Here is a 57,671-nt window from a genome sequence, read left to right as displayed (position 1 = left end):
CCGGCTGTGTGTTTTGGCTTTGCACATCTGGAGAAAGAGGAGATTCAAGAGGGGATAAGACGAATGCGGTTAGCATGGGAGAAGTGCACATTTTCGTTTCGGTGAATTCCGCTGTATAATAGGATAAGACGTTTCGCTCCAGCAGGAGCAGAAATCATATATAATCACATATCGCATCATTTTTGATGCAGTATGCAAAAGAGATTAACTTTCAAGGGGGAGTGGCGACATGCTGCAGGCATCGCCGTCATCTTTTGTTATTTTGCCCGCCGTCGCCAAAATTGTCTGCGAACCGGGATGGAAGTGGCAGAAGCGGGAAAAACCGATGCAAAACTATGACTTATTTTATGTATGGAGTGGTGAAGGGACCGTTGTGCTGAATGACCAGTCGTATGAAGTTGGCAAGGGTAGTTGTTTTCTGTTCAGGCCAGGCGATCATCCTACCGCAACACATAACAAGCAAAAACCTTTGGTACTTACGTATATTCATTTTGATGTAGATATACCCGTTAATGATGTTCCCCAATCTTATCGTGAGGTACTGGAAACGGTGGAATTCGAGCATTTGCTGGCTCGGTATGTAAGACTGTTCCTATCCGATGTATATGGGCGGGATGAAGAGAGCCGGCTGATTCTGAAACAGCTGATGATTCATTTGCTGCGTGCAGATACAGAAGCTCCTGTGGAGAAAAAGGTGAGCAACCAGTTGTCTGATGTCATCCAGGAGGTTGCTAACTATGTTCGCCAGCATCCAGGGATTACACATCGCGTGGAAGACCTCGCTGCAAGGGCTGGATTATCACCTCGATACTTCTCGATTAAGTTCAAGGAATTAATTGGATCTTCCGTGCAATCCTATATCATTCGCATGCGCATTGAGCGGGCTGAACATCTGTTGGTGCACACTGGCATGAATGTGACCGAGGTGGCAGATGCCCTTGGGTACCGCGATATCTTTTTCTTCAGTCGTCAGTTCAAACAGTACACCGGCAAAAGTCCATCTGAGATTCGATAGGGTCTCTCTGGCCGGTAAAATATGGCAACGTTTCAATTCTGGGAAGCAGGGGTAAGTATGTAGCATTCCAGACGATCGAAAGGGGGAACTTGTGATGAACGGAAAACGTCGGGTCCGCAACCGGGGATGCTCTATCAGGGGCTTTAATATTTTCCGGAACCGCCTGCGCCGCTCCAAACCGGCAGAGGAAATGCAGGACGTATGGTTTTAAGGAATGGTCAGAAAACCAATATGACGAAGCTTAGCTTCGTATTGCATGTATACATGGAATGGGAACGGTAATCATCCGACTTCTGCATAACTCTGAAGCGGATAATCGAATTCTCTGATCAGCAAAAGGTACTCATAGCCTGGACACTTTACCCTAAAAAGGTGTTCCGGCTGTGAGTACCTTTTTTATATGGGCCAAAGTTCTGTGTAATCTCTTTCTTTAGATCGGAAAATAAAAAAGATGACTCCTGTTGCTCAGGAATCATCTGCGTATTGCTCAATGGATTGGTTTTAACCGACCGAGCAATTCTCCCATTTTGACGGAGTCGCCAGGCTGCAAGCCCGGTTTCGGTTCGAATGTGCCGCTCTGCGTTAACAGTACGACGGTGGAACCGAATTCAAAATAGGCGAGGTCATCGCCTTGTGCCCATGAACTTACGTCTGCACCCGCGTACTGTATGCTGCTCACGTTCATTGCGCCTACTTTCACGACAGCCACTTCTCCAAAGTCATGAGCAATATACGTAATGAGCCTTTCGTTGCGACTCAGCACTGATTTCATATGGGTCAGACCAAAATCATTTACAGGATAAACCTTGCCCTTAATATGTTCACTCTCAATGCGACGACCGCTAACAGGAGCGTGAATGCGGTGATAGTCGCGTGGGCTGAGATACAGGACAAAAGCATAACCGTGCTTGTACTTCTCCAGATGTGGTGAGTGGTTTAATAATTCAGCAAGTGTATAATTTTGTCCCTTAACATTCAGGAGCGTTCCAGCAGATACAGGACCGGCTGCCGTGATTTTGGCATCTACCGGACTGATCAGTGCATGTTCTGAAAGTTCAAGCGGGCGCATGCCCGGTTTAAGTTTACGTGTAAAGAAATCATTCAAAGAACGATATTCCTTCCAGTCTTTCTCAGCTTCCTGAACAGGGATGTCGTAGGTCCGGACAAAATAAGGGATAAATGCCTTGCTTCCCCGGCTCTTGGAGAAGGCTCCCACAGTCCGGGAGATCCATTTGCGAGAAGAAAGCTCGGTCATTAACCGCAACAGCGTTTTTGCCATGAATATCCCCCTTAGGGTTAGTGCGAACTTCTAGGCCGGCAAGACCGGCCGTTCTGCATAATATTGACACAGAATGCCCACGAAATCAATATAGGCCGCGATCATACGTCTGGGGTTGCCTCGGTATGCGCGAATTCTGCTCCAGCAGCAGACGTCCGTAAGCCATCGGTTGCCGGTAGCTGGCTTTCCAAGTCTCCGTCATCCCGGCCTTGCGGAAACCATAGCGCTGATCCCTTCCGTTGCATTCGATAAAATAAATCTTGCCGTTCTCTGTTATCCCCAGGTCAAGTCCGAGGTCCGCAAGATGAGGCAGGCTTGAAGCTAGCGTCCGGGCGATTCGGAGCCCGACAGACCGGATTCTGGCCTCCAGTTCAAGTGCATGCCAATCGTTTGTCTCCAAGTCAAGTGCTTCAGCCAGCGTCATGACTTTGCTGCCTTGGGCGATATTGGTAACAAACGTATGGGCCGGAGCCACCTTAGCGAATATACCCGTGATCCCCCACAAACCATCACTTCCACGCTGTACGGATACTCGCAGATCTACAGGTCTTCCTTCAAAGCGAACCAGAGGTATGCGTTCTTCAATAAGATAGGCATGTCGGAAAATACGGCGCAGGGTGGCTGATGGCAGTTGTCCCTTATTCAGTCGAAAGGTTGCCCATCCCTTGCGTGAAGTCCTTGTCTCGCATGTCAGTTTCCATTGACCATCCTTTTGGAATATACGCATAATGCCGTGACCGATGCTTCCGCTGCATGGCTTGATCACCAGATCATCGTAATGTTCCATCATATATGCCAAAGACTCAGGTGTAGCTTTGACCGCACGGGGGAGATGTTGCCTGAGAGCGGGGTCCTGATAAAGCATCTCGTGAATATGATCTTTGCGGTATCGATTGCGGACATTGTATACCTGTATGCCCTGCAACAGCAGTTTGGTCACCTGATGCTGCTCCGAACGGCGAAGCTGGAGTGCCCGGTTATGAATAACGGAGGGCAAGGGCATTCTTTGACGAACGTATATGCCATCTTTTTTTACATAAGCAATACAGGTTTTGGTGTCCGCATCCACGTCTTCCAGCCGCAAAAAACAAGGTGTTAATCCATAACAGGCCGCTGCCTGTTCAACATTCGCGAGTGATTCCTGACCCGTTCTTCCAGCTGGTATCCCCCGGTACATGCGTGAATCGAACATAATACCGATCGTTTCTTGTAGCATGACCGTTCCTCCTTCAATGTTATCGCGACCATGGATCGTCCATCCATAAAATGCCGGCCTGTCTCCGCATGGTTGGACATCACGATAACGCAGACCGGAATCATGATGCATCGATATGCATCGACATGGACTTGTTAGCCTTCCGCTTCCACGCAATCCAGGTAGAGGTGGGTCGCTGTGCGGATGGGAAGTCATTTTACGGATTTATACAAATGCTTATGGATTATCTTATGACATTGCTGGATCAGGGGCGTGGACAGCCGCCTTTCATCTAAAGCCGTGCACAGCCTATTTCGCCATGGACAAGTGAATCACTCATATGTTGACTCCTACACTCATCCAATGTTATCGGCAAAAGTCGTGATTTGAAGTGGCAGATGCCTATATCGAAGCATATGATGCCGGAGACGAACGTTAGAGGAAGGAGCTAGCTGCATGAGTAAAAAAGGCAATAAGAAGGTTCCTACGCCAAAACTGCGGCATGTGAGCCCCAAATTTAAGGAACTGGATCTGACCAATCGACGGTCAGACACAATGGACTCAGGTTTCACTTCGAATAGGGAAGAACGCTTGAATACAAATAAACGGAATTCGAAGGCCATTCAGGCATCAGATGAATTCCTATCCGAATCAATGGAGCTACCTGCTTCAACGAACGAGCTGGAAGATCTGGATATCTTAACCAAAGTCGTCAAGCCGGAACCCGTAGAGTCTGATAGCGAGAAAGTTGTCGAGACGCAAGATAACCTGGAAAAGCAGATTCAGGTCAGCAGCGTGGCTCCGCTTGTTCTGGAAGAAGAGGTGGGTATCAACAAGCTAGAAACAGCGAGCAGGGACCGACTGCAGATCCTGAACCAGAACCAGATGCCAGGTCATACCGGACACTATATCTACACGGACGACTTGAGTGAATTTGCTGTTACGGAGAGCAAACTGGCTCCTTTCTCTGTGGATGCCTCCAAGCTGAAACCGGATGCGGTCGGCAGTGAAGCATTGCAGGATTATGCGGTGACCAGCATTCACATTGCAGACGGGGCAATTGTTTCTGCGAAACTTGCGGAAGCGTCTGTATCTGAGGAGCACCTGATTGACGGCTCCGTGTCTGGTCACAAAATACGAAATGCTTCTATTGCCGGTGAGAAAATCAGAGATGGCAGCATTACTTCTCAGAAGCTTGGCAACCAGGTAATCGATTCGGCCAAAATTGCCGATGGTTCCATCGGCACAAGACATCTCAGCCGTATGCTGGTAACGGAAGAATTAATCAAGAATCATGCCGTAACTGGAGACAAAATCGCGATTAGCGGCGTGGACACAAGGCATCTCACGGGAGGAGCTGTGCATACCTCCAAACTGGCTGACGATGCAGTGACCACATCCAAAATTCGTGAAGGTGCTGTCACAGGCAGCAAAATCGAAGAACAATCCATTGAGTCTCACCATATTCAGGCAGGTGCTGTTAAACAGACACATTTGGCAGAAGGGGCTGTAGGTCGTTCACAGCTATCAAATGGTAGTATTGGAAGTGACCAGATTGAGGATGGATCCATACAAACAAGACATTTAGCTGAGGGTTCGCTAAGTGGAAGACATCTACTGGACGGTTCAATCGGTTCAAGCCAGATTCGCGCTCGTGCAGTTGGCAAGGAGCAGATTGGCAATGGAGAAGTATACAATGAGCATTTGACGGAAGGCGCAGTAACCAGCAGCAAATTGGCAGACCAGTCTGTTGGAACAGCAAAATTGCTGGAACAGTCCATTACGGCCTCCAAGATTTCCGATCAGAGCGTCATTTCTTCCAAAATTGCAGATGAAGCTGTACAGGGCAAGCATCTTGCCAAAGGGTCCATTCGTGCGGAACACATTGCGAATCGGGGAATCACGCCGGTACATGTGGATAATTCCGCAATTCACTCCATTCACATTGCAAGTGGAAGCATTGAGACAACCCATCTATCTACTGGAAGTGTGTCCGGAGATGCTCTCGCAGATGGCGTGGTGTCTGAGCGGCATCTTGCAGAGTCGGCCGTAGGTACGTATGAATTGCAGGATGCTGCCGTTACAGACGTTAAGCTCGCGGATGGAAGTGTGACAACAGAAAAGCTTGGAACGGCATCGGTTAGTAGCAGAGTGCTTGCTCCGGGAAGTGTTATATCCTCGCATCTTGCGAGTGGTGGAGTCACAGGTACACATCTGGCACCAGGCAGCGTGGGTTCCGAGGCCCTGAGACCTTATGCCGTAAAATCGGAACACCTGACAGAACATGCCGTGGGTGTACCTCATCTTCAGCCAGGCAGTGTTGAAACGGATGCTATTGCCCGGGCCGCGGTCACAACAGACAAATTGGCTATTGATAGTGTAACTTCAGCCCAGTTGGCTGGAGGGTCCATTTTTCCGCCTCATCTAACAGATCATGCGGTTACCTCCCCCAAGCTCTCACCAGAGAGTGTTGCCACAGATAAACTGGCGGATTTTGCTGTCACGTCAGCTAAACTGGCAGATGGCAGCGTGACTTCTTCCAAGATTATGGCAGAGAGCATTAACGCCAAACATATTCCAGCAGGAACCATTCGCGGTTATCACCTGAAGCAGCATGCCGTTTCACTGGAACATTTGTCGGAGGAAATACGTTCACCAGAATTATTTGCCGATGGCAGTATTACCGGCAACAAACTGCGGCATGGGTCCGTTACTGCGAACCATTTGACAGCGGACTCGGTATCCGGGACAGAATTACAACAGGCTGCTATAGGTAGCGAGCACTTGCAGCCATCCGTTGTGCAATCCGTCCATCTGGTTGAAGGAAGCGTGAAGTCTGAGCATTTGGGAACTCATGTAGTGAGTTCACAGCATCTGAAGGCAGACATCATTCTTGAGGAACATATTGCTGAACAGGTGGTCACATCCCATCACTTGGCACCTGGATCTGTCGAAACTGACCATCTGGCACCTTTATCCATTACAGCAGCTCATCTTCAGCCAGGTTTGATCAGTGGTTTGCATCTTCAGGCAGAGTCGACAAGTGCTATTCACCTGCAGCAAGGATCCGTACATTCCCGTCATATTCAAGATGGTGAAATTCTTCCTCATCATATCCATGAACGCAGCATCGGAACGTCTCATCTGGAAGAAGAAGCAGTAAGTACGATTATATTACAGGATGAATCTGTAACACGCTCAAAACTGGCGAGTGGTAGTGTTGATGGCAGTAAATTAGCCGCAGGGACAGTATCGGCTACCCACATTGCAGACGAAAGTGTGCAAACCCGCCATATCCAAGAAGGAGCAATCCTTGCTAATCATATTCAAGAGTGCAGTATTGGCTCAGTTCATCTGGAAGAGGAGTCTGTAAGTGCGGTTCATTTGCAAAATGGTTCTGTAACGAGTGACAAACTGGCGGATGGCAGTATAAACGGCAGCAAATTGCTCGAAGGTACGGTATCAGGGATCCATATTGCATCCGAAAGTGTGCAATCCGGGCATATTCAGGCAGACGCCATCCATGCTGACCATATTCAGGAGCGAAGCATAGGCACAACCCATCTGGAAGAGGAAGCAGTATGTGCGATTCACCTGCAAAATGGGTCCGTTATCAGTGCTAAACTGGCCGACAGCAGTGTAACCGGCAGCAAATTGCTCGAAGATGCGGTGTCGGGAATCCATATCGCTTCTGAAAGTGTGCAATCCCGCCATATCCAGGAAGGAGCGATCCTTGCTGACCACATTCAGGAGCACAGCATCGGCATGTATCACTTGGAAGAGGAAGCAGTAAGTGCCATTCATCTCCAAAATGGATCTGTAACAAGTGCCAAGTTGGCTGACGACAGTGTAACCGGCAGCAAGTTGGTTGAAGGAGCGGTATCGGATATCCACATTGCAGACGATAGTGTGCAATCCCGTCATATTCAGGAGGGAACAATCCTTGCTGATCATATTCAAGAGCGCAGCATAGGCACAGCCCATTTGGAAGAAGAGTCGGTAAGTGCAATTCATTTGCAAAATGGATCTGTAACGAGTGCCAAACTGGCGGACGGCAGTATAAACGGCAGCAAGCTACTCGAAGGTACGGTATCCGGGATTCATATCGCATCGGAAAGTGTGCAATCCGGGCATATTCAGGCAGGAGCCATTCATGCTGATCATATTGAGGAGCGCAGCATAGGCACAGTCCATCTGGAAGAGGAAGCAGTAAGTGCAGTTCATCTGCAAAACGGGTCCGTAACAAGTGCCAAACTGGCCGATGGCAGCATTAATAGCAGCAAATTACTCGAAAATACCGTATTGGGAATTCATATTGCACCGGAAAGTGTGCAAAGCCGGCATATCCAGGAAGGAGCGATTCTCGCTGACCATATTCAGGAGAATAGTATCGGCACGTCCCATCTGGAAGAGGAATCGGTCAGTGCGGTAAATCTGCAAAATGGATCTGTAACGAGTGCCAAATTGGCTGATGGCAGCGTGAGCGGCAGCAAATTGCTTGAAGATACGGTGTCAGATGTCCACATCTCAAATGGAAGTATACAATCCCGCCATATCCAAGAGAGAGCCATCCATGCTGACCATATTCAAGAGCGTAGTATTGGGATCTCCCACCTCAAAGCGGAATCAGTCAGTGCGATTCATCTGCACAATGGTTCCATAACAAGTGCCAAACTGGCCGACGGCAGTGTGAATGGTAATAAATTGCTTGAAGGAGCGGTATCGGCTATCCACATTGCAGATAAAAGTGTGGAATCTCGGCATATTCAGGATGGAACGATTCATGCTGATCATATTCAAGAACGCAGTATTCGCACAACCCATCTAGAAGAGGAAGCAGTAGGCGGGGTACATCTGCAAAATGGATCAGTCACAAGTGCCAAATTGGCCGACGGCAGTGTAACTGGCAGCAAACTGAGTGAACAAAGCATTACCTCCAATCACTTGAATGCGGGAATTGTAGGTCCGGCCCATTTGAGCGAAGAGATATGGAATGCGATTCGTCAGTTCAGTGGAGAAACGCTCGAACAACTGGCAGCGATCAAAAAACAAGAGGCATTGCTTCAAGCAGGAAGTGAGGCTGTACCACCATCACAACCGGCAATTGTCGTGGAACCCTCAAGTGTCGATCTGATGGAAACGCAGTTTATCCAGACGTCGAGTCAGGAGCTGGGGCAACAACAAGAGCATCTATCGCAAGCTAACCAGCTTGGAGATTCATTGACGACAGCTGGCACGGTCAAGCCACAGTCTGAATTTTCACAAGAGATCGATGGAAATAAGGAGTTCAAGCTGAGGGAGCAAGCAGTTAAGCAGGAGCATTTGAGTGATGGAGCTGTTGGAAGCAGCCAGTTGCAGCATGGAGCTGTGGGTCCTGAACACCTGTCATTCCAGCCCGTACGGAGTGTCAGCCGTCAGCCTGTGGTGCAGCAGTTCGGTATGGAGGCCTTTATACTGCCTGAGGATGAACAGTGCGTGGAAGTAACGGTAGCCTTTGAGGAGTCGTTTATATCGGAGCATTATGTGATTGTTGCTATGTGTAATGATCGGGGATTCCAGGTGTCACTCCTCTCCCAGAGTGAGGATGAAGCCGTGCTGGAAGTGTCACGTACTGCGGGCTCCACACACACCTACGGATTGTTATCATGGATTGCCGCTGGGCCTTCAGTGTAAAAGTGTGAGATCATGAGTCTTCATTAGAGATAACTTTAGAGGAATGATTTCACATGTTTAAATAGACAAAAGCGGTTCCCGGATATGTCCGGGACACCGCTTTTTTTCATATATAAGCTTGATCCGTTCGGACGATGAGGGGTGCCTGAACGATTGAATATGAGTTCAACAACGAATGATTCTTACAGTCCTACGGCTTGATAAGCTTTGGTAATTGCAGTAGCTTCAGCAGAAGTTGCTCCGTACAGATCTTTAGCGGCTTGGATTGTCGCTGTTTTGGCAGCAGCAAATTTGGATGTAGGCGTCAGATAGTTCACAAGTGTGCTGTAGAAAATCTGAATGGCTTTATCACGCCCGATTCCTGTTACAGTCACGCCATTATGTGTGCCGCCTTGAGCTGCAAGATAGTAGGCTTTGTTAATGATACCGCTGTTGGTATGAACGCCTCCATTGTCAGCTGTTCCAGTATAACGGTCAGCGTATTTGTCAGGTTGTCCATACAATGTAGGGTTGGATAGGGAGCGCAGTGCATCGCCTGCAATGTTAGGTGTGTAAATGTCATCACCTATCAACCAGTTTTTGCTTTGGATGGTATTGCCGAAGATATCTGCGAAGGCTTCGTTCAATGCGCCCGGCTCATTGCGATACTCCAGATTGGCCGTGTTCTCAATGACTCCGTGAGTCAATTCATGACCAACGACGTCCAGATCACCGGACAGGGAAGTAAAGGTTGTACCATCTCCGTCACCAAATACAATCTGTACCCCGTTCCAGAACGCGTTATTGTAATTGGAGCCGTAATGTACCGTGGATTTAATCAGCAAGCCGTTACCATCCAGACCGTTACGGTTGAATTTGTTTTTGTAGAAATCATACGTGGCAGCAGCATAGGCATGGGCATCTACTCCGGCACGATCAGTCCATACATTATCGGAATCCGTCAGGAGAGTACCAGGAATGGTGGAGCGATTGCTAGCGGTGTAGGTTTCAATCCCTTTTCCGCGAGTGGTATCTTTCAGTTGGAAGGTACTGCCGGATTGGGTAGTTGTAAGGGTCTTGGTATCACCAAGTACACCTGTACCTGTGCCTGTTGCGAAGTTGATGATGTCATATTGAGAAACGATACTGCCGTCAACGGCATTTACGAAATATTTGGTACGTAGTGGGGCGGGGTCCAGCACATTGACTTCGGTAATGTAAACAAGGTAGGTTTGGTCATCTTCCTCATTATGGTAAATGTTCAGTTCCGCTTCAGGGGTTTTCTGAGGTTCGCCAAGCTCTCCAACGCGGGAAGTGGCTTCTTCCGATGCAATCTTGATCGCATCTTCTGCGCTGATTTCAGCGACACCGTCATTAGGGATAGCTTGTTCTTCAACTGGTGGGAGATCACCAAGTGCGGATGAAACCTGGCCAGTTTTGTCTAAGTGGATCGTTTGCTCGGCACCGTACACTGGAATTCCTTTAATGTACTGTTTCAGGCGGAAGTGTCGTACACCAGAGGTGTCTGTAGTTCTTTTAATAATTTTGAGTTGGGATTTCACGTCGGAATTCAGGAATTGTTCCTGTTGTCCAAGGAAATTGAAGATCGTTTCGTCAGAGCCGCTGTTCAACGAGATACCCTCCTCAGAGGCATAAGGGGCCTGCAATGGAATGGACTGATCAGACAATGGAGCTGCAGCAGCAGAAGATACGGAAGCGAGCAAAAGAGCTCCTCCAAGAATTGTTGGCATAACTTTAGAAAATTTCATAGTAAACTCTCCCATTCTCAATATGATTTTTTGGAAAACACATGATTATGCCAATCTCGGTTGGAGTTCCGTCTGCAACTTGGGCAGCGCGGAGTGTGGGGCTGAATCTGAAACGTGGAATATGACAAGAAACGATAAAGAACAAAGTCGGCAGAGCCTGTATGCCTGTGGCAGGGCGTGTCAAAGGAATACCGTTTATTCGGTTCAGCCATGAGGCTTAATCGTTTATTGTGCTTCCTCTTTCAGAAGCCTGGGGTCTTGTCCACTTGCGAAGCAGAAGATGTTCTTACGGAGCCGGGGTGTTCGTTCCGGGTTCACATAATAAAGCCTGAATTACATATTGAACGGCATCACTCCTCTCAAGGTACATGCAACAGAGCAAAAACAGCCTCCTTGTATGCATAATTAACCTAAGGTCAATTAACAGAAATAAAAAAAGAACTATAAGGAACATTTGTTCCTCGTTAGGATTTTTTTGTCAATGTCCTGCTTGCAACGTATATTATCACAATGTAAAACTTTGGAAAAGATGCAATTTTAAATTTTTTTAAAATTGTGTCTGAAGTAGGGGAGCTGTAGCATATTTCACATTTTTTGACGAATCATGTCTATATTAATGGTTTGATTGAGCCTGCTAGCAGACAGAACCTGCTTAATTCAAGGACATACGCCGTTTCCACTGCTCCATGAATACATAGAATAACGTGTACTCCCTTTGCATGACGATGATGTACACCTGGGAGGTGACTGTGTTGCAAAAACGCGGCAATACAGCTTTTTATGCAGCTAAATCGAAGCTGGCACAAAGAAAAGCGCATTTAAAGAAGCGTCGTTTGAAATCTGCCTACAAAAAGGGTACAAAGGCCTACAAGTACGTGATTCCACCCGTGGAGCAAACGGAATTGCCAGCATTCGGAGCTGAGCATGCGATGAGAGAGACACTTGCACAAGGTTCAGCGGACTCGCATAAACCACTGCTTTCGGTCATTATACCTGCCATGAATGAAGAGCGAACCATTGGTGCAGTCGTCCGTCGGGCACTGCGGATATGCCGTGATGCTGAAGTGCTTGTTATTGTGAATGGTTCAACGGATGGAACGGCAGCAGCGGCAAAAAGAGCGGGGGCAAAGGTTCTTCGTTATGCCGAAGCTTTGGGACATGATGGAGGAAGAAGAATCGGTGCAGAGGCAGCTCGTGGCAGGGTGCTGTTGTTCACGGATGCAGACATTCCAATTCCGGCAGAACATCTTGCGCCTTATGTGCGAGCAATTTTGGATGGAACGGATGTGGCCCTTAATGATTATAACGGGCCGGTGGCGCGTATCCCTGTTCACCCTGTGGTAGAGGCCAAACATGCGCTAAACAGCATGCTAGCCAGACCTGATCTGCAAGGAGCTTCCATGACAGCCATTCCGCATGCCTTAAGTCGCAGGGCACTTGAAGTGATTGGTGCGGACACACTGGAGATTCCACCGTTGGCACATGCAAAGGCGGTTACCAGCGGGTTGAAGGTGCGTGCCGTTCATCATGTACCTGTAGGCAAAATGAACGCAGTTCGAGTCAAGAAACGAAGCGGACCTGACCCGCTCAGTCAAGTGGTATGGAATGATCATCTGACAGCGATCAGGTGGATAACCGATACGCTTGGTCCACGCGGAGGATATTCTGATCTGCAGCGTGTTCGTAGCCTGACGAGGTGAGCATGTTGCCTAAAAAAAGAAAGAAACCTCGTCAAAAGATGCAGCATGCTGGAGGTGAGGAAATGAAGGAGCGTTCAGGGCGCGATCGTCGGCAACGGACAGCAGGCAGACGAACAAGAAGGAACAGAACCAGAACCATAGGCAGGAAGAGCCCGACAAAATCGCCGTTAAAGAGTTCGACAGCGAGCAGGTCGACTACGAACAGCTCTATATTACAAGAAGCGTTCCGCGCAGGGCAACGGGCAGGATGCAAGGCATTGGAAAGTGAGCAATCGATTGAACAACATGCACGTTCAGCATGGCAGGAGCATGAGGCTACTATCTCAGCGGAGCTAAGGGGATATTCTGCTGCAATGCACGCAGGGAAAGCATTTATGCAGGGTTATACTCATGCTGCAGGGCGTTCATTGAATATCATTCCAATTGCCCTAAATAAACCTGCGGCTGCAGTCGTCTGTGCATGCAATGAGGAACTTACGCTGGGGCAAGTACTTGTACAACTGAAACGTTTACCGCTGACGGATATCGTTGTGGTATTGAATGGAACAACGGACAACAGTTTAGCACAGGTGCTTGAACAGCCTGGTATCACACTCGTCTATGAACCTGATCGAGCAGGACATGATGTAGGCCGCGCCTTGGGGGCCAAAATGACGGAGGCAGAGACCCTTCTCTTTGTGGATGGGGATATGGTCGTCCTGGCAGAGCAACTCGCCCCGTTTCTGTATGCGGTCGACCGTGGAGATGATGTTGCGCTGAACAATCTTTCATCCCTTTTGCCTCCATTTGCCCGCCAGGATGAAGTGAGCCGCATCAAGGCATATCTCAACCGCGTGCTTAATCGTTCTGATCTGGGTTCCAATTCGTTGACGGCCGTACCCCATGCCCTCTCGCGTAACATGATCCAGATCGTAAAACCGGAGGCGCTGGCTGTTCCTCCCAAGGCGCAAAGTCTGGCCATTCAGCACGGATTAAAAGTGACTGCGCCCAGTCAGGTGGATGTCATTCGTTCCAATCGTCTGCGCTCAACTAATACGGGCAGCGGCAACGAAGTCGCTAAATTGATCATTGGCGATCATCTGGAGGCGATTGCAACCTGGTTGGACATGGGCGGCAATATGTCACAAGCTCGATCCATTTCCCGTGCAGAAGTAGCCTACAGGAGGAACGCCAGATGACACTGACGAGTATTATTATTCCAACGTACAACGGGCTGGATCTGCTGAAACCATGTATCGAAGCCATTCGAAAATATACCGGTCCTCATACACCATATGAAATCATCGTTGTGGATAATGGCTCAGTTGATGGAACAGCAGCGTATTGTGCCTGGGAACGAATTCGTTTTGTCCGGTTACCGGACAATCGGGGGTTTCCGGCGGCTTGCAATGCGGGGCTCCGTGCAGCCTGTGGTGATGAGCTGTTGCTATTGAATAATGATGTTACGGTTACTACCCGCTGGCTCGAAAATCTGAGGGCAGCCCTCTACAGTGAAGCAAACATTGGTATTACAGGTCCGGTGACCAACTACGCAAGTGGTATCCAGCAGGTGGAGCTTGAGTTCCGGGACATGGCACATTTTCAGGAACTCGCTGCTGCCAACAATATTGTCGATTCTTCCAGGTGGAAGGAAGTCAGACGGATTGTCGGCTTATGCATGCTCATACGGCGAAGTGTGATGGAGGACATTGGTGTGCTTGACGAAGTCTATTCGCCGGGACACTATGAAGATGACGATTATTGCTACAGGGCCTGCCAGAAAGGCTATCGTTTGCTGGTATGCGGAGATGTCCTGGTACATCATCGCGGCAGCGCGAGTTTCCTGAAGACCGATCCTGTAGCATGGAAACAGTTGCTTGAGCGCAATCGATCCATTTTTATCAACAAATGGCATGTCGATCCCCTTAAATATATTGAGACATCCGATGAAGGAGGGATAGTGGAATGAAAGGTGTAATTCTTGCTGGCGGAACAGGAACACGACTGTATCCTCTGACCCGGCTGATTAACAAGCATCTGATTCCAGTCGGCAAGCATCCGATGATTATGTATGGCATCGACAGACTCCGCCAGGCAGGCATTGAAGAGATATTGATAGTGATCAACAAACATTCCGCTGGGTTATACACGGAGTATTTGGGTGGTGGAGCAGATCATGGCGTCAAGCTGACGTATCGGATTCAGGAAAAGGCAGGCGGGATTGCTGAAGCATTGGATCTGGCGACATCGTTTATCCTTCCTGGAGAGAAATTTGTTGTGCTGCTGGGTGACAATCTGTTTAGCGACGATTTGAAGCCTTATGTGGATCGGTATTTGCAGCAGCCCGCGGGCACAGCTCGTGTTTTGCTCAAAGAAGTGGACGATGCACGGCGGTATGGGGTGCCGGTGTTTGATCCAAAGCATCCGGAACGAATTGCATACATTGAGGAAAAACCGAGTGATCCCAAGACCTCTTATTGTGTTACTGGCATATATATGTATGATGACCATGTATTTAACCTTATTCAAAACATTGCACCTTCTGCACGCGGCGAACTCGAAATTACGGACGTGAACAATCATTATGCAGCAGCTGGAGGACTGGAATACGATATTTTGCAAAAATATTGGAGTGATGCCGGGACGTTCCAATCGCTTCAGGAAGCAGCCATCCGCATGAAGGGTCAACTACCCTAAAATATATGTGCCTGATGCTGCCGCTGTGAGAGGTCCCATGAGAGCAGAACAACCTGCGCCGGAGCCGGAAGAATGCTCCGGCGCTTTGTGCAGCGGGGGCACTCCTAGTGCATGCCAAGGGAGGGAATGCCGTGAGAGTAGCAAAACGCAGCGACTTGGGTAGGAGGAATAAGACACTGGGCAGTCATGCCGGTTCCTTGTACGTATCTGTAGGAGTGCAGCCCAAAGCAAGTTCGAATCATGAATGGGGAAACAACGGTACGAAGCAGGGAAGTTTGGAACTCGCAGGAATAGAGCGCAAGCTTCTTGCAGAACCGAAAGGCAAAGCCAGCGGGCGCACTGGTGCAAGACGTGGTGGGAGCGCAGGAGCACGAACCAAAACGGGCGTGAAAACAGGCGAAGGGCGGGGCAGCGCAGGCACCCGCTTGAAAGCTGGCGAGCGTGCAGGCGTGAGCCGTGGCCATAAAGGGGCGCGAGCCAAAGCGGGCAAGCGCGCAGCTGCCCGCCGCGCGCTTGCCGCGCCGCGGGGCGGGCGGGCCGCAGGCGCCCGCGGCAAACAGCGCACGGCTGCGCAGCGTGCGCCGGGGCCAGCACCGCAAGGCAGCACGCCACAGGCGCTGCCTGCCAGCGGTGCTGGCCCCGCCCCGCCGCAAGCGACACACCGACGCGGTGGTGTCGCTCACGCGGGGCGGGAAAGCGCTGCCGCGCATGCTGGCAGCGCAAGGGCACTGGCGCCTGCGCAGCCGGCAGCAGCGCCCGAGAGCGGCTACGCCGAGGGCTTCCGCGACGGCGTGTTCGCGGGCGGGGAGGCGCTGGTGGCGCAGCACATCCCGCCTGATCATATTCTGCCTACCGTGGCGGCGGCAGATCTGATCGAGGCGGGATTCCGCCAATATGCGCCCACGCTTACCCGGCTGGCCAGCCCTCATGAGATGGCTGGCCACATCCAGGGGGCGCTGGATGCGCAGCGCCCCCTGGATGTCGTTCGCCTCGGAGATGGCGAACTGTTGACCCTGGCAGCCGATACGGTGCTGCCAGGCGAGCAAGTGCAGGGGCTGGCACCGTTTCTGCCTTATGCAGGGGTGCCACGCTCCACCCCGGACATCCGCGCTGCGCTCGCGGAAGCCATTCGAGGCGCCGATTGGGTCGGTGTCCCCATCTCGCGTGCGCCTACTTTTCAGGGACTGTTATTTCCAGTATTACGGCATTTCGGCATTGACTGGTCCCGTCTGAATCTGACCAGTTCCACGATTAACTACAGCCTGCATCATTCCGGTCTGTTGTTACCTGTGGTACAGGGGCGCCGGGTGCTGCTGATTGGAAGCCAAGCTGCAGAGCTCGGGGCCTTGTTGAACGGTCGCGGGATACAAGTGACAGGCATCATAGGAACAGTGGAGGGGGTAGCGGATATCCCGAGAGTGATGCAGCAGACTGCGGAGCATTCGTTCGATATCGCTCTGGTAGCAGCGGGAATTCCGGCCGTCATTCTGTGCCGCCGAATCGCTGGTGAGCTGGGGCGGGTTGCCATAGATTTTGGACATTTGGCTGACAAATTGGTTACAGGAGAGCTTCATCTCTAATGGACGATCTGGTGCGACGTTCATCGTAACGCGCATGTGGATGAGGGGAAATGGAGGAAGCAACATGAGCACATCAGACAGACGTTCAAAACAGCGAAAAGCATCGTCATCCGATACCGTTGTTTTACATGCAGCTCGAAGCAGGAGTGGAGGGAAGAATAAACGCCAAGCCTCAGGTAAACGGGCAGCCAAGAACGCAAAACTGTATAAGCAGGGATACCATAGAGGCTATGATGAGGGCGTTCGACAGGGGGAGAGCTCATTCGGACTGGTATTCGAAGGCGTAAGCATTATTATTCCAACATACAACCAGCGCGAATATGTCCTTCAATGTGTGTCCAGTATTGAAAAGCATACACCGGCCCCCTTTGAAATTATTGTTGTGGATAACGCATCCAAGGATGGCACCGCGGCAGCCATGCTTCGTAAAGGTGGAATGGTAAGGGTCGCTGCGCTGGATAAGAATCGTGGTTTTGCCGGCGGTGTCAATCATGGACTGATGATGGCGAAGGGGCGACATATCGTCGTGCTGAATAACGATACACTGGTCACCCCGGGCTGGCTGGAAAACATGATGACCTGTCTTGACAGTCATCCCGAGATGGGAGTTGTGGGTCCGGTTACGAATTACATTGGCGGAGATCAGCAGATTGAAGTCCCATACAGGGAAGTGGAGGATATGTGGTCTTTTGCTGCCCGACATAATCGCCCGGATGCCACGAAACATCGGGAGACCGAAAGACTGGTTGGATTTTGCTGGCTTTTCTCACGGGAATTGTTGGAGCGGGTAGGTTATCTTGATGAAGGTTACGCCGTGGGCAATTTTGAAGATGATGACTGGATCATCCGGGCGAAACTGGCGGGATACAGGCTGGGGGTAGCCGGCGATGCATTCATACATCACTACGGAAGTGTAAGCATGAAGAAGCTGGGAGAACAGGATTATGAAGTCGTGAATAAGGATAACGAGCAATTTTATACACAAAAATGGGGAGATCCCCATGCGCTGGTTGCTGATACTTCCCGGCTCTCGCTGCACGCCAAGGTGTCGACAAGTCAGCAGGAGAACAAGATACCCCAGGGCACGTCAGATTCCCCTGATCTGCGACAGCGCATTTCCACCAAGGGCAGCAGCGATGTAACCCATAAGCTGAGACGCAGCACGGACTTTTACCCGGAGGGCTGTTACATCTCTGATATCAAGGGCGATGTTTATCGACTGATACGTGGGCAGCGACGCAAGCTGAACATCCCCGTTCCACGGGGTATTTCTCCCGTTCTGGTTGCGAAACCGGATCTGCTCGGGGCACCTGAAGGTGAGCCATTGATATCTGCGGGTGAGGTACAAGGCTGGCCCCTGGAAAGAAGTCATGTTCATGCTCAACCTGTTCAGAGCAACCGCGATGCACTGGAGGAAGGCATGATTATTGCCGCGACGAATGAGCGGGATATATGGTACCAGATCAGTGGCAGTAAACGCAGGAGGTTTGCAACCCTTTATGCTGCGGAACGGTGGGGAGTGCAATCCGGGCATGTCGTTCATGTATCTGCGAACCAATTGCGTACGATCGAAGAAGACTGGCCCATTATTGCTCCTCCCCAGCTCTTGAACGAAGATTTGTAATGACCGGGTTCGGCTGCCTTGTATATCGGCACGACAGCATGATGCGGAATATGATGTACAGCGTATCGTAACGCTACACATCTTTCCGCATCCGAACTTTACATATACCACGAATCATGAGATGTAACGATTGAAAGATTGGTGAATTACTTTTACACTAAGCCCATTCAATCTTTGCAAAGCATATTGAAGTATACCGAGACAGGGGGAATGCACGATGAAAGACACCATGGCAGTACAAGCCCAAACTATTGCTGGTGAGTTTTTTCAGGAACAAGTGAGATCCTCATACCCGATTATCGGAAAAGGTTTTGTGAATCAGGTTTGCCTGGTTGAGACGGAACGTCATAAAGTCGTGGTCCGCATGAACAACAAGGTTCATTATCCCACCTTTATCAAAGAAAAATGGTGTATTGAGCAGGCAGCAGCAGCGGGTATCCCTGGGCCATATACATTGTCCGTTGGGGTTAAGGATGAATTGGCATATATGATTCAAACGTTTGTCGAGGGGGATAACGGATTGGATAGTAAAGTAGCCCCGACTGACATCTGGAGGAAGCTCGGTGAATATGCGAGACGTATACATTCCATTCAAGTGACCGGTTTTGGCGAGGAGCTGATTGATCCCATTCAGGGTACATTTCATTCTCCACCTCATCCAGGATCAGATGGCAGCTGGAAAGGATATGTGCAGTATAACATCGATAGTTTGACAGAGCGGGATCCGCTGCTTGAGTTGGGCGTAATCAAGAAGAGGGAATCGAAGATTGTACGACAATGGTTCGAGCAGTTGCAAGATGAAAAGTTCCGATTCGGTTTATGTCATGGTGATATCTCATTAAAAAATACGATAGTTCATCCGACAGGTCAGTTGATACTACTGGATTGGGGGAGTGCGGAAGTTACTGTCGTGCCACATGGAGATGTCATCCATCTGATGGGGTGTCAGCTCCGTGGTGAAGGCCCTGATACGGAACAATTGAAAGCGTTCTTGGAAGGATACGGAATGAGTATGGAGGAACTGGGTCTGACCAGGCATCTATTGCTGTTAAAAGCCTTTGATACCCTCCGATGGGCTATGGATAAACGGCCGGACCAGGTTAACCATTATGCCGGTTCTGCCAAACAGGTCTTTAACATGGTTAGTGATAGGTTCAGGAATTAGAGAGCTCTTAAAGAGCTCTTTTCAAATTTTAAATATAATCTTTCTATCCTCTTATAGGTTTATTCTATTGGCAGATCCATTGACGCTTGAAGAGGTGAGGAGTACATTTATAGCCATAATTCTTATTTAACAGATAGGAATTAATGGTCTGGGTGGTGATCCATCCTGATCTGACAATGAATCAATCAGGAGGTATGCCGATGTCTTCTACATCGAAAAAAGTAGTGCTCTGGAGCAAAACAGGCTGTCATTTCTGCGGGGAGGTCAAGGCATTCCTAACGGCCCGCAACCAGCCTTTTGAGAACATCGAAGTGCAAGGCAACGATGTGCTGAGGGACGTGCTTGAAGCCAAATATGGCATTCGACATGTACCTGTCATTGAGGTGGGTGGAGACGGCAAGTATGAAGCTTTGCTGGAGCCTGATTTGGAGAAACTGGCGGAACTTCTCGCCCAGCCCGATGAAGCAGCAGTCTGACCGGATGTGGCGGATCTCTTGATAAAGCAGTTTCCGGCTGCTAAAGGCTGTCATATCAGTGTGCAGCAGTCGGGGATTTTTATAAGCCATAATCCATCCTCTTATTCAGATGTCCAATCCTTATATAGAAAAGTTCTATAAGTAATGCTGTTGACCGATGTGCGGGGCAGTGATAAGATTTGTGAAATTAAAGCTGACCAAACTCATAGGAATAGTTAACTTTGTGATTTTTCTTCATTCGTAATCGTATCAGATCGGACTTTAGAAAATTCTTAATATATCCTAATCCAAGGAAGGCGGAATGGTTATGACGGCTCAGCGCAGTTTGAAATTTGGAGCGATTGTCCACGGTGTCGGAGGCAGCATGACGACTTGGAGACACCCGGAGATTCAATCGGATGCCAGTGTGAATTTTGAATTTTACAAACGCCAGACGTTGAAGGCAGAAGAAGGCAAATTCGATCTCGTTTTTATCGCTGACGGTCTTTATATTACCGAGAAATCCATACCTCACTTCTTGAATCGATTTGAGCCAATCAGCTTGTTGTCCGCCCTGGCCGCCATTACGTCACGGATCGGTCTGGTTGGAACACTTTCCACCTCCTATAGTGATCCATTCACAGTTGCCAGACAATTCGGTTCACTTGATCTGATCAGTAATGGCCGTGCTGGCTGGAATGTGGTTACATCCCCGCTTGAAGGTTCAGCCAAAAACTACAGTAAAAGCAACCACCCTACTCATCCGGAACGTTACCGGATTGCAACCGAATATTTGCAGGTGACCAAGGGCTTGTGGGATTCATGGGAAGACGATGCCTTTGTAAGAGACAAAGAAAGCGGCGTTTTCTTCGATCCATCCAAGCTGCACACACTCAATCATGAAGGAGAGTTTTTCTCCGTACAGGGCCCACTTAACATTGCACGTTCACGGCAGGGGCAGCCTGTTATCTTCCAGGCAGGTTCCTCAGAAGATGGCAAAACCCTTGCTGCCAAAGAAGCGGATGCTGTTTTCACAGGGCATGATTCTATTGAGGATGCACAGGCCTTCTACAAAGATGTCAAAACCCGCGCAACATCCTATGGACGTTCCACACAGGATATTGTCATTTTGCCAGGGATCAATCCAATTATCGGACGGACAGAAGAAGAAGCAGAACAGAAATATCAGGAGATTGCCAGCCTGGTTACTATTGATAAAGCGCTGGACTATCTGGGACGTTTCTTCGAGCATCATGACTTTTCCCAATATCCGCTGGATGAACCATTCCCTGAATTGAATGGCATTGGCAGCAACAGCTTCCGCAGTGGTACGGACAAAATCAAGCGGGATGCCATAGAGCAAGGATTGACCCTGCGTGAAGTAGCCCTGCGGGCAGCAACACCAAAGAGCAAATTCCTTGGCACACCGGAGCAGGTGGCTGACAAGATCCAGGAATGGTCCGAAGCCGAAGCGGCAGATGGATTCATTATTCATTCTGAACTGCCAAGTGGATTGTCTGATTTTGTGGAGCTGGTTGTTCCGATTCTGCAAGAGCGTGGTATCTATCGTACCGAATACGAGCATGACACACTGCGTGGCAATCTCGGTGTACAAATTCCGGTGAATCGGTACACGGCTGCCCGGGAGCAGGTCGGAACCGAGGCATAAGAAAATGGGGAGCGGGAAATCGGCAGCGGTCTAAAATGAGGAGTCCGGGTGAATATTCGGATTGTATCAGTGGAAAGTGCTGATTGATGCTATAAAACCAAGTTAACGGATAGGTTATATTGTTGAATAAAACTATAAATCATTAAAGCATTAAATCATTAATTCAATGAATCAATGACACCTGTATACACAGAGGGGGAAGCTATATGAACAGGTCTATCTCATGGATGAAATATATGGCATTGGCGGCAGTATTGGTGCTGGTATTATCCGGTTGCGGAGCGGCAGGTAACTCGAACAGTGCAGTTCAGGCTTCCGGTGGGGAGCAGGCGGGCCAAGCAGAAGGTGGGAACCTGACCTACGCACTCGCCACATCTCCGGATACGCTGGACCCGCATCGAAGTGGCCTTGCCGTAACCGTACGTGCGATTCGAACGATCTATGACAATCTGGTGGTACAGCTGTCGGATGGTTCCATCAAACCTTGGCTTGCCAAGGAGTGGAGTGTATCGGAGGATGGCAAAAGTTATACGTTCAAACTGCGTGAAGATGTGAAGTTCCATGATGGCACACCATTTAACGCGGAAGCCGTGAAGTTCAATCTGGATCGGGTGATCGATCCGGCCACCAAAGCCGCCAATTCCCTTGCCCTGATTAGACCTTATAGCTCCTCGGAGGTCATTGATGAATACACCATTAAGGTGAATCTGGAACAACCTTCGCAAGCTTTTCTCGGTAACTTGAGTCAGGCTCTGCTGGGGATCGTGTCTCCTACAGCCGCCAAAAAGTATGGAGATCAACTGGGTAAAAATCCGGTGGGAACCGGTCCGTATACCTTCGTGAAATGGGATGAAAATGCGGATATCGTCGTCGCAAAAAACAAGGATTACAACTGGGCTCCCGCAACCGTTGAAAACGAAGGCGCCCCGCATATTGATACGATTACGTTCAAAATTGTACCGGAAGAAGCAACTCGCATCGGCAGTGTTCAGAGTAAGCAGGTACTCGCCGCCGAGACCGTTCCGCCGCAAAATATTGCTGCCCTGAAGAACGATCCGAACCAGCAATTGCTGCAGGCCAACACCGTTGGTTTGCCGTATACCCTCTTCTTCAATCTGCGCAAAGCACCTTGGGATGATGTGAAAGTCAGACAGGCGGTGCAATCTGCAGTTGATGTGGAATCCATCGTGAAGACACTGTATCTGGGCAACTACCAACGTGCGTGGTCTGCACTGTCTCCGGGAATCCTCGGTTATAATGCTTCCCTGGAAGGAAGCATCAATCCGGATATCAACAAGGCCAATCAGCTGCTTGATGAGCAAGGTTGGATCAAGGGAGCAGATGGCATTCGTGCAAAAGATGGCAAGAAGCTGACCCTGCATTATGTGGATGGTTCGCCGAATCGGGAGAAACGTAACGACATTGCAGCAATTATTCAGCAGCAGCTCAAGCAGGTCGGCATAGCTGTTGAAGTTGAAATTACGAAGGATATTGCAACTGTCATCTATCAGAACTGGGATTATGATCTCTATGGCAACAGCCAGGTCAATTCTGATCCGAATGCTCTCTATGCCTTCTATCATACGAGTGCAGAAGGTGAACGTCCGACCTTATCCGGTTTATCTGATCCGAAGATCGATAAACTGCTTGAACAGGGAGCGGTAGAGACTGATCCGGATAAACGCGTGGATATCTATAATCAGATTCAGCAATATCTGATCGAGCAGGCTGTCATTCTACCGATCTATGTGTTCCCTTATACGGTGGCTGCATCCAAGTCGGTGCAGGGCATTAAGTTTGATTCACTCGGGTATCCGTTGTTCAATGATGTTCGGATTCAGCCATAACACGAAACATCAATTATGCAGACAGGAAGGAGATGACCCGGTATGGTTCAAACGATACTGACAAGACTTGCTACATCGCTTCTGGTTATTTTCGGAGCTTCGGTGTTGGTGTACTGCATCATGTATCTGCTGCCGGGTGATCCGGTCCTGCTTATGCTGGACCCGTCATCGGCAACGCCCGAAATGATTCAGAACCTGCGGGTTCAGCTCGGTCTGGATCAGCCGTTTTACATCCAGTTTGCCAACTATTTTGGAGACATGCTGCGTGGGGATTTCGGCAAATCCATGATCAATTCCGACCCGGTCCTGCCCAAAATACTGGAACATTTCCCTGCCACACTGGCACTGACTGCGCTCAGCTCGATCATAGCGATAACCATCGGCATTACGCTCGGCGTACTGTCTGCCATTCATCGTAATGGCGTAATTGATTTTATCGCGCGGCTCGTTGGATTGTTTGGTATCTCCATGCCAACCTTCTGGACCGGCATTCTGCTGATCCTGCTGTTCTCGGTCCAGCTCGGCTGGTTCCCGGCGATGGGCTCCGACGGATTCAGTTCATTGGTGCTTCCTGCCGCAACACTGGGCCTCGTCGGTGCAGGTTTCATCGTACGTATGGTGCGTAACAGCATGCTGGAAGTGGTGAACGAACCTTTTATCGTGGCATTACGAGCAAAAGGTCTTACACAGCGGACCATCATGTACGGCCATGCGCTGCGTAATGCACTGATTCCGGCGGTGACGGTCATCGGCATGTTGATTGGTGATCTGCTCGCAGGAACCGTTGTGGTGGAGACGGTCTTTTCCAGACAGGGGATCGGCAGAATCATCGCGGATGCGTTGATGGCCAAAGACCTGCCTGTTGTGCAGGGCGTAGTCTTTTTCACAGCGATTATCTATGTCGTGTTGAATTTACTGGTGGATATCTCTTATGCGTACATTGATCCCAGAGTTAGGCGTGCAGTCCGAACGTGAGGACGGATGGAGCAGTCTGAAACATCTGAACGTGTAGTGAGGAAGGAGGCGTCTTATGAGCATGAAACCATTGGTGGGTGACGAAAAAGGTTGGACGGCCAGAACAGGGCGTTTACGCCTGTGGAGTCGCCGTCCTCTGCGTCACCGCGTTTCATTCGCGGTATCCCGTTTATTCTTTTATGCAGCTTTGCTGATCGTGGTGTTTACCGTCACTTGTGCAATCGTGCCGGGCTGGATTGCTCCCTATGATCCTACTCAGATGATGACGGATGCCATCCTGCAGGCTCCCTCTGCTGCGCACCTGTTTGGGACCGATTATTTTGGCAGGGATATTTTCAGTGTGGTTGTGCATGGCAGCAGGGATTCACTGCTGATTGGATTTGCCTCGGTGCTGGTTGGGGGTCTTGTGGGCAGTGCCCTTGGCATTATTGCCGGCTATGCAGGAGGTGTTTTGGATACAATCACCATGCGGGCCGTTGATATTCTGATGGCTGTTCCAGGCGTGTTGCTGGCATTGTCTGTCGCGGCAGCGTTGGGGCCTGGACTGCTTAACATTGCACTGGCTGTTGCGGTATCCTCCATTCCGGGATATGCACGGGTGATGCGTGGGCAGGTCATGTCCGTTAAAGGTTTGCCTTTTATTACAGCTACACGTTCACTTGGGGGCTCCAATGCCCGTATTTTCTGGAAGCATGTACTGCCTCATTCGTTGTCACCATTGCTGGTTATGGCGACGCTGGGCGTGGGTACATCCATTCTTACAGGCTCCGGGCTCAGCTTTCTCGGACTTGGTGTGTTGAAGGAAATTCCGGACTGGGGAGCGCTGCTCTCGCAAGGGCGAGGTTATCTGACGGTTGCCTGGTGGATCTGTACCTTCCCGGGACTCACCATTACCATGTTTGTGCTGGCGGTTAATCTGATTGGAGACGATATTCGCGATCGGCTGGACCCCAAAGTAAATGGAGCGGCTTGACCGCTATTCCAAGGAGGAATCATGATGTCACATGTCGTTATTATTGCCGGATCGCCTTCCAAACGTTCGCGTCTGACAGGCCTTACGGATTACAGCAGCAATAAATTAAGAGAGGCAGGCATTACCGTTGAGGTGATTCATGTGGCCGACCTGCCAGCGGAAGATCTGGTGCAGGCCAAGTTTGATAGCTCTTTCATTCGTGATGCGCTCGCTGTTGTCGAAGCGGCAGATGCAGTCATCGTGGCGACGCCGGTGTACAAAGCATCATACTCTGGCGTGCTGAAGCTGTTCCTGGATCTGATTCCACAGGAAGGACTGCGGGGCAAGCTGGCTCTTCCATTAGTCATCGGCGGCTCGATTGCCCATCTGCTCGCCATCGATTATGCATTGAAGCCTGTTCTGGCAGCACTTGGCGGCAGACATATTCTCGGGGGAGTATACGCAGTTGATCAGGGAATTGATCGGCTCGATGACGGAAAATATGTGCTTTCGGCGGACATCACTACACGATTGGATCGTTCCCTGGAAGAATTGATATTGACTCTGGAAAAGAATGGGATTACGATATGATAAAACCAAGTAAATTCATTGGATAAATGGATATAGATAACGTCTGCGGACGTGGATTCGGGGGGCGCTTATGAATATTGAGAACATTGAAGCATTTGTATACATCAATCATTACGGAAGCTTCAATAAGGCTGCCGAGGTACTCTTTTTGTCCCAACCTTCTGTCACCGCTCGTATTCAGTCCCTTGAACGTGAACTCGGCTGCAAATTGTTTGACCGTCTTGGCAAACAGATTGTGCTCACGGAAGAGGGGAGAAAGTTCCTTCCCTACGCCCAGCAGGTACTGCAAGTAATTCAGAAGGGCAGACAGAAGATACAGCAACGCCGTACGACGCCCGATGCACTGCGACTTGGCAGTACGGTATCCGTATCCAACTATGTCATTCCCGACTTTCTTCCCAAAATCAAGGAAGCTTACCCTGAGGTGAACATCAAACTGACTACAGCGACGACAGACCAACTCGTCGCCAAGCTGCTGGGTCAGGAAATCGATCTTGCTTTTGTGCGGAAGGTCATGCATCCTGCAATCCGTACGGTTGCTTTTTATGAAGATCCAATTCAGCTATACGTGTACAAAGGCCATCCATTTATTGAACGCGGGCATGTCAGCATGGAGGCGATCAGGAATGAGCAGCTGGTCTTTTTTGAATGTGGTTCACTGGACTGGCTGCGCATTCACCGGGCCTTTGACTCGCTGGAACACCCGCCGGATATTACATATCACGTTGATAATTCGGAAACGGCGAAGAAGCTGGTGAAGCAAGGAGCAGGTATTGCGTTTCTCCCAGGTCTGACCGTGCAAAAGGAAGTGCAGGATCAGGAACTGTTCCCCATTCAGGTACATGAAGTTGCAGGTGTATCGTTGCAGATCAGCGTCGTTACGTTAAAAGAAGAACATTCGCCTTTTGCAGAGCCTTTCGGGGAACTGCTGCGGCAGCTATAGAGAGAGTCATTAAGGAAGCAAGGAAGGATTCATTCAGTCAGGTTCGGCAAGATCGAAGGAGGAGAATATGATGGGTATTCGTGTTGGCATATTGGATCAAACCCCGATCTATGAAGGGGAGACGCCGATTGATGCTTTTCGGCATACGATTGAATTGGTGCAGCGGGCTGAACAGCTTGGATTTCATCGTTTCTGGGTATCGGAACATCATGACTCAGGTCATGTTGCCGGCTCCTCACCCGAGGTACTCATTTCCCACTTGCTGGCGCATACGGAGCGGATTCGTCTCGGTTCTGGCGGGGTGATGCTGCAACATTATAGTCCCTACAAAGTGGCCGAGAATTTCAATGTGCTCTCTGCGCTTGGCCCAGGTAGAATCGATCTGGGGATTGGACGTGCTCCAGGGGGATTGCCCCGATCCACACAGGCACTACAGCAAGGGATTCAGGAGGCCGCTTCACTGAAGGAGAAAATCAATCAGGTGAAGCAGTTCATCCATAATGAACCGCATGAAGATGAAACACATCCTTTGGCCGGTTTGAGCGCTGCACCGGTATCCGAAATCCCGGCTGAGCTCTACGTGCTTGGGGCAAGTATCGATAGCGCAGGCATGGCAGCAGAACTGGGACTGCCTTATGTATTTTCATTGTTTATTAATAGCAACACGGAGGTTGCTCTGGAGGCTTTGCGTATTTACCGCGAACAGTTTGACCGTTCACATGGACGGGAGCCATATGCCATCCTCGCCATATCATTGATTGTGGCGGAGAGTGCGGAAGAAGCCGAAGGACTGGCAAGTGAACATATGCTGGTCAAGATCCATCTGGAGAATGGCAAGGTATTGACGGTTGGTTCCGTTGAGCAGGCGGAAGAATTCGGACGGCAGTCAAACGAGAAGTATCGAATTGAAATTCTGGAGCCGAGTGTGACGAGAGGTACGAAGGAAACGGTCGGTTCGGCTCTGGCGAAGTTCCAGCAGGATTTTGCCGTGGATGAACTGATAGTTACTACAGCCACACGTGATTTTGCCAAGCGCATTCGTTCATTTGAATTATTGCGGGAGGCGCTGGATGAACAGGGATTGGGTGAATTTGCGAATGAGTCGACACCTGCGCAAGCGGTGATCGGTTAGGCATATACATGATATAGAGCATATCTGTTGAAGTGAAATGACCCGTGTATTATATTAACCCATCTAACATGGCACATCGATGATAAAAGGAGGCAATATCGTGAGCAGTGATCTGAAACAACCTGAGCAACAGGCAGAGCAAGAAGAACAGAGCCGCAAGCATGAACTTTGCGTTGGGCAGGATGAAGAATTCGCAGAGCACTTAACCGCGATTCGGCGACATTTGCATCGTAACCCCGAGCTATCCGGAGAGGAACGGGAAACGACAGAAGCTATTCGAGGCTGGCTGGTGGATGAAGGGGTACGGATTGCAGAAGAATATTCACTGCGAACGGGCCTTATCGCTGAAATTGGGCTGGGTGATGGCCCGGTAGTGGCATTACGCGCAGATATTGATGCGCTGCCGATCCAGGAAGAAACGAAGCTGGAGTATGCCTCGCAAATCGCTGGCCGGATGCATGCTTGCGGTCATGATGCACACACCGCCATTCTGATCGGTGCTGCACGATTGTTGAAACAGCGTGAATCCCGGCTGCCGGGCAAGGTTCGTTTGATTTTCCAGCCTTCGGAGGAGAAGGCGACGGGAGCACGGCAGGTTATTCAGAGCGGAGCGTTGTCTGAAGTTCAGTCTATTTTTGGTTTGCATAACAAACCGGATCTGCAGGTCGGTACGGTAGGTATCCGTGAAGGAGCCCTGCTCGCAGCGGCAGATGGTTTTGTGGTTAAAGTGGAGGGTGTCGGAACCCATGCGGCAGTGCCGGAAGCGGGCATTGACCCAATTGTGGTTGCATCTCATATCGTGACTGCATTACAGGCCATCGTGAGTCGTAATGTAGGAGCACAGGAGAGCGCCGTAATCAGTGTGACCAAAATTAACAGCGGCACCGCTTGGAACGTCATTCCCGAAGAAGCCATTTTGGACGGTACCGTGCGTACCTTTGACGAGAAGGTACGTGCCCGGATTCGTGAGCGTTTCAACCAGGTGGTTGCTGGAGTAGCAGCAGCCTACGGGACACGGGCTACCGTGCGGTGGATTCAGGGACCACCTGCCGTGGTCAATGATGCGTCATTGGCTGCTGCCGCGGAGCAGGTCGCGAGTGAGATGGGGTTGAACAGTATCCGACCGATACCTTCCCCGGCTGGCGAAGATTTTTCCTTTTACCAAAAGGAGGTACCGGGTCTGTTTCTCTTCCTCGGAACGTCAGGGCCGCACGAATGGCATCATCCTGCATTCGATGTGGACGAACGGGCGCTGCCGCTTGGGGCACATCTTCTGGCAGCGCTGGCTGAACAGTCACTGCAAAAGTTGCAGTCCAACGGCGAATAACCGATAACAGTGACGTGGATACGTGGATAATTAATAAGATAATATGCTAATAAAATTGCGAATGAACGCAAAAAACGGTGACCTCAATCAGGTGGCCGTTTTTTGTTGTTTCCGTTCAGGCTCAGATTCTGGATCTGCTTCGTTCTCTTCAGCATGAAATGAACATGACTATCTCTTTGCTGCACATGATCTTCAGGCCGTGGCGAATCTGTGTGATCGGGTACTTTTTCTGTATCGGGGAACGATCGTTGAAGAGCTTGAGCGGAATTGCCTCTCGGATGCAACCAATGAATATGCAAAAGCATTGCTGGCATCCGTTATGCCTTTTAATCGTCGCTGATGTATCTCTAAACTGAAAACGTTGAGCTAAATAGGGTTGACGCAAATGCGTCAACTCTGTTTCTGTTTGTACATAAAAGGACAGTCGTAATGCTCCTTTTATGATATGGAAATATTTGTTGACGCTCCCAAGTGGGATATGCTATATTTTTCTCGACCGTTAATCGTAATTATTACTATTAAAGTTATAGCTAAGTTAGCTCAACTTAATTTCATATCAAGAATAGGAGTAGCGGCTGCGATGAAACAGGAGATTGATTTTATCAAGTTTAATCCCACGCAAAATATGACGGTTCTGGTGAAGACAGATCATCCAGCTGAGACATATCCACACATCGCCGCCCAAATTATGTCCTATGACAACGTATACGCGGAACAAGTGGGGTTCATTGGCGGATCGGTTAAACCGGAGGCGGCTGCCCGTCTGGAAATGGCCGGTGGAGAGTTCTGCGGGAATGCCTGCATGGCCTTGGCTGCGTTTATTGCGTCCGAGAACAAGCGGGTATCCGCTGAATTTACAGAGATCGCCTTGGAGGTTTCCGGGACAGATCAATTAATCAGATGTCAGGTGAAGAAGCAGCAGAATGAATATTTTTGCCAAGTCACGATGCCCCTTCCTGAACAGATTGAACGACGAACCGTCAAGTATGAAGGGATCGATATGGAAATTGTAATTGTACGGTATCGGGAGTTCATCCATATCGTCATTGAAGTGGAAGCGTTTGATGAACCGATCAGAAAGAGAGCACAAGCGTTGGCGCGATTATTAGGCTTAACCCTGGGGGATAAACTGATTGGCATTTTATTATACAACTCCCAGTCGGAGGAGCTGGCACCGCTTATATTTGTCCCACAGCTGGATAGTCTGATCTGGGAAAGGGGGTGCGGTTCGGGTACTGCCTCTGTTGGAGCCTATCTGGCATGGAGCAGGCAAAGGAAGATCGTTCAGCATATTAAACAGCCCGGTGGTGCGATTAAAGTGATGGCAGAGTGGAATGAAGCAGAGGTTAAACAAATTACGATCGAAGGATCGGTTGGAATCGTGGCCCAGGGCAAAGCATTTATAGATGCATGACCATGACGAGATATAGGAGGAAAAGGAATGGAGACATTAATTGATTTTCAAACATGCTTAAGTGAATTTTTCGGGAAATTCGATGAGCTGGCAGGCAGATATGATCATACGGTTCAGCATAGCTCAGAGCTGGAGGCTTTAATTGATGACTATTCCACGTTTATAACAGACAAGCAAAATGAACGAATCTGGGAACAGCTCGATCAAGAGGAATCAGGCAGCATGCACCAGCTTATTCGTGATCTACGTGATAAATCTGCACGGTGTGTGGCGGTCATGGAGAAATATCGGGCATTGAAGCTGCAAGACGGAGATGTGGAAATCGCGGATTATTTCAGAAACATAGAAGAATGTATTGAAAAAGAGTTTGGCAGCTTTCATGTCACCTCGGATTCCAAAGTGCTGCTGGTAGGCTCCGGGTCATTTCCGATGACGCCTTTGTTTATCGCCAAGCGAACGGGAGCAGAAGTGGTTGGCATCGATATTGATGCAGAAGCCATTACACTCGGGCAGCAAGTTGTGGAGAAGCTGGGTGCGGGCTTGAACATCCATTTGGAGCAAACATTGGTGCAGGACCTTGCTTTTACGAGAAAAGCAACACATATCATTTTCAGTTCCACGGTTGCGAATAAGTATGATCTGCTCGATCAATTGCATGCATTGACGAATGCAGATGTGGTGGTGGCGATGAGGTACGGTAACCAGTTAAAGTCGTTGTTCAACTATCCGATGAGAGAGACCGACAACAGCAAGTGGAAAATGGTCGACAATATTCTGCGTCAGGATGATGTGTTCGATATTGCGTTATACCAAAAAGCATAGCTCGCTTGAGCTTGGGAAAGAGAGGTCTACATGAGCGGATTTCAACGAGTGCTGTTGCTCGGAACAGGACCTGCATCCATTCAGCTGGCAGTATCGCTCAAAAAGCAATTCAATTGCACCGTGGGCATAGCGGGAAGAGAATCGGTGCGCTCAGAATCTTTTTTTGAAGCAATTCGGCAAAGTGACGGATTCATTGGCGCAAGCATTCAAAATGAAAAGCATCGGCCGTTGGCAGGTGAATGCTTCGTCGATCAGGTGTTTAAGGGATATGAGACCATCGAAGGCGAATGGGATACGCTCATTTTCGCTGTGACAACGGATGCTTATATTGAAGTATTAAAGCAAATGAAGAATGACTTCCTCAAACAAGTGAAATGCATGATTTTGGTTTCTCCAACCTTTGGCTCCAACCTGCTGGTAAGCCATTATATGAGGCAGCTGCATGCGGATACGGAAGTGGTCAGCTTCTCTACCTATTTGGGAGATACCCGATGGATGACTGACCAACCGTCCAACCATGTCATTACAACAGGTGTCAAGAAAAAGGTCTATATCGGTTCTACTTCAACTCCTTCTGAGTATGTGGACAGACTGTACAGGATGTTCGAGCAATTGGGCATTGCGCTGGAAGTTATGTCTTCTCCAATCGAGGCGGAAACGAGAAATATCTCTTTATATGTACACCCGCCACTGTTCATGAATGACTTTTCATTGGATGCCATCTTCGGAGCGTCAGACATACGGAAATATGTATATAAAATCTACCCCGAAGGGCCTGTAACCCAATATTTGATTCGGGACATGCGGACACAGTGGAACGAGATTAGGACAATTACGGATAGGCTCCGTATGCAGGGTGTCAACCTGCTTCAATTCATGACGGATGACAACTATCCGGTACGATTGGAGAGTTTATCGCGCCAGGATATCGAGAATTTTAATCAGTTGCAGGACCTTCATCAAGAGTACCTATTATACATACGATACACCTCGTTATTAATTGATCCCTTTTCGGAGCCTAACCCGGAGGGTAAATATTTTGATTTTTCGGCCGTTCCCTTCAGGAAGGTGTTTGTCAATCAGGACGGAGCGTTGGACGTTCCCAGAATGCCTAAGGAGGATTATTACCGCATCAAAATCATTCAGGGCATTGCGCGACATTTGCAGGTTAGCTGCCCAACCATTGATAGGTTTATTGCCGCCTATGAGGCGAAGATTCAAGAGGTGTCCCGCACTCACCCGTATCAGAGTCTATCCGATGCTTTTGTCGTTCAAACCTTTCATGAAGACATTCGGATGATCTGCACAGGGCTGGCGAATAGCAAGGTTTAATTATATCTCACTCTGGAAGATAACTGCGTGCGGAGGGTTGTTCTAATCGCGCAGTAGTCTAGTGTAAAGTCATTGGTTTACTTGTTTGTATCTTTTTAATTAACAGGAGGAAATGTTGTGAAAAAGGGTAGTGCTGTTAGTTTAATGTTGCTGTTATTGTCTGTCATTACCATGCTCGCAGGATGTGGGCAAGATGGGGGGATAACAACGGAGTCAGCGAATAGCGAGGTCAAGTCTGAACTCATCTATGCATCCGCGAAGGATATTAATGATATGAATCCTCATTTATACACCGGTTCCATGCCCGCACAAGGGATGGTTTACGAATCCTTGGTTGAAAACACGGTCGATGGAATTAAGCCATTACTGGCAGAATCCTGGGATATTGCCGAAGACGGGAAAACGTATACGTTCCATTTGCGACAGGATGTGAAATTCCATGATGGCGAGCCGTTTAACGCCGAGGCGGTCAAACAAAATATCGACGCGGTTCAGGCGAATGCCGAAAAACATGCCTGGATTAAGCTGTCCACCAAAATCGTAAGTACAAAAGTCATGGATGAATACACATTTGAACTGGTGCTTTCCGATCCCTATTATCCAGCTCTGGTGGAGCTGTCCATGACCAGACCGTATGTATTTATATCCCCCAAGGATTTTACGAATGGTGGCACAAAGGACGGGGTAAGCGGCTATCACGGCACAGGGCCGTATAAGCTGACAGGTCATAAAATCGATGAGAATGCGACATTTGAAGCCAATGAAGCATACTGGGGCGGCGCACCCGAAATCAAAAAAATCACGTCCAAGGTTCTTCCGGCAGGGGAAACGACATTACTGGCATTACAGAAGGGTGAGATCAACTTTATATTCACCGATGATCGGGGAGCTGACAGCATTGATGTTGAAGCCATGAATCAATTGGCTGACTCGGGCGATTTTCAAGTGGTCCGAAGTGAAGCCATGAATACAAACATGATCGTCGCCAATAGCAGCAAAGTGGATAACCCTGTCCACGAAACGGCTGTTCGTGAAGCGATATGGATTGCCATTGATCGGGAAACGATCAGCAATGACATTTTTAACGGAACTCAGACCGCAGCAGACACCTTATTCTCGTCGAACGTTAACTATGCCCATGTTGAATTGAAGAAGCGGGAGTATAATCCCGAGGCTGCAAAAGAGCTTTTGGAAAAGGCAGGTTGGACATTAACGAGCGGTAAGGCAGTGAGAATGAAGAATGGTCAGTCATTAGCTCTGACACTATATTATGACAGCAATTCATCTTCGCAAAAAACACAGGCGGAATTGATCCAGCATGCTTTAAAAGGATTGGGAATTCAGCTGGAAATTGTCGGTGAGGAATCCACTTCCATCGCGAACAGAAGGGCAACCGGGGAATATGATCTGCTATTTAATCAAACCTGGGGACTGGCGTACGATCCACAGAGCACCATCTCTGCGTTTACTTCGGATTCCGCCTATAAACATACAACAAGCGGCATAGCCCAGGCGGATGAACTATATAAGAAAATTGATGAAGTCATGGTGTCCACAGACGAGAAATCCCGTCAATCCTTGTACGCTGACATTATGAAAATGGTCCATGATGAAGCAGTGTTTATTCCGATCACCAATGGGCGGGTTACTGTCGTGGCTCCCCAAAATCTGGACGGAATCTCATTTAAACAGACTCAATATGAATTGCCATTTGAGCAAATGAAATTTAAATAGAGCGGGGATGGATATGGGAAGTTATATAGTCAAACGGATATTGCTCGCCATACCCTTGCTGTTCGTCATTTCATTGATCACATTTGTACTTATTAACCTTTCGCCTCTGGACCCCGCCGTAGTTGTATTACAGGCACAGGAGGTTCCTCAGATTACGGATGAATTAATCGCCCAAACGAATGAGGCATTAGGGTTCGATAAACCTTTCGTCATTCAGTATGTGAATTGGTTAATTGCCTGTATGCAATTTGATTTTGGCAGCTCGTATGTATCCGGTGAACCGGTGTGGTCTCTGGTGGGCCCTGCCTTCCTGAATACTTTAAAATTAACGCTGGTATCATCAGTGTTCATTATTGGATTCTCCATTCTTCTGGGTGTGATCTGTGCCATGAGAGAAGGGAAAGTCGTCGATAAATCAGTCAGAGGCCTATCGTTTATCCTGACAGCTATGCCATCCTACTGGCTCGCAGCCATCCTGATCTGGTACTTGTCCGTCAAGCTGGACTTACTGCCTACGAGCGGAATGGATTCGTTGAAGAGTTATATTCTGCCAGTGATTGTGATCACGGTGAGTTATACAGGCATTTATTTTAGGACGGTCCGGAGTTCCATGTTAAGCAACATGAATGAGGATTACGTGCTCTATGGAAGGGCGAGCGGCTTAAGTGAAGGGAAGGTAACTCTGCATATTTTGCGTAATTCTCTGCAAGTGGCGGTATCCATATTTTGCATGGCGATTCCCATCGTGCTCGGCAGTACCGTCGTGATTGAAAATGTGTTTGCCTGGCCGGGACTCGGAAGATTAAGCGTGCGTTCCATTCTCAATCGGGATTTCCCGATCATTCAGGCGTATGTTCTTATTTTGGCCGTAACCTTTGTGCTGTTTAATACGATTTCTGACGTGATCAATGCGGCGATGAATCCCCGATTAAGAAAGGATCTCTAATGCGATTATTGAGAAATTTGAGTAAAGACAAACTTGCGATGACATCGCTTGCTGTTATTGTGATCATTGTTGCTATGGGTATATTTGCCCCGTTGTGTGTCCCCCATAACCCGGAGGAAGTGAATATGAAGCTTCGATATGGTACCTCCTCCTGGAGTTATTGGTTAGGAAATGATCATTTGGGCAGATGTGTGTTATCCAGACTCATTTATGGAATTCGTCCCAGCGTGCTATGGGTGTTGGTTGCCTTACTGATATCTGTTCTGGTCGGAGCTGTCGTCGGATTTATCGCAGGGTACTTTAAGGGGAAGACAGATGCCTGGATCATGAGACTTTGTGATGTGATGCTTTCTTTCCCGGGATACGTCATGACCCTGGCGGTGGTCGGCATTTTGGGTGCGGGACTTGAACATATCCTGATTGCGTTTGTGGTCATGAAATGGGCTTGGTTTGCCCGCGTCATTCGAACATCCGTAATGCAGTTCTCCGAGATGGAGTATGTGAAATTTGCCAAAGCCTCTGGCATCGGCAGCTTTAGAATTATAACCAGGCATATTGTTCCGGTTACATTTGCCGATATTGCGGTGATTGCCAGTGGTTCCATGTGTTCGATGATGCTGCAGATCTCGGGGCTCTCCTTTCTGGGTTTGGGAATCCAGGCCCCTCATGCCGAATGGGGGATGATGTTGAATGAGACAAGGGAAGTCATGTTCTCGAGGCCGGAGTTAATGCTGGCACCTGGACTAGCCATTGTGATTGTCGTATCGGCCTTTAATTTTTTATCGGATGCGCTTCAGGTTGCTTTGGACCCCAAATTAATGACTTCCCAAGGCAGGCTTTATAAAAAAGAGGTGGGAAAAGCCGTTTATGAATATAGTAGAGGTTGAAAATTTGAGGATTTGGGATGCCAATACGGACAAGGTCATTATTCATAACAGTTCATTTCAGGTCAAACAAGGAAGCTGTCTGGCCATTGTCGGAGAAAGCGGAAGTGGCAAGTCCGTCACATGCAGGTCCATTATGCGTTTGAATAAACCCTGGATTCGCCAATCCGGAACGATTCTCTTCAAAGGCGAGGACATGAGCCAGCTTTCTGAACAAGAGATGAGACGAAGAAGAGGCAAAAACCTGTGCATGATTTTGCAAAATGGAATGAGTGCATTTGATCCTTCTTGTGTAATCGGTGTCCATATGCGGGAGACGCTACAGACGCATTTCGACTGGAATAACAAAGAGAGCGAACGGAAGATCATAAGCGCCATGGAAAGTGTCATGTTAAATAATCCGCAGGAAATTCTGAATCAATATCCACATCAGCTATCCGGTGGCATGTTGCAGCGAATCATGATTGCATTGGCACTCGTAGTGGAGCCGGATTTGATCATTGCGGATGAACCCACAACAGCGCTGGATACGATCTCTCAATATGAGGTGGTTGAACAATTGATTCAATTACGCGAACGGATGGGGTGTTCCATGCTTTTTATATCCCATGACCTCGGTGTGGTCCAGAAGATTGCAGATGAAGTGATGGTCATGAAAGACGGTGCCATTGTCGAAAGTGGGCCTATTCGTTCTGTTTTTAAGAAGCCGAAGCATGCCTATACTCAATATTTGATTTCCACCCGGTTGGAGCTGAGCAATCATTTCAGGAAATTGATGCAGGGAGGGGATACAGATGCTCAAGGTGGATGGGATAGAAAAGTCCTATAAACAAGGCGGATTGTTCTCCAAACAAAGGCAGCAGGTGTTGAAAAGAGTTGCATTTGAATGTCAGCATGGCGAATGTCTCGGCATCATCGGTGAAAGTGGAAGTGGCAAGTCGACATTGGGACGTCTCATCCTGGGCATTGAAAAACCTGATCGCGGGCGTATTTTATTCGAGGGAAAAAATGTGAATGATCGCCGCGTGAGAAGGGGCAGCATCAGTGCAGTATTTCAAAATTACACGTCCTCCATTAATCCATTTCTCACGGTGGAGGAAGCCATTATGGAGCCTTTGAAGGCTCATAAAAAAGTGGAAGCCGATATGCAAATCAAGGTGGATACGTTATTGCATCAAGTGGGATTAGATTCGTCCTACAGGCTCAAATATCCGCATGAACTATCCGGTGGAGAGGCTCAGAGAGTATGTATTGCGAGAGCCATATCTACTGAACCCCAATGCATTGTATTTGATGAAGCTATCAGTTCTCTGGACGTGTCTGTGCAGATTCAGGTGCTGCGATTGTTAAAACAATTAAAGCAATTCTATCAGATGAGCTATGTGTTCATTACGCATGATATTCAGGCGGCAGCCTATATTTGTGACAGAGTTATTATTTTCAGGGACGGTCAGATTGAGGAAATGGTGCCTATTGAGCAGCTGAAGGATGTTCAGTCCGATTATGCCAGGAGATTATTAACCTATTTAATTACGTTTCAGGGGGAGGATCAGGGATGAGTGGAGCGATGTCATGGCCGTTTCTGCGTTTGTACATCTTGGTTCTTCTGTATTTTAGTGCAAATGCAATTCTTAATGTCATTATTCCTTTACAGGGTGAATCTTTGGGGGCGAGCAGTACAACCATTGGGCTGATTATGGGTGCCTATATGTTCACAACCATGTTTTTCAGGCCATGGGCAGGACGCATTATTCAAAAGCGCGGGCCGATCAAAGTTCTTCGTTTTATTCTAATTATCAATGGTTTTGCCCTTATTCTATACACGTTTACAGGGCTTGGAGGTTATTTGGTCGCTCGTATTTTACAGGGGGTATCAACGGCTTTTTTTTCCATGGCGCTGCAGATTGGCATTATTGATGCCCTGCCGGAGAAAGACCGTTCCCAGGGCATATCTTATTATTCGTTGTTTAGTTATATCCCCGGCATTGTGGGACCTGTCTTGGCGCTAGGGATCTGGCAGACAGGCGGCATGGATTATTTTACGGTTGTGCTCGTCGGTATTGCTATCTGTACAGGCGTCTTCGGGTATACCGCCAGGATGGACAAGAGCAATGAGCAGCATCGTGCTGAAAATTCATCAGAGCAGACTGTAAGCATGTTTCAATCCTTTCGTCAGTTGGTGCAAAATCCGTTTTTGTTTAAATGCAGTGTACTGATGCTAAGTGCTTCCGTTGTGTTCGGTTCCATCACGACCTTTATTCCGCTGTATGCCAGTCAATTGCCAAGCGGCAATGCGGGTGTCTATCTGATGCTTCAGGCAGGAACCGTTGTGCTCGCCCGGATATGGTTACGCAAAAAAATCCCCTCCGATGGCAGGTGGCATGCACCTTTTATTATGGGAACGATGCTGCTATTGGCATTAGCCGCACTATGTGTAAGCTGGGCAATCACAGGAGGTGCTGTCCTTTTGTATGTGGGGGCCATCTTGATGGGTATCGCTCAATCCATTCTCTATCCGACGTTAACCACCTATTTATCTTTTGTGCTGCCGCAGTTGAATCGAAATGTGTTAATCGGTTTATTTATTGCAACAGCAGATCTGGGTGTATCTCTGGGCGGTGTGTTGATGGGACCGCTCGCTGATCTATCCTCCTATTCGTTTATGTATATGATTTGTGCTATCCTGGGGGCGGTCATGATTGCTTTTGCCTATGAACGAAGGAAACCAGTCACAGATATGTCTGTGCGTTAACACCAGAAGAAAGTGGGGATAACGGTTTGAGGTCTTCTGTAACGGCGAACGGCAAATTAAACCCGGTATCCTTTTCATTTATCCGGTTTTATCTGTTGGCCTTTTTATTTTTTGCCGCGAATTCGGCGTTGACGATTATACTGCCTTTGCGGAGTGAAGCAGCAGGATTGAATCAGGCCGAGATTGGTCTGATGATGGGGGCGTACATGTTTACGTGTATGCTTTTAAGGCCTTTTGCAGCGCAGCTTCTGGGGCGTTACGGTCCGCTTCTTGTCATGAAGTGGCTGTTGATTTTGCATGCCGCAACATTGCTGTTTTTTGTTGTGTTGGGTGTGGAAACGTATTTGTGGCTGCGGGCTTTGCAAGGTGTAGCCACGGCGTTCTTTTCCATGACGATGCAGGCTGGTATTGTGGAAAAGCTGGAGGACAAGGACCGGGCTCAGGGATTGTCCATGTATACCCTTTTTACGATGGTCCCCTCTCTGGTCATTCCCATACTCGCCATCCAGATCTGGGAAATTGCCAGCGATATCTGGTTTACTTTGCTACTGATCGGTTTGGCGGCTCTTCCGCTCCTGATCGGCTATAGCGTGGACTTGCCCCGAAGCACAGTACAGAATAAATCGTATACGCTCGGCGATATGGTGCGGTCATTCGGCGGCATCTGGCGCAGCACACCACTGTTGATCAGCAGCGTAGTGATGCTGTTTGCTTCATGTGTATTTGGGGCCACGGCGACCTTTCTTCCGTTGTATATGGTATCGACTGGGAAGGCGAGTGCGGGTGTATTTTTAACTATCCAGGGACTGGTCGTCATCTTGTGCAGATTCATTCTGCGTAAAAAAATCCCTTCCGACGGCAGCTGGAATACGTGGCTGATGGCCGGGCTGCTGTTATGTTCGGCACTGGGAACCCAACTGCTCGCTCTGTCGGAGACGATCGGTCCGTTAGTATACCTGTCTGCGGTGTTCAGTGGGTTCGCCGTGGCATTGTTGTACCCGACATTAATCACTTATTTATCATTTGTGTTGCCTGCCGATTCTCGATATGTACTGATGGGTATTTTCATGTCCTCGTATGATCTGGGCTTCTCTCTGGGTGGACTTGCGATGGGACTAATTGTACAAATAAGCTCGTATTCCACCATGTTTACAATCTGTACGCTGCTATCTGTTGCAGCCATGATTCTTGTTGTGGCTTTCAGGCAACGAATGGAAGCCGGCAATAGGGCTAAATCTGTGGTGACGGCGTGATTGTACGGCATCTATAAGAAAAAAGTTAAAGGCGTATGGACTGACTTTTCTGGAGACGTATCATTATGATGCGAAGCTACAGGAAACAGGCCATAGGCCTGTTTTGGGCGAGGTTTTTTCGATTTTTCATTAAAAATGATTTGACATCATCGTTCAACAGGATTATAGTCATTGTTGTTAATTGTAATAATTACTATTAAGGTCAGAGGCATATGGACCACAACTATAAGGAGTAGATATACATGACACAAAAGCAGGTTCCGGTAACTGTTCTTAGCGGTTACCTCGGTTCAGGTAAAACAACCGTTCTTAATCACGTACTGCACAATCGACAAGGGCTCAAGGTCGCGGTCATCGTTAATGACATGAGTGAGGTGAATATCGATGCCGCTCTGGTGAAGGGTGAGGCGACATTGTCGCGTACCGAAGAAAAGCTGGTGGAGCTGTCCAATGGCTGCATCTGCTGCACCTTGCGGGATGATCTGATGCAGGAGATTGAGAAGCTGGTGAACGAAGGCAGGTTTGATTATATCCTGATTGAATCCACAGGCATCAGTGAACCTGTGCCGGTAGCGCAGACCTTTACATATGCCGACGAAGAATCGGGTATTGATCTGACCGATCTGGCGAAGCTGGATTGTTTGGTAACCGTCGTGGATGCCCATCGATTCTGGCATGATTTTGCTTCAGGTCAGAGCCTGCTGGATCGGAACCAGGCCACAGGTGAGGAAGATACCCGCGATGTTGTGGATTTGCTGATTGATCAAATCGAGACCTGTGATGTCCTTCTGCTGAACAAATGTGATCTGGTCGATGACGTGGAGCTGAACAAACTTGAAGGTGTCATCCGCAAACTTCAGCCCAACGCCAAAATCATTCGGACCATGAACGGACAGGTCAACCCGTCTGAAATTCTGAATACAGGGCTCTTCGACTTCGAGAAAGCAAGCATGTCTGCCGGATGGATTCAGGAGCTGGAGAAGGAATCACATACTCCGGAGACCGAGGAATACGGTATTGGCTCCTTTGTGTATCGTCGTCGGAAGCCATTTCATCCTTCTCGTCTGGCTGAATTCATGAGCTACTGGCCGGAAGAAGTAGTGCGTGCCAAAGGGCTGGTCTGGCTCGCGGCTGAAGGAGATGTGGCTGCAAGTCTGAGTCAGGCGGGATCGTCGATTCAGTTTGGCCCTGCCGGACATTGGGTTGCGGCATTGCCGGAAGCGGACAAGGAAGAAATTTTGCGTACGGAGCCAGATGTACTGGAAAAGTGGGATGCACAGTGGGGAGACCGTCAGACCGAGCTGGTCATGATCGGGATTGAAATGGAGCGCGCCATCATTGAAGACGAACTTGACCAATGTCTGCTTAGTGATGAAGAAATGCAGGCCGACTGGGGGCAGTTCGACAATCCTCTGCCTTGGCCAGTTGAAGTCGTATAAAAATTAATTCATAAAAGGAGCTGTAAAACATGGCCAAAAAATCAAAAGTGGTACGTGAAAAACAACGTCAGGCAATTGTAGCCAAATATGCGGAGCTGCGCCGGGAACTGAAAGAAAAAGGGGATTATGAAGCGCTGCAGAAACTGCCGCGCAATGCTTCTCCGACCCGATTGAAAAATCGCTGTGAACTGACAGGCCGCCCGAGAGGATATTTGCGCAAGTTCAAGGTATCACGGATTGTGTTCCGTGAGCTGGCTCATCAAGGGCAAATTCCGGGCGTCACAAAGTCAAGCTGGTAAGACACATGCATGATTTATTTGATTATGATTGTGTAATTGTGGGAGGGGGGCCAGCCGGAATCGGCATGGCCTCTGTCCTGCAGGATCTGGGAATGCCTCGTTTTACCGTGCTGGAACGCAGTGAGGTGGGGGCAACTTTTCTGGCGTGGCCGGAGGAAATGCGTCTGATCACCCCTTCGTTCACAAGCAATGCCTATGGCATGATGGATCTGAATGCAGTGGCTTTGAATACGTCTCCGGCGTACACACTGGGAACAGAACATCCGACAGGGTTGGAGTATGCGAAGTATTTGCAGGTGGTGAGCCAGTTTAAGAAATTGCCTGTGCAAACGGGAGTAGACGTTTCGGAGGTTATCCCGGAGGAAAATGGCTTCCGGGTCGTGACATCCATTGGACAACTGCGCACACGCTATGTCATCTGGGCAGCAGGAGAATTTCAATATCCGAGACTGGACCTGTTTCCTGGGGCTGAGTATGGTGTGCACACCAGTTTATTTTCCAGCTGGACGGTGGTCCAGGGAGATGAATGTGTCATCGTTGGTGGCTATGAGAGCGGTGTGGATGCAGCCATTCACTTGAGTAAACTGGGTAAAAACGTAACGGTAATCGACCGGAATGGACGAGGACTCGCCAAAGGCAGCAGTGATCCAAGCGTGGAGCTAAGCCCCTATATGAAGGATCGCCTGCGCGGGGCGATGATGGATAAGCGAATAAACATGATGCAAGGTTATGAGGTCAAGTGGATTGAACCGGATGAAACGGGCGGTTATGTTCTCTATTGCGAGAACGATTCCGGAGAGTCCCACTTGCTTAAGACGGGTCAGGCTCCTATTCTGGCGACCGGGTTCCGCAGCAGTCTGCACCTGATTGAGAATCTCGTTGAGCGCAACAAGGAAGGTCAGCTGCAATTGGGAGCGGCGGATGAATCGACGATTGCCCCCGGACTGTTTATTACTGGACCACAGGTCATGCATGGTCAACTCCAATTTTGCTTCATTTATAAATTCAGACAGCGCTTTGCGGTTGTGGCCCAGGCCATGGGTGAGAGACTTGGGTTGGATCTGGCTCCGCTGGAAACCTATCGCAAAGAAGGCATGTTTCTTGATGATCTGTCCTGCTGCGGTGAAGACTGCACATGCTGAATTCGCTTGTGGAACAACCCGAAAAACTTCGTAAAGTGGTGCTGGTTGGCTTCGAATCCGCTGGCAAATCGGCTCTGTTTCGAGGACTTACGGGCAGAGATACAGGCGAGGAATCCAATGTTCGGGGCTCCACGGTGACCGTCCGCAGGTCGGAGTTGCTTGCGCATCAGCTTGAACTGCTCGATACACCTGGAATCCGGATCAAGGATGACAGTGTCACGACCATGCTGACGTTAAAACAGCTCGCAGCCGGCGATACAGTGATCCTGGTCATCCGCGGAACAGATGTGGTACAGGAACTGCCTTTACTGCTGGGCATGCTGGATGTCACAGGCAAAAATGCTGTACTGGTGCTTACGTTTGCCGACAAATGCGGTCCCGGATTATCGGCTCAGGCTGACTATTACCGTAAAGGTCTGGGTATTTCCGTTCTGGCGCTCAATACAAGGGAAATGGACGGAAACGCACAGGACCTGATATGCCGGGCGGTTATTGCCGCCAGACCCATCAAGAGGCATCCGGAGTTCGAATCACCACCTGAATCCCCTGTAATCGAACCGCAGACAACGATGTTTGAGCATACGGTTTGGGGGCGTTTTGTGGCTTTGGCTGCACTGGCATTTTTATTTGCAGCTCCAGTGTATGTGGCTTATCTGTTCTCCGGCTGGATACAACTGCTCGCAGATGTCTGGATACTTGAACCACTCCATCGTATGACTGCGGGATTTTGGAAACCGCTGCAAGCTATAATGCTCGGAGATTACGGCATAATCAGTCTGGGATTGTATTCGTTTATCTGGGCATTTCCGGTCGTATTTCTGATTGGGATCAGTGTGGCGGTGACGGAGGAGAGCGGACTGAAAGACCGGATTACCGACTCGCTGGATGGGTGGATGCGCAAAATAGGCTTGAACGGCAAGGATCTGATTCCGGTTCTCAGCGGTTTTGGCTGCAATGTCGTGGCTGTGTTCCAGAGTCGTACGTGCAGCTCCTGTACACGAAAGTCCTGTGTCTCCATGATTTCCTTTGGTTCTGCGTGCAGCTACCAGATTGGGGCTTCTCTATCCATATTCAGTTCCGGAGGAAAGCCGTGGCTGTTCTTTCCTTATATGCTTGTACTGGTACTTGCGGGCGCAATTCATACACGTCTGTGGAATCGAAATCGGCTGGATGACACGCTCCCGTTACATGCCAAACGTACCTTTTTGCAAAAGCCATCATGGCGCTCTGTAAGCTGGCGCGTTCGGTCTGTCATGAAACAGTTTCTCGTGCAGGCGATGCCTATTTTCATCGGTATTTGTGTGGTGGCTACGCTGCTGGAACAGACGGGGGTGCTGTCTGTTCTGACTGGGGCGTTGACCCCGACACTTGCGATCTTTCATCTGCCGGGCGATGCCGCGGGCGGCATTTTGTTTTCCATTTTGCGAAAAGACGGGTTGTTGGTGCTGAATCAGGATCAGGGTTCCTTCGTTGACGACTTGAGCGGCGGGCAGCTGTTTATTCTTGTGTATCTGGCTTCCACGTTAACGGCATGTCTGGTGACGATGTGGACCATTCGAAAGGAGTTGGGAGCAGTCTTTGCCATGCAACTGGCAGGCAAACAGCTCGTAACGTCACTGGGCAGTGCATTTGTACTGGCATGGCTGTGGAACTGGATTGCATAACGATGTTGATGAAAGGGTGTGATCTCCATGCTGGACTCGTTTACCATTCGGAGAATTCAATCGGTGATGAACGGTTATATCCATGAGAAGGTCCCGGCACCACTGCGCACCATGGTGAAATTAACGTATGAGATGAATGACAATGAACTGATTTTGACCGAGGAAAGGCCCGCTGAAGAACGATATCAGTGGGACAAACTGCATATTGCCCGATTTTACTGGGAAGAGAATCAGTGGAAGGTATATGCCAAAGACGAACACAGCAGCTGGAATGTGGTAGACATTATTGAGCCTTGTCCTGATTTTGAAGCTTTGCTGGAGCAGGTTGAGCGGGACGAAGCGGGTCTGTTCTGGCGCTGAATGCGCGGTTTTTAACGCAAATATGTGCTGGAGGGAGGGTTAGTAATGCAAAAGGTACAACAGAATAACAGCATTAGCCGAGTAGCGAACGATTCTTTTATCATGCCGGATAAAGCCGAGCGCTTGCGGTTATTCGGCTCCGTTGATCCGATACAGGGCGATAAACCTGTGCAAAAAGAAAAGATGCAGGATTTGCAGAATAGCAAAAATGATTTCCTGTTTGAGCTGCAACAAGTGGGTATTGATCAGGTGAAGTATCCCCTGGATGTCATTTCGGCCAAAGATCCCGTTCGCTTGTCCAGCATCGGAACGTTCCGGCTGACGACTTCGCTGGATCGCGAATCGAAAGGCATTAACATGAGCCGCTTGATGGAGCAGCTTCAACACAGTCGCAGTGAAGGGCTGAGTGACCGGATTCCCGATCTGATTGCGTTGACGCAGCAGATGGCCGAACAGATGAATCAGCCGAAGGCAGAGCTGAAAGTGACCTATCCCTGGTTCTACGAACGAACCGCACCCGTAACCGGTTTGTCTGGACTCAATCATTCTTTGGCTACGGTTCATGTGATCTGGGAAGCTGGAAAATCCCCTGTTCTGAGAACAGGTTTACATATACAGGTCACGACGTTATGCCCATGCTCGAAGGAGATCAGCGAATATAGCGCGCACAACCAGCGGGGGTTATTGCGTATCCAGGTACAAGCCAACCCGGGAGAAGCACTGCCGGGCTATTGGAAGGAAGAGCTGCTGAATGTGGCCGAATCCAATGCAAGTAGCTGTCTTTATCCCATACTCAAAAGGCCTGATGAGAAACGGGTCACGGAACGTGCATATGAGAACCCGCGATTTGTGGAAGATATCGTCAGGCTGGTGGCGGCAGATCTGTATGAGAAGCACTGGGTAAATAAATTTAAGGTAGACTGCAAAAATGAAGAGTCCATTCATCAGCATGATGCCGTAGCTCGTATCGTATATGACAAGTCGAAATAACGATAGTGTGAGGGCTAAGGAATTCATTTTATTTTATATTACTTTACAAAATGAAGAGAAAACAGAAGAACCACCGTCAGAGCTTCAGCGGCGGTTCTTCTGTTTTCTTGCGATCCTATGAGCAATCCAGTGCCATTGCGCTAGACTTCATACAAAATTTCACCCGTTCGGGATACATCATATCCCTCAAAGGATTGCAGTTCCTGTCTGAATTCCGGTGATTGCAGAATGCGCAGCACCGATTCGATCCACGCTTCGTTCCCCTGTTTCTTGAGCATCACCAGATCATAACGTTCCTGAACAAGTGGAATAAAATCAACTTGACCGACAAGTCGTGCAGCCTTCTCGCTGCCGATTCCTACATCGGCTTCACCGGAACTGACCTTGGCTGCTACACCCATATGACTGGTTTCTTCCACGTCATATCCAATCAGTTGGGAAGCAGGGATACCATGTAGACGCAATTGTTCATCCAGCAATACACGTGCCCCCGAACCTTTCTCCCGGTTAGCTAATCGTAGTTCAGGCTGATTCAGATCTGTCCAGTTCTGCAAGCCCCGCGGATTACCGCGTTGAACATACAGCCCGGCAGGTCGTGTCAGCAGATTCACGACGACATACGACCAGCCAATCAGGATTTTGCGAATGTAGGGCAGATTATACTCTCCAGTATCTCCATCCAGCAGATGGGTACTGACCAGATCGGATTCCCCGCGGTACATGGAGATCAAGCCGTCTAGACTGCCCATAAAAGAACGCAGCGGACGAATATCCCGTGTTTGCTTTTCCATATATCGCATAAGAATATCAAGGCTGACATCTTGTCCCGTAATGACCAGATGACGAGCCGAATGGGCTGACGAAGGGTTGCCCATCATGGAAGAAGAAGCTGCGAATGTCGCTCTGGATGGAGGCGTAGCACTTGCAATGGGATGAACGGTATGATTGGTCTGGTCACTCCCTATCCCGGTATAAGATTCGGAGGGGTGAACTGAATCCACAGCGGCCCGGTGCGCTGGTGATTGAAGCTGCTTGGAGCGCTGTTTATAGGCCTCCAGATCGGTAGCGTCAACTCGCATTTGTTTGCCGACGCGATAAGCGACGAGGTCTCCCTTTTTGATTAGATCGTAAACTGTCAGTTTGGATATTTTAAGTAGCTTGGATATTTCTTCGGTGGTATAGGATTGCTCCTCCGTCATCAGTGAAGATCCTCCTTCAAGGTGCAAATCATATAACGTTTCGTTCATCAACGCTTATCGTCCCGGATAAACGCGGGGTCTCTTGTACTATACCATTAACAGCCAGAGGGGATAAACTCGCCCACCACAATTCAGTTATAGACGGCTTACCCTTCAACGGATGAGTTAAAGACTACCTTCCTATTTCAATGATCTTATGTATAATGAAATATAATTAATTATATCTAGTTATAACTAAACATAACATCGGGGGAGAAGTAGATGAAAAAGAGTATTGGATATGTGTTGGGGAGTATGTCACTTGGACTGGCTCTCGTATTGGCCGGTTGCGGTGCAAATACGGAGAGTACAGATTCATCCACAGCTACGGAACAAACGGGTTCAGCACCTGCGACATCAGGTGAGAGTTCAACGGCTGGGGCAACAGATCCTCAGGAAAAGGTGGAGCTAACGATCTCAGCGGCAGCCAGTCTCACGGATGCCATGAAGGAAATTGAAACGAATTTTGAAGCCGCGAATCCCAATGTGGAGCTTAACTTCAACTTTGGTGCATCCGGTGCATTGCAACAGCAGATTGAACAAGGTGCGCCAGCAGATGTTTTTGTATCGGCTGCGACCAAAAATATGAACGCGCTCGTGGATGAGAAATTGATTGCATCCGGCGATCAGAAAAATTTGCTGCAAAATTCATTGGTAGCCATCATTCCATCGGATAGCTCAGATACTGTAACAAGTGAGAAGGATCTGACGGCTGATTCCATCAAGACCGTAGCGATTGGTATACCGGAAAGTGTGCCTGCAGGAACCTACGCCAAGGAAGCGCTGACCAATGCCAAACTATGGGATCAGCTGGAAAGCAAGCTTGTACAGGGCAAGGATGTCAGACAGGTTCTGCAATATGTAGAAACAGGCAATGCGGATGCGGGGTTTGTGTACAAAACGGATGCACTCACTTCTGATCAGGTGAAAATTGCTTTTGAAGTAGACAAGAACAGCTATACACCAGCCAATTATCCAGTAGGGATTATTGAAGGTACGAAGCACCGGACAGAAGCAGAACAATTCTACACGTATTTGCAAACGCCTGAAGTGCTTGAGGTATTTGCCAAGTACGGGTTCTCCATTCCGGAATGAATGTGAGTGCAATAGACTGGGCGGTATTCTGGCCACCGGTTCGTCTTTCCCTTCAGGTTGCGCTGTTGTCCAGTGTGATCGCAGCAGTGTTTGGCATTGCTGTGGCCTGGAAGATGTCGCGTACCTCGTTCCGTGGCAAAATTTTTCTGGAAACGGCATTTATGCTCCCACTGGTGCTCCCGCCGACAGTGGTCGGATTCATATTGCTCGTGTTACTGGGGCGTAAGAGCGTGCTCGGACAGTGGATTGAAGCCATCTTCTCCGCACCTGTAATTTTCTCCTGGTGGGCTGCCGTAATTGCCTCGGTGGTGGTTGCTTTCCCACTGGTCTATCAGACGATGAAATCCGGCTTTAGCGGGATTGATCGGGACCTGGAAGATGCAGGCCGCTCCATAGGCGCGAATGAATGGCAGGTATTTCGTTATATCTCACTTCCGCTTGCAGGGAGAGCGTTGATGACGGCATTCATCCTGGGATTCGCCCGTGCACTGGGAGAATTCGGGGCCACACTCATGATCGCAGGTAATATTCCTGGGAAAACGCAAACCGTACCCACTGCGATCTATGTTGCTGTGGATTCGGGCAATCAGACGATGGCCTGGATGTGGACCGGCTCTATTATTATCATTTCGTTTATCATGCTGCTTTTAACCAGACAGCCGCGCGACGGGAAGGCATGATGTGTGCTATTTAAAGTGAAAGTGATAAGGATTAGCATTCGCATACAAAAACCCGCTCAAGGAATCTTTCCTTGGAGCGGGTTTTTATTTACACACGCCTTGTATATCGTTATCATGTATGTTTACGTTCATCCAGCCGATATTTATTTAGCCTGTTTGAACAGAAGGTGTCTTATAGCGGGAAGAATCGAGCGTTTTGATCATAAATACAATCTCTTCCTGCCGTTCAGGTGTCTGTACCGTTTTGTGATGAAAAGGTTCATATCCCCGCCGTTCATACATGGGAGCAAGCCAGGGATGGCGGGTCGCCGTTGCCAGAAATACGGCAGGGGCATCAAGCTTTTGCAGAATGATATGTTGTTCTACCCAATCCAGTAGTTTGGAGCCGTAACCCTGACTTTTATGGGCCGGACTTACCGCGAACCAGCGGATGAAAGGATAAGGACTGATAGCTTGCCGCTGCAGATCTTCTGCTCGGTCAAGGGTAACCGTGGCAATGATTTCTCCTGCTTTTTCAAGAATATAGCATTCATGCTGTACAATATTATTCTGGATGACTTCCAGTGTAGCGTGTCCGGCTGGAAAAGGAATGTTCAGGGCCCGAATTGTCTCATAGGCATTCACGGTAACAGCCTGCAATTGTTCGGCATCATCAAGCGTAGCCAATCGGTATTGTTCGGTCATGGTCGATCCATCCCTTCATTAGAAAATGTACTATTCCAACCTATTAAGTTGGTTTAATATTTTGGTGTTATTTTATCATGAAATTCATGGTTGGAATATAATTCTCGAATCAGATCTGTCTATAAGCTCATCGAAAGCTTCTATATGTATAAATGACAAAACTTTTTCCAATTTTACTCGTTTCAGGACTCGCCTAAACCATGCTCTATCCTGTAAAATAGAACTAACTGATTCCAGCCAAGAACTGAAATAAGGAGAGACGACTAATGAATACGAAACCTGATTGCGGTATATCGTTGCAAATCGACGACTATCTGGATCTTTTGCATTTTGCCATCCAAATCGAGGATCAGGAATGGCAGCAGTCCCTTATCCACCAGCTCAAAATATTTCAGCCGGAAGCGGAGCAGCACACACCTGAAGAAGAATTATGGATGAGATTTGATTATATCAACAGTAAACTGACAGGTCTCCGCCACCAGATTCACGCGGCCCATTCAACGGATGAACGCAAAAAGTTTGAAGAACGAATCGGACTGTTGCAACTGCAGCGTATAGAGGTAGCTCGTAAAATTAAATGGGCTAGTCGCAGATAGATGCGTATTTGAATAAAAGTGATCTGGAATTAAAGAAGCGATCTCCCGTTGGAGGTCGCTTCTTTTGGTTTACTTTTGGATCAGGGAACGGGTGAAGCATAGAGAAGTTCTATAACGTTATCAGGATGTCCTATTAACATACATATTGCCTGGGCATGACATCCGGTGCTATTCTTTGTTCAACCTAATTCCGACTATACAAGTGTGAATGGTTAGTTAAATCAAAGATGAGGAATGGGAGTACACATCATATTGGCTGAAATGACAGCCTGTGGAGGAGATCGGGAATGGTTAATCAATGGGGGATTCAGAAATTCCGAACAGCATTGCTGTTCATTACTATGTTGGCGGTACTGGCGGGTTGCAGTTCAGGCAATGCATCGAATGAATCGGATACCGCATCTGCGTCCGGTCAAGATAAAGTGAAGAAGATCATTGTGGGTACAGGCACTCAATTCCCGAATGTTTGCTTCATTGATGAGAATGGCAAGCTGACGGGATACGATGTAGAACTGATCCGCGAGATTGATAAACGATTGCCTGAATATGAATTCGAGTTTAGTACAATGGAATTCAAAAATCTGCTGCTCAGTCTTGAGACGAAGAAAATAGACCTAATTGCTCACCAGATGGAAGTGAATGAAGAGAGACAGGCCAAGTTCCTTTTTAATGATGAAGCATATAACATTTTCCCTAATAAAATCGTTGTAAGCGAGAAAAACCAGGATGTAAAATCCATCGAGGATCTGAAAGGTAAAAAACTGATTGTTGGCGCTACGAGTAATGCGGCTGTACTGGCTGAGAAATGGAATGCAGCGAACGGTAACGCCATCGACATTGTGTATTCCGGCGCAGGGGAAGATACGAATACCCAGATCAAAACAGGCCGGGTGGCTGCAACCATCAGCACGCAGTTTGCCATCGATTATCAGAACAAAGTGGTGGATGCACAGTTAAAGACTGTCGGAGAGGCCCTGTCCAACTCCAAAGTGTATTTCATTCTGAACAAGGATGAGGAAGAGCTCAAAACTAAAATTGATGAAGCGCTCAAATCAATTAAGGAAGATGGAACATTGAGCAAATTGAGCACAGAGTGGCTGGGAGCCGACTACACGGTTGAGGAATAGTGCCTTAAGAAAGGTGAGCGACGGTTATGGGTAAATCATTCGATCTGTCATTGGTTCTGGATTTCGTGCCTGAACTGCTGCGATATTTGCATATTACACTGATTGTACTGGGCGGCTCCATTGTGCTCGGTCTGGTGGGCGGTGTGCTTCTGGCGGTTCCGAGGTTATACCGGATTCCGGTGCTGAGCCAGCTCGCTACCCTGTACATCTCTTTTATGCGGGGCACACCGATTCTCATCAAGTTGTTTCTGGTCTATTACGGATTACCTGAATTGCTCAAGCCCATAGGAGTCGATCTGTCCAGGACCGATCCGCTGGTATTCGTCATCGTGACTTATGCGTTAAGTGATGCGGCGTCCTTTGCCGAAATCTTTCGCGGAGCTGTGCGCAGTGTGGACAGGGGTCAGACGGAAGCAGCTTATGCTGCGGGCTTGACCACATTTCAGTCGTTTCGGCGGATCGTGGTTCCGCAGGCACTCATTGTTGCTTTTCCGAATATGGCGAATACGTTGATTGGTTCGTTAAAGGATACGTCACTTGCCTTTTCGATTGGAGTTATGGACATGGTGGGCAGGGGGCAAACGCTGATCTCGGCTACATCGCATGCACTTGAAGTGTATATCAGTCTTTCGATTGTCTACTATGTTATCGTGCTTGTACTTGAAAAAGGGTTTGCTATCGCAGAACGCAGACTCCAGCGTCACGAACGTAAAAAGGAAGTCCCTGGGCCAGTGGTAAGAGCTGAACGCCTGAAACGAATAGCGGGGTGAGCGAATGTCTATTGATATCAACTTTATCTACACATCTTTTTTCCAGATTCTAAAGGCATTGCCACTGACACTCGTCATTACGATTGTACCGTTGATCGCAGGATTTGGCATTGGTCTGGTCACTGCTTTAATTCGAATCTATAAGGTAGCCTGGATCTACCGAATCGCTGATTTCTATGTTTCGTTTTTTCGGGGGACACCGATGCTGATGCACTTGTTTCTAATCTATTACGGGATTCCGCTGATCATCGACAAGCTTGCAGCCCGGTACGGCTGGGCCTTTCAGTCGTCTTCCATTCCGATTCTAGTGTTTGTGTTATTTGCCTTCTCGTTAACTGCGGGAGCTTATATGTCTGAGATTATCCGCTCCGGCATTCTGGCGGTGGATACCGGACAGATGGAAGCTGCATATGCCGTGGGCATGAGTACCCCCCAAGCGTTGAGACGCATCATTTTACCTCAGGCGGTTGGTGCGGTTCTGCCGAATCTGTGCAGCATGTTTGTTGGTTTCCTGCATGGATCGACACTTGCGTTTACTGTATCGCAGATGGATATTCTCGGTAAAGCGGATGTGGTGGCTTCGGTCAGTCTGAAATTTCTGGAGGCTTTCATTGCTGCCGCATTGATCTATTGGGGTCTGACGGTGATTGTCGAACGGATTACAGCTTTGCTGGAACGCAGAGTTGCCGTGTACAGCAAAGGAGGGGTGTCATGATATCACTGACGAATATACACAAATCTTTTGGTCAGCAGGAAGTGTTGAAAGGTATCGATCTGACTGTGGAGCAGGGGGACGTTGTTGCCATTCTTGGACCTAGTGGGTCTGGCAAAACGACATTGCTTCGCTGTGTGAATTTTCTTGAACGTGCCGATGAGGGCAAGGTACAGATCAGCGGATTAACCGTAGACTGCAAGCATGCCCGCAAACATGACATTGTGCAGTTGCGGCGAAAAACGGCGATGGTGTTCCAGCACTATAATCTGTTCAAACATAAAACGGTGCTGGATAACGTAACGGAAGGATTAATCATTGCCCAGAAAATGTCCAAAGCCGATGCTCGTGAACGAGCCTTGCGTGTACTTGAACAAGTAGGGCTGTCCGCCAAAATTAATGAGTATCCCAGCATGCTGTCAGGTGGACAACAACAGCGGGTAGGCATTGCTCGTGCGCTGGCACTCAATCCAGAGGTCATTCTGTTCGATGAACCTACCTCGGCACTTGATCCTGAACTTGTAGGTGAGGTGCTGTCGGTCATTCGATCGATTGCCCAGGAAGGCATCACCATGATTGTGGTCACCCATGAAATGGGTTTTGCACGTGAGGTGGCGAATCGCGTTGTATTCATGGATGGGGGTTCCGTCGTGGAAGAAGGCACACCGGAGGAAGTATTTGTGCGGCCCAAACAGGAACGTACCCGCCAATTCCTCAGTCGATACTCTTCCGATTGGAGTTATGTCATCTGACGATATAGGCGCAAGCTGGAGTAACTGACGATCCCGGCCCGGCATATGCTGTAGCAGGCAAATGCTGATAGGCCGGGTTTTTCTATGGGTGAAGCAGGCCGTGACGGTAAGGAGGAGGACCATGCAGAGCAAAATCGATGAAATACTCACACATATTGCACATTCTCACCAGCAGGTTGCGCGTGTACTGGATGCCAAACGTCAAGTCGCTGTGCGCATGTCTGAAATCATTAATCATTTGCCGGATATCGAACCGGAGCTGGATGGCGTTGACGGTCTGCTGGATAGCTCGGGACAGATCAACAAAAGCATCATCTCCTATTTGGGAGGCCTAGCAGACCTGGAAGAAGCCGTAGCCGAAACGCTGACCCAGGTGATGCGGGAGATGGCGGGTCAAGAGGAAGAATAAGCCCGGAAGGCGGGTGAATGGACATGAGCAGAGAACAAAGTCTCATACTGATGCTGGATGCAGCAGCAAAAATGCAGTGGAATATTGCCCTGATTTTGGAGGCCAAGGCGATTGAAGCCGAGAAGGTAAGGAACTGGGCGTTAAATCATTTGAATGGTGAGGCTTTTCTGACGCATAGCGATCAGGTGGCAGAGCCACTCAAAATGCATGATCAGCTGGTGGAAATACTGGAAGGATTGACCCGAATGGAAACCGGATTATGCAATAACCTGAAGGCCATCATGGTACAGAGTGACGGTGAAGAAGGCGGCATGGATGGTGGCATGTTTGGCGGTATGGATATGGGGGATCTCGGAAAATGAGTCTGTTGCGGCGTGAGCAGGAAGCGAAACTGTCCCTCATTGAGTCCATTGCACACAGTCAGCAGGCGCTCGCCCGCATTCTGGACAGTGTGGCCAGCGTGTCTGCCCACTCGGAAGTATCCGCCCGCAGTCTGGCCGAGAACATTCGTTTGCTGAGCCGTTATCAAGAGGAGATGTCCCGGATGGTTACAGGGATTCAATTGGCCCGAATCCAGCATGGGGAGCCTGGTGTACCATGGCTCAAAGACCCTGGATATGCGATACGCATGGTCCGGAACATACAGGAGGAATGTTGACATGTTAAAGAAGAAAAAAATACGTCTAAGAACCAAAAGAGCTCTGCTTGCTCGCGGGACCCGTCTGCGTAAAGTACGTAAACTGCGTGCGATCAAAGGCAAACGTGTACTGCACAAACGTACCCTCAAAGGACGCAGTGCGTGGCTCAAAAAAAAGAAACGTGCGGTACGACGGCACCGGAGTGTGAAGCCCGCACAACCGTTCGTCCCGGCTACCCCTACCGATCCGAACCCGGACAGTGCCTACAGCCAGGGGTACAACGAAGCGTACAACGAGGGATTCAACGCGGGTTTCGCCAAGGGATTCGAGGACGGACATCAGTTGGCTTACAAAGCGCAATAACAGAGTAGGTGTGCATTTTCGAATGATTACAGATGCATATCCAGCGAATGACGATTGCCCGGGGGGACGGATCCCTCCGGGTTATTTGTATCACCGCAAAAGCGGACATGCCCGTGCAGGCGGATGTGGAGGGCAGACGCCAATTTTGCGCCTTGCAGGACACCCGTCCATGATGCATCTGACCCCGGGGCATATCCTTTAGAGGGAACACCAATCTCGGGGAGAATCTGAAGTGGAATCTCCTGAAGGAAGACAGGGTGAAGGATGTGGCAAAACGACGACACCGGCCGCCTACAGAAGCGGAGACCGCTTACCGTGGCGGATATGCAGAAGGCCGCAGATTTGGCGGCTGTCAGGCCATGATGGAGCGAGTGCAGATGTTTGAGCCGACCGTGCGGAATATGAAAGTGCTGTACATTCCGCAAGGATTCGATGCCATCGATGAAGGCGTCATTGGAGCATTGCAGCAATCTGTTCGTGAATGTGTTGTCGGATCGCCGGCAAACATGCTGCAGGAAGCCAGCCAGCACAGGCCCGATCTGGTGCTGGTCATGAATGGACTACACGTATTTCCCCCCGATCATCTGGAACAGGTGAATGGCATAAGGGAACTGGGAATTCGAACAGCAGTATGGTTTGTGGATGACCCTTATTTTACCGAAGATACGACAAGCATTTGCCGGCATTATGATGTTGTGTTCACGCATGAGGAAGCGGCAGTGCCGTTCTATACTGCACATGGAGCGGGTCGGGTGATCTATATGCCGCTGGCAGTGAACCCGGGGATGTTTCAGCCAAGACGTACGGGGCCACAGCATCAGTATGACATTTGTTTTATCGGTACCGGATTCTGGAATCGAATTGCACTGTTCGATGAGCTTGCTCCTTTTCTGGCGGACAAAAAGGTATTCATTGCCGGCAGCCAGTGGAACCGGCTGCAACGCTCCGACATCATGGGCCGATTCATCCATGAAGGCTGGATTGATCCGGGAGCGACAGTGGATTATTACAATGGCGCCAAAATCGTTATTAACGTTCATCGGACTTGCGAGAACGGGGAAGACAACCGGAATACGCATCATCTCCAAGGTCATTCCATTAATCCGCGGACGTATGAGATCAGTGCCTGTGGCACGATGCAGATAACGGATGCACGCATTGATTTGCCCCGCTACTACCGGCCTGGATATGACATCGAGACCTTTACAACGGCGGGTGAACTTCAGCGCAAAATCAAATATTATCTGCACCATGAAAAGGAACGGCGAGCCATAGCTTGGCGTGGGCTGCTTACCACACTGAACCAGCATACGTTCACTCGTCGTATTGCTCAGCTGCTGGAACACGTGTAAATCTCTATCTGCAGGACAGCAGAGGTAGAGAACCCTATCCCAAAAATAAAAGGAGTGGCGGTATGTCTCTCAAACACCGTAAAACGAGAAAGTCTCATGCACCAGTGCTCAGTCTGGCTGACCAAGCACGCAAAAACGGGCAACATGCCGGATATGATGCGGGTAAGGAAGAAGGATATCTTCGCGGCCGTGCCAACTATATCGTCAATTGTGCACAGGAACCATTGCCTTTTCGACAGATCCACGTCCTGTACGTATCTTCAGGTAAAGGTTTCCCGTACTCTCCACTGGATGAGGCAATCATGGCCACATTACAGGGCATGGTTGCTCAGGTAACTCTTTCCGATCCACGCCAGCCTGTATCGGAAATTGCATTGCAAACTCGGCCTGATCTTGTGCTTGTGTTGGATGGCATGGATATTCCAATGGAGCATCTGGATGCAATTCGGCAAGCAGGCATTCGGACGGCGATCTGGCTTACCGATGATCCGTATTACACGGATATGACGCTTGAGACAGTGAAGCATTTCGACCATGTGTTTACCTTGGAACTGAACTGTGTGGATCTGTATCGGCAGAATGGTTGCCCTTCAGTACACTACCTGCCGTTTGCTGCCTTTACCAACCACTACTTCCCAATTACAACGCCGTCTTCACTCCACCGGGAAGTTAGCTTTA

General features: G+C 49.0%; 56 protein-coding genes (2 of these 56 running past the window's edge). 51 read left to right on the top strand and 5 right to left on the bottom strand.

The genetic code is table 11. The features are described 5' to 3' along the window. Positions 1-105, top strand: the end of a protein-coding gene (gene pdxR / locus DC345_RS28175; protein ID WP_258530901.1) for a MocR-like pyridoxine biosynthesis transcription factor PdxR. The gene continues 1,335 nt to the left of window position 1, outside the view; only the last 105 of its 1,440 coding nucleotides appear in the window; its start codon lies beyond the left edge, outside the window; it ends in the stop codon at positions 103-105. 124 nt (positions 106-229) lie between these two features. Next, on the top strand, positions 230-1,015 hold the full coding sequence (locus DC345_RS28170; protein WP_113055964.1) for a helix-turn-helix domain-containing protein: 786 nt from the start codon (positions 230-232) through the stop codon (positions 1,013-1,015). Positions 1,016-1,502: 487 nt separating this feature from the next. On the opposite strand, the gene asd is transcribed toward DC345_RS28170, so the two are convergent. Together asd and DC345_RS28160 are read right to left on the bottom strand one after the other, a co-directional pair. Next, positions 1,503-2,294 carry an archaetidylserine decarboxylase gene (asd, locus tag DC345_RS28165; RefSeq protein ID WP_076290875.1) on the bottom strand — a complete coding sequence of 264 codons (792 nt, stop codon included), beginning with the start codon at positions 2,292-2,294 and terminating at the stop codon, positions 1,503-1,505. An 85-nt stretch (positions 2,295-2,379) separates the two neighbouring features. After that, on the bottom strand, positions 2,380-3,510 hold the full coding sequence (locus DC345_RS28160; RefSeq protein ID WP_113055963.1) for a YheC/YheD family endospore coat-associated protein: 1,131 nt from the start codon (positions 3,508-3,510) through the stop codon (positions 2,380-2,382). A 68-nt stretch (positions 3,511-3,578) separates the two neighbouring features. Here DC345_RS28160 and DC345_RS31900 point away from each other — a divergent pair, with 68 nt between their 5' ends. Continuing rightward, complete coding sequence (locus tag DC345_RS31900) at positions 3,579-3,785, top strand: hypothetical protein (RefSeq protein ID WP_181586760.1); 207 nt, start codon at positions 3,579-3,581, stop codon at positions 3,783-3,785. 160 nt (positions 3,786-3,945) lie between these two features. Continuing rightward, positions 3,946-9,162: a WIAG-tail domain gene (locus tag DC345_RS28155; RefSeq protein WP_113055962.1), complete on the top strand. Its 5,217-nt coding sequence runs from the start codon at positions 3,946-3,948 to the stop codon at positions 9,160-9,162. 182 nt (positions 9,163-9,344) lie between these two features. Here DC345_RS28155 and DC345_RS28150 read toward each other — a convergent pair whose 3' ends face one another. Continuing rightward, positions 9,345-10,910 carry a M4 family metallopeptidase gene (locus DC345_RS28150; protein WP_113055961.1) on the bottom strand — a complete coding sequence of 522 codons (1,566 nt, stop codon included), beginning with the start codon at positions 10,908-10,910 and terminating at the stop codon, positions 9,345-9,347. Positions 10,911-11,659: 749 nt separating this feature from the next. Here DC345_RS28150 and DC345_RS28145 point away from each other — a divergent pair. The 33 genes from DC345_RS28145 (at position 11,660) to folE2 (ending at position 46,577) form a co-directional block, all read left to right on the top strand. Further along, positions 11,660-12,610 carry a glycosyltransferase family 2 protein gene (locus DC345_RS28145; RefSeq protein WP_258530900.1) on the top strand — a complete coding sequence of 317 codons (951 nt, stop codon included), beginning with the start codon at positions 11,660-11,662 and terminating at the stop codon, positions 12,608-12,610. A 62-nt stretch (positions 12,611-12,672) separates the two neighbouring features. Then, positions 12,673-13,788, top strand: coding sequence for a glycosyltransferase family A protein (locus tag DC345_RS28140; protein WP_258530899.1), 1,116 nt, complete (start codon positions 12,673-12,675; stop codon positions 13,786-13,788). Continuing rightward, complete coding sequence (locus DC345_RS28135; protein WP_113055959.1) at positions 13,785-14,558, top strand: glycosyltransferase family 2 protein; 774 nt, start codon at positions 13,785-13,787, stop codon at positions 14,556-14,558. The genes DC345_RS28140 and DC345_RS28135 overlap by 4 nt, the downstream gene beginning before the upstream one ends. After that, positions 14,555-15,286, top strand: coding sequence for a sugar phosphate nucleotidyltransferase (locus DC345_RS28130; RefSeq protein WP_113055958.1), 732 nt, complete (start codon positions 14,555-14,557; stop codon positions 15,284-15,286). The genes DC345_RS28135 and DC345_RS28130 overlap by 4 nt, the downstream gene beginning before the upstream one ends. Positions 15,287-16,101: 815 nt before the next feature. Beyond that, positions 16,102-16,866 (top strand): GT-D fold domain-containing protein, encoded by a 765-nt coding sequence (locus tag DC345_RS28125; protein ID WP_258530898.1) that lies wholly within the window; start codon positions 16,102-16,104, stop codon positions 16,864-16,866. 64 nt (positions 16,867-16,930) lie between these two features. Then, complete coding sequence (locus DC345_RS28120) at positions 16,931-18,490, top strand: glycosyltransferase family 2 protein (protein WP_181586759.1); 1,560 nt, start codon at positions 16,931-16,933, stop codon at positions 18,488-18,490. A 217-nt stretch (positions 18,491-18,707) separates the two neighbouring features. Beyond that, entirely contained in the window at positions 18,708-19,655 is a 948-nt protein-coding gene (locus DC345_RS28115) for a phosphotransferase family protein (RefSeq protein WP_113055956.1), read from the top strand. Positions 19,656-19,855: 200 nt separating this feature from the next. Then, positions 19,856-20,131 carry a glutaredoxin family protein gene (locus DC345_RS28110; RefSeq protein WP_063566643.1) on the top strand — a complete coding sequence of 92 codons (276 nt, stop codon included), beginning with the start codon at positions 19,856-19,858 and terminating at the stop codon, positions 20,129-20,131. Between the two features lie 307 nt (positions 20,132-20,438). Continuing rightward, positions 20,439-21,779 (top strand): LLM class flavin-dependent oxidoreductase, encoded by a 1,341-nt coding sequence (locus tag DC345_RS28105; protein ID WP_113055955.1) that lies wholly within the window; start codon positions 20,439-20,441, stop codon positions 21,777-21,779. 206 nt (positions 21,780-21,985) lie between these two features. Next, positions 21,986-23,626, top strand: coding sequence for an ABC transporter substrate-binding protein (locus tag DC345_RS28100; RefSeq protein ID WP_113055954.1), 1,641 nt, complete (start codon positions 21,986-21,988; stop codon positions 23,624-23,626). Between the two features lie 42 nt (positions 23,627-23,668). Then, positions 23,669-24,601, top strand: coding sequence for an ABC transporter permease (locus DC345_RS28095; RefSeq protein WP_113055953.1), 933 nt, complete (start codon positions 23,669-23,671; stop codon positions 24,599-24,601). 55 nt (positions 24,602-24,656) lie between these two features. Continuing rightward, the gene (locus DC345_RS28090; protein WP_113055952.1) at positions 24,657-25,574 is read left to right on the top strand and encodes an ABC transporter permease; all 918 of its coding nucleotides are present in this window, start codon (positions 24,657-24,659) and stop codon (positions 25,572-25,574) included. A gap of 24 nt (positions 25,575-25,598) precedes the next feature. Further along, entirely contained in the window at positions 25,599-26,144 is a 546-nt protein-coding gene (gene ssuE, locus DC345_RS28085; RefSeq protein WP_113055951.1) for an NADPH-dependent FMN reductase, read from the top strand. Between the two features lie 70 nt (positions 26,145-26,214). Further along, on the top strand, positions 26,215-27,087 hold the full coding sequence (locus DC345_RS28080) for a LysR family transcriptional regulator (RefSeq protein ID WP_063566647.1): 873 nt from the start codon (positions 26,215-26,217) through the stop codon (positions 27,085-27,087). A gap of 70 nt (positions 27,088-27,157) precedes the next feature. After that, on the top strand, positions 27,158-28,219 hold the full coding sequence (locus DC345_RS28075; protein WP_113055950.1) for an LLM class flavin-dependent oxidoreductase: 1,062 nt from the start codon (positions 27,158-27,160) through the stop codon (positions 28,217-28,219). Positions 28,220-28,319: 100 nt separating this feature from the next. Next, positions 28,320-29,546 (top strand): amidohydrolase, encoded by a 1,227-nt coding sequence (locus tag DC345_RS28070; RefSeq protein ID WP_397333777.1) that lies wholly within the window; start codon positions 28,320-28,322, stop codon positions 29,544-29,546. Positions 29,547-29,745: 199 nt separating this feature from the next. Further along, a complete protein-coding gene (locus DC345_RS31895; RefSeq protein WP_181586758.1) occupies positions 29,746-29,886 on the top strand; it encodes a hypothetical protein in 141 nt (46 codons plus the stop codon). Between the two features lie 240 nt (positions 29,887-30,126). Then, on the top strand, positions 30,127-30,960 hold the full coding sequence (locus tag DC345_RS28060; protein WP_113055948.1) for a histidine racemase CntK family protein: 834 nt from the start codon (positions 30,127-30,129) through the stop codon (positions 30,958-30,960). 27 nt (positions 30,961-30,987) lie between these two features. Continuing rightward, positions 30,988-31,782, top strand: a complete 795-nt coding sequence (locus DC345_RS28055; protein ID WP_113055947.1) for a nicotianamine synthase family protein — start codon at positions 30,988-30,990, stop codon at positions 31,780-31,782. A gap of 30 nt (positions 31,783-31,812) precedes the next feature. Beyond that, a complete protein-coding gene (locus DC345_RS28050) occupies positions 31,813-33,114 on the top strand; it encodes an opine metallophore biosynthesis dehydrogenase (protein WP_113055946.1) in 1,302 nt (433 codons plus the stop codon). A gap of 144 nt (positions 33,115-33,258) precedes the next feature. Beyond that, positions 33,259-34,848, top strand: coding sequence for a staphylopine-dependent metal ABC transporter substrate-binding lipoprotein (gene cntA / locus DC345_RS28045; RefSeq protein WP_113056052.1), 1,590 nt, complete (start codon positions 33,259-33,261; stop codon positions 34,846-34,848). A 13-nt stretch (positions 34,849-34,861) separates the two neighbouring features. Continuing rightward, positions 34,862-35,794, top strand: a complete 933-nt coding sequence (gene opp1B, locus DC345_RS28040) for a nickel/cobalt ABC transporter permease (protein ID WP_113055945.1) — start codon at positions 34,862-34,864, stop codon at positions 35,792-35,794. After that, positions 35,794-36,681, top strand: a complete 888-nt coding sequence (gene cntC, locus DC345_RS28035) for a staphylopine uptake ABC transporter permease subunit CntC (RefSeq protein ID WP_113055944.1) — start codon at positions 35,794-35,796, stop codon at positions 36,679-36,681. The genes opp1B and cntC overlap by 1 nt, the downstream gene beginning before the upstream one ends. Then, entirely contained in the window at positions 36,662-37,507 is an 846-nt protein-coding gene (gene cntD / locus DC345_RS28030) for a staphylopine uptake ABC transporter ATP-binding protein CntD (protein WP_113055943.1), read from the top strand. The genes cntC and cntD overlap by 20 nt, the downstream gene beginning before the upstream one ends. Beyond that, the gene (locus tag DC345_RS28025) at positions 37,473-38,237 is read left to right on the top strand and encodes an ABC transporter ATP-binding protein (protein WP_113055942.1); all 765 of its coding nucleotides are present in this window, start codon (positions 37,473-37,475) and stop codon (positions 38,235-38,237) included. Before cntD ends, DC345_RS28025 begins: the two co-directional genes overlap by 35 nt. After that, entirely contained in the window at positions 38,234-39,430 is a 1,197-nt protein-coding gene (cntE, locus tag DC345_RS28020) for a staphylopine family metallophore export MFS transporter CntE (RefSeq protein ID WP_113055941.1), read from the top strand. The genes DC345_RS28025 and cntE (DC345_RS28020) overlap by 4 nt, the downstream gene beginning before the upstream one ends. 26 nt (positions 39,431-39,456) lie before the next feature. Continuing rightward, complete coding sequence (gene cntE / locus DC345_RS28015; protein WP_113055940.1) at positions 39,457-40,683, top strand: staphylopine family metallophore export MFS transporter CntE; 1,227 nt, start codon at positions 39,457-39,459, stop codon at positions 40,681-40,683. A 242-nt stretch (positions 40,684-40,925) separates the two neighbouring features. Continuing rightward, positions 40,926-42,122 carry a GTP-binding protein gene (locus tag DC345_RS28010; protein WP_113055939.1) on the top strand — a complete coding sequence of 399 codons (1,197 nt, stop codon included), beginning with the start codon at positions 40,926-40,928 and terminating at the stop codon, positions 42,120-42,122. A 29-nt stretch (positions 42,123-42,151) separates the two neighbouring features. Then, positions 42,152-42,421: a 30S ribosomal protein S14 gene (rpsN, locus tag DC345_RS28005; RefSeq protein ID WP_090904459.1), complete on the top strand. Its 270-nt coding sequence runs from the start codon at positions 42,152-42,154 to the stop codon at positions 42,419-42,421. Positions 42,422-42,426: 5 nt separating this feature from the next. Continuing rightward, entirely contained in the window at positions 42,427-43,563 is a 1,137-nt protein-coding gene (locus tag DC345_RS28000; protein ID WP_113055938.1) for an NAD(P)/FAD-dependent oxidoreductase, read from the top strand. Then, on the top strand, positions 43,557-45,227 hold the full coding sequence (locus DC345_RS27995) for a nucleoside recognition domain-containing protein (RefSeq protein WP_113055937.1): 1,671 nt from the start codon (positions 43,557-43,559) through the stop codon (positions 45,225-45,227). The genes DC345_RS28000 and DC345_RS27995 overlap by 7 nt, the downstream gene beginning before the upstream one ends. A gap of 27 nt (positions 45,228-45,254) precedes the next feature. Beyond that, positions 45,255-45,587 carry a DUF3024 domain-containing protein gene (locus tag DC345_RS27990; RefSeq protein WP_113055936.1) on the top strand — a complete coding sequence of 111 codons (333 nt, stop codon included), beginning with the start codon at positions 45,255-45,257 and terminating at the stop codon, positions 45,585-45,587. Positions 45,588-45,632: 45 nt separating this feature from the next. Further along, positions 45,633-46,577 (top strand): GTP cyclohydrolase FolE2, encoded by a 945-nt coding sequence (gene folE2, locus DC345_RS27985; RefSeq protein WP_181586756.1) that lies wholly within the window; start codon positions 45,633-45,635, stop codon positions 46,575-46,577. A 140-nt stretch (positions 46,578-46,717) separates the two neighbouring features. Here folE2 and DC345_RS27980 read toward each other — a convergent pair whose 3' ends face one another. Continuing rightward, positions 46,718-47,776 (bottom strand): substrate-binding domain-containing protein, encoded by a 1,059-nt coding sequence (locus tag DC345_RS27980; protein WP_113055935.1) that lies wholly within the window; start codon positions 47,774-47,776, stop codon positions 46,718-46,720. Positions 47,777-48,037: 261 nt separating this feature from the next. On the opposite strand from DC345_RS27980, the gene modA reads away from it, so the two are divergent. Both modA and modB read left to right on the top strand, forming a co-directional pair. Beyond that, entirely contained in the window at positions 48,038-48,910 is an 873-nt protein-coding gene (gene modA / locus DC345_RS27975; protein ID WP_113055934.1) for a molybdate ABC transporter substrate-binding protein, read from the top strand. After that, on the top strand, positions 48,907-49,590 hold the full coding sequence (gene modB / locus DC345_RS27970) for a molybdate ABC transporter permease subunit (protein WP_181586755.1): 684 nt from the start codon (positions 48,907-48,909) through the stop codon (positions 49,588-49,590). Before modA ends, modB begins: the two co-directional genes overlap by 4 nt. A gap of 147 nt (positions 49,591-49,737) precedes the next feature. Here modB and DC345_RS27965 read toward each other — a convergent pair whose 3' ends face one another. Next, positions 49,738-50,274 (bottom strand): GNAT family N-acetyltransferase, encoded by a 537-nt coding sequence (locus DC345_RS27965; RefSeq protein ID WP_113055933.1) that lies wholly within the window; start codon positions 50,272-50,274, stop codon positions 49,738-49,740. A gap of 266 nt (positions 50,275-50,540) precedes the next feature. Between DC345_RS27965 and DC345_RS27960 the strand changes: the two genes are divergently transcribed. The 12 genes from DC345_RS27960 to DC345_RS27905 all read left to right on the top strand — a co-directional run. Further along, positions 50,541-50,870 (top strand): hypothetical protein, encoded by a 330-nt coding sequence (locus DC345_RS27960; protein WP_113055932.1) that lies wholly within the window; start codon positions 50,541-50,543, stop codon positions 50,868-50,870. Positions 50,871-51,157: 287 nt separating this feature from the next. Beyond that, positions 51,158-51,997 (top strand): transporter substrate-binding domain-containing protein, encoded by an 840-nt coding sequence (locus DC345_RS27955; RefSeq protein WP_113055931.1) that lies wholly within the window; start codon positions 51,158-51,160, stop codon positions 51,995-51,997. Between the two features lie 26 nt (positions 51,998-52,023). After that, positions 52,024-52,767, top strand: coding sequence for an amino acid ABC transporter permease (locus DC345_RS27950; protein ID WP_113055930.1), 744 nt, complete (start codon positions 52,024-52,026; stop codon positions 52,765-52,767). 4 nt (positions 52,768-52,771) lie between these two features. Further along, positions 52,772-53,482: an amino acid ABC transporter permease gene (locus DC345_RS27945; RefSeq protein ID WP_113055929.1), complete on the top strand. Its 711-nt coding sequence runs from the start codon at positions 52,772-52,774 to the stop codon at positions 53,480-53,482. Continuing rightward, positions 53,479-54,231, top strand: a complete 753-nt coding sequence (locus tag DC345_RS27940) for an amino acid ABC transporter ATP-binding protein (protein WP_064635771.1) — start codon at positions 53,479-53,481, stop codon at positions 54,229-54,231. The genes DC345_RS27945 and DC345_RS27940 overlap by 4 nt, the downstream gene beginning before the upstream one ends. A 121-nt stretch (positions 54,232-54,352) precedes the next feature. Further along, positions 54,353-54,640 carry a hypothetical protein gene (locus DC345_RS27935; protein ID WP_063566664.1) on the top strand — a complete coding sequence of 96 codons (288 nt, stop codon included), beginning with the start codon at positions 54,353-54,355 and terminating at the stop codon, positions 54,638-54,640. A 23-nt stretch (positions 54,641-54,663) separates the two neighbouring features. Further along, positions 54,664-55,002: an alpha-helical endospore appendage domain-containing protein gene (locus DC345_RS27930; protein ID WP_113056049.1), complete on the top strand. Its 339-nt coding sequence runs from the start codon at positions 54,664-54,666 to the stop codon at positions 55,000-55,002. Then, complete coding sequence (locus tag DC345_RS27925; protein ID WP_076290843.1) at positions 54,999-55,298, top strand: hypothetical protein; 300 nt, start codon at positions 54,999-55,001, stop codon at positions 55,296-55,298. Before DC345_RS27930 ends, DC345_RS27925 begins: the two co-directional genes overlap by 4 nt. A gap of 1 nt (position 55,299) precedes the next feature. After that, the gene (locus DC345_RS27920) at positions 55,300-55,641 is read left to right on the top strand and encodes a hypothetical protein (protein ID WP_113055928.1); all 342 of its coding nucleotides are present in this window, start codon (positions 55,300-55,302) and stop codon (positions 55,639-55,641) included. Positions 55,642-55,663: 22 nt separating this feature from the next. Then, positions 55,664-55,843 carry a hypothetical protein gene (locus tag DC345_RS27915; protein WP_113055927.1) on the top strand — a complete coding sequence of 60 codons (180 nt, stop codon included), beginning with the start codon at positions 55,664-55,666 and terminating at the stop codon, positions 55,841-55,843. Positions 55,844-55,898: 55 nt separating this feature from the next. Continuing rightward, positions 55,899-56,993, top strand: coding sequence for a CgeB family protein (locus DC345_RS27910; protein WP_258530897.1), 1,095 nt, complete (start codon positions 55,899-55,901; stop codon positions 56,991-56,993). A 62-nt stretch (positions 56,994-57,055) separates the two neighbouring features. After that, positions 57,056-57,671 carry the 5' portion of a CgeB family protein gene (locus DC345_RS27905; RefSeq protein WP_258530896.1) on the top strand. The gene runs 524 nt beyond the window's last position, so 616 of the gene's 1,140 nt are visible here — the first part of the coding sequence; the start codon lies at positions 57,056-57,058; the stop codon falls past the right edge of the window.

Source organism: Paenibacillus taichungensis, from assembly GCF_003287275.1.
Classification (GTDB): Bacteria; Bacillota; Bacilli; order Paenibacillales; family Paenibacillaceae; genus Paenibacillus; species Paenibacillus taichungensis_A.
Note: the sequence above shows the minus strand (reverse complement) of the source record. Positions and strands in the feature narration are given on the sequence as shown.

Excerpts from the sequence above, each read along its gene's own strand:
- asd (WP_076290875.1), bottom strand. The coding sequence starts at position 2,294 with ATGGCAAAAACGCTGTTGCGGTTAATGACCGAGCTTTCTTCTCGCAAA.
- DC345_RS27955 (WP_113055931.1), top strand. The coding sequence starts at position 51,158 with ATGGTTAATCAATGGGGGATTCAGAAATTCCGAACAGCATTGCTGTTC.
- DC345_RS28140 (WP_258530899.1), top strand. The coding sequence starts at position 12,673 with ATGAAGGAGCGTTCAGGGCGCGATCGTCGGCAACGGACAGCAGGCAGA.
- DC345_RS27965 (WP_113055933.1), bottom strand. The coding sequence starts at position 50,274 with ATGACCGAACAATACCGATTGGCTACGCTTGATGATGCCGAACAATTG.
- DC345_RS27950 (WP_113055930.1), top strand. The coding sequence starts at position 52,024 with ATGGGTAAATCATTCGATCTGTCATTGGTTCTGGATTTCGTGCCTGAA.
- DC345_RS28170 (WP_113055964.1), top strand. The coding sequence starts at position 230 with ATGCTGCAGGCATCGCCGTCATCTTTTGTTATTTTGCCCGCCGTCGCC.
- modB (WP_181586755.1), top strand. The coding sequence starts at position 48,907 with ATGAATGTGAGTGCAATAGACTGGGCGGTATTCTGGCCACCGGTTCGT.
- DC345_RS28080 (WP_063566647.1), top strand. The coding sequence starts at position 26,215 with ATGAATATTGAGAACATTGAAGCATTTGTATACATCAATCATTACGGA.
- DC345_RS27915 (WP_113055927.1), top strand. The coding sequence starts at position 55,664 with ATGATTACAGATGCATATCCAGCGAATGACGATTGCCCGGGGGGACGG.
- DC345_RS28025 (WP_113055942.1), top strand. The coding sequence starts at position 37,473 with ATGCTCAAGGTGGATGGGATAGAAAAGTCCTATAAACAAGGCGGATTG.
- DC345_RS28075 (WP_113055950.1), top strand. The coding sequence starts at position 27,158 with ATGGGTATTCGTGTTGGCATATTGGATCAAACCCCGATCTATGAAGGG.
- DC345_RS28135 (WP_113055959.1), top strand. The coding sequence starts at position 13,785 with ATGACACTGACGAGTATTATTATTCCAACGTACAACGGGCTGGATCTG.
- ssuE (WP_113055951.1), top strand. The coding sequence starts at position 25,599 with ATGTCACATGTCGTTATTATTGCCGGATCGCCTTCCAAACGTTCGCGT.
- modA (WP_113055934.1), top strand. The coding sequence starts at position 48,038 with ATGAAAAAGAGTATTGGATATGTGTTGGGGAGTATGTCACTTGGACTG.
- DC345_RS28105 (WP_113055955.1), top strand. The coding sequence starts at position 20,439 with ATGACGGCTCAGCGCAGTTTGAAATTTGGAGCGATTGTCCACGGTGTC.
- DC345_RS27995 (WP_113055937.1), top strand. The coding sequence starts at position 43,557 with ATGCTGAATTCGCTTGTGGAACAACCCGAAAAACTTCGTAAAGTGGTG.
- DC345_RS28050 (WP_113055946.1), top strand. The coding sequence starts at position 31,813 with ATGAGCGGATTTCAACGAGTGCTGTTGCTCGGAACAGGACCTGCATCC.
- DC345_RS27920 (WP_113055928.1), top strand. The coding sequence starts at position 55,300 with ATGTTAAAGAAGAAAAAAATACGTCTAAGAACCAAAAGAGCTCTGCTT.
- DC345_RS28120 (WP_181586759.1), top strand. The coding sequence starts at position 16,931 with ATGAGCACATCAGACAGACGTTCAAAACAGCGAAAAGCATCGTCATCC.
- DC345_RS31900 (WP_181586760.1), top strand. The coding sequence starts at position 3,579 with ATGGTTGGACATCACGATAACGCAGACCGGAATCATGATGCATCGATA.
- DC345_RS28100 (WP_113055954.1), top strand. The coding sequence starts at position 21,986 with ATGAACAGGTCTATCTCATGGATGAAATATATGGCATTGGCGGCAGTA.
- DC345_RS28010 (WP_113055939.1), top strand. The coding sequence starts at position 40,926 with ATGACACAAAAGCAGGTTCCGGTAACTGTTCTTAGCGGTTACCTCGGT.
- DC345_RS28160 (WP_113055963.1), bottom strand. The coding sequence starts at position 3,510 with ATGCTACAAGAAACGATCGGTATTATGTTCGATTCACGCATGTACCGG.
- DC345_RS27925 (WP_076290843.1), top strand. The coding sequence starts at position 54,999 with ATGAGTCTGTTGCGGCGTGAGCAGGAAGCGAAACTGTCCCTCATTGAG.
- DC345_RS27930 (WP_113056049.1), top strand. The coding sequence starts at position 54,664 with ATGAGCAGAGAACAAAGTCTCATACTGATGCTGGATGCAGCAGCAAAA.
- DC345_RS28130 (WP_113055958.1), top strand. The coding sequence starts at position 14,555 with ATGAAAGGTGTAATTCTTGCTGGCGGAACAGGAACACGACTGTATCCT.
- DC345_RS27960 (WP_113055932.1), top strand. The coding sequence starts at position 50,541 with ATGAATACGAAACCTGATTGCGGTATATCGTTGCAAATCGACGACTAT.
- DC345_RS28115 (WP_113055956.1), top strand. The coding sequence starts at position 18,708 with ATGAAAGACACCATGGCAGTACAAGCCCAAACTATTGCTGGTGAGTTT.
- opp1B (WP_113055945.1), top strand. The coding sequence starts at position 34,862 with ATGGGAAGTTATATAGTCAAACGGATATTGCTCGCCATACCCTTGCTG.
- cntD (WP_113055943.1), top strand. The coding sequence starts at position 36,662 with ATGAATATAGTAGAGGTTGAAAATTTGAGGATTTGGGATGCCAATACG.
- DC345_RS28060 (WP_113055948.1), top strand. The coding sequence starts at position 30,127 with ATGAAACAGGAGATTGATTTTATCAAGTTTAATCCCACGCAAAATATG.
- DC345_RS27990 (WP_113055936.1), top strand. The coding sequence starts at position 45,255 with ATGCTGGACTCGTTTACCATTCGGAGAATTCAATCGGTGATGAACGGT.
- DC345_RS28095 (WP_113055953.1), top strand. The coding sequence starts at position 23,669 with ATGGTTCAAACGATACTGACAAGACTTGCTACATCGCTTCTGGTTATT.
- DC345_RS27945 (WP_113055929.1), top strand. The coding sequence starts at position 52,772 with ATGTCTATTGATATCAACTTTATCTACACATCTTTTTTCCAGATTCTA.
- cntE (WP_113055941.1), top strand. The coding sequence starts at position 38,234 with ATGAGTGGAGCGATGTCATGGCCGTTTCTGCGTTTGTACATCTTGGTT.
- DC345_RS27935 (WP_063566664.1), top strand. The coding sequence starts at position 54,353 with ATGCAGAGCAAAATCGATGAAATACTCACACATATTGCACATTCTCAC.
- folE2 (WP_181586756.1), top strand. The coding sequence starts at position 45,633 with ATGCAAAAGGTACAACAGAATAACAGCATTAGCCGAGTAGCGAACGAT.
- cntA (WP_113056052.1), top strand. The coding sequence starts at position 33,259 with ATGTTGCTGTTATTGTCTGTCATTACCATGCTCGCAGGATGTGGGCAA.
- cntC (WP_113055944.1), top strand. The coding sequence starts at position 35,794 with ATGCGATTATTGAGAAATTTGAGTAAAGACAAACTTGCGATGACATCG.
- DC345_RS28055 (WP_113055947.1), top strand. The coding sequence starts at position 30,988 with ATGGAGACATTAATTGATTTTCAAACATGCTTAAGTGAATTTTTCGGG.
- DC345_RS28090 (WP_113055952.1), top strand. The coding sequence starts at position 24,657 with ATGAGCATGAAACCATTGGTGGGTGACGAAAAAGGTTGGACGGCCAGA.
- DC345_RS28000 (WP_113055938.1), top strand. The coding sequence starts at position 42,427 with ATGCATGATTTATTTGATTATGATTGTGTAATTGTGGGAGGGGGGCCA.
- DC345_RS28150 (WP_113055961.1), bottom strand. The coding sequence starts at position 10,910 with ATGAAATTTTCTAAAGTTATGCCAACAATTCTTGGAGGAGCTCTTTTG.
- DC345_RS27980 (WP_113055935.1), bottom strand. The coding sequence starts at position 47,776 with ATGACGGAGGAGCAATCCTATACCACCGAAGAAATATCCAAGCTACTT.
- DC345_RS28155 (WP_113055962.1), top strand. The coding sequence starts at position 3,946 with ATGAGTAAAAAAGGCAATAAGAAGGTTCCTACGCCAAAACTGCGGCAT.
- DC345_RS28110 (WP_063566643.1), top strand. The coding sequence starts at position 19,856 with ATGTCTTCTACATCGAAAAAAGTAGTGCTCTGGAGCAAAACAGGCTGT.
- rpsN (WP_090904459.1), top strand. The coding sequence starts at position 42,152 with ATGGCCAAAAAATCAAAAGTGGTACGTGAAAAACAACGTCAGGCAATT.
- DC345_RS27940 (WP_064635771.1), top strand. The coding sequence starts at position 53,479 with ATGATATCACTGACGAATATACACAAATCTTTTGGTCAGCAGGAAGTG.